We start from the raw sequence: 57,671 nt of genomic DNA, 5'->3' as shown, positions 1-57,671 counted from the left end.
CACTAGAAGCAAAATTGGCAGCAGAGGCTAAAATTAAAGCTGATGCCGAAGCCTTACAAGCTAAGTTAGCTGCTGATGCAAAAGCTAAAGCTGATGCAGAAGCGTTGAAAGTAAAATTAGCAGCAGATGCTAAAGCGAAAGCTGATGCCGAAGCACTACAGGCTAAGCTAGCAGCAGAAGCTAAAGCGAAAGCCGATGCGGAAGCACTACAAGCTAAGTTAGCAGCAGATGCCAAAGCGAAAGCTGATGCTGAAGCACTACAAGCTAAGTTAGCAGCAGATGCCAAAGCCAAAGCCGATGCCGAAGCACTACAAGCTAAGTTAGCAGCAGAAGCTAAAGCGAAAGCTGATGCCGAAGCACTACAAGCTAAGCTAGCAGCGGAAGCTAAAGCCAAAGCTGATGCGGAAGCACTACAAGCTAAATTAGCAGCAGAAGCTAAAGCCAAAGCTGATGCTGAAGCACTACAAGCTAAGTTAGCAGCGGAAGCTAAAGCCAAAGCCGATGCCGAAGCACTACAAGCTAAGTTAGCAGCAGAAGCTAAAGCCAAAGCCGATGCGGAAGCACTACAAGCTAAGTTAGCAGCAGAAGCTAAAGCGAAAGCTGATGCCGAAGCGCTACAAGTTAAGTTAGCAGCAGAAGCTAAAGCCAAAGCTGATGCCGAAGCGCTACAAGCTAAGTTAGCAGCAGAAGCTAAAGCCAAAGCTGATGCGGAAGCACTACAAGCTAAGTTAGCAGCAGAAGCTAAAGCCAAAGCCGATGCGGAAGCACTACAAACTAAGTTAGCAGCAGAAGCTAAAGCGAAAGCTGATGCCGAAGCACTACAAGCTAAGTTAGCAGCCGACGCCAAAGCCAAAGCCGATATGGAAGCCTTACAAGCTAAGTTATTGGCAGATGCTAAAGTTAAAGCTGATGCAGAAGCTACTGCTAAAGCACAAGCTGATGCAGAAGCTAAAAAATTGCAATTAGCAGAAGAAGAGCGTCAAGCGAAATTAGCAGCAGAGGCCAAAGCCAAAGCTGATGCAGAAGCACTACAAGCTAAGTTAGCAGCAGAAGCTAAAGCCAAAGCCGATGCCGAAGCACTACAAGCGAAATCAGCAGCCGATGCCAAAGCCAAAGCTGATTCTGATGCCCTTCAGGCCAGACTAGCAGCAGAAGCTAAAGCCAAAGCTGACGCAGAAGCCTTACAAGCGAAATTAGCAGCCGATGCCAAAGCTAAAGCTGATGCAGAAGCCTTACAAGCTAAGTTAGCAGCTGACGCCAAAGCCAAAGCTGACGCAGAAGCCTTACAAGCGAAATTAGCAGCCGATGTCAAAGCTAAAGCTGATGCAGAAGCCTTACAAGCGAAATTAGCAGCCGACGCCAAAGCTAAAGCTGACGCAGAAGCTTTACAAGCGAAATTAGCAGCCGACGCCAAAGCCAAAGCTGATGCAGAAGCCTTACAAGCGAAATTAGCAGCCGATGCCAAAGCTAAAGCTGATGCAGAAGCCTTACAAGCTAAGTTAGCAGCCGACGCCAAAGCCAAAGCTGATGCAGAAGCCTTACAAGCAAAATTGGCTGCAGATGCTAAAGCAAAAGCAGATATGGAAGCAGCGCAAGCTAAGTTATTAGCAGATGCAAGAGCTAAAGCCGATGCAGAAGCAAATGAAAAATTGAAAGCTGAAGAAGAAACAAGACAATTAAAACTGGCTGAAGAAGCACGTGAGGCTAAATTATTGGCAGATGCCAAAGCTAAAGCCGATGCAGAAGCATTACAAGCAAAATTAGCTGCAGATGCAGCTGCTGCAAAAGCTGCTTCAGCACCAAAAGATGATACAGCAAAAGCGATTGATAATTTAACACAGTCTCTGGACGTGTCAGGTAAAACGCAGAGTGATTTATTGGCACAGTTTAATGCAACGGTAGCAAACAAACAAAAAGACCTTGATGACTTAAGAGAAGAGAATGACTTAAGTGACAAAGGAATTTATAAAGAGCCAAAACCGTTTAAAAGTGTTGCCGCCGAAAACAGTCAGTTAGAAGCTTTAAAAACACAATTGGCTGATGCAAACAGAATACAAAAAGACGAGATTGCTAAACTGACTAATTTGTATAACGAAAGGCTTAAAAAAGTGCCAAATAAAAATGATGCTTTAAACAAAGCTTATTTGGAGAAAATAAATCAGTTGAAAGCAGCTCAACTTAAAATGGAACAGGATAGTGCCGCTTTACTTGCCAATTTAGAGCGTATTAAAGCAGAAACTGAGATTGAGAAAAAACGTAGAATTAAGCGTGCAGCATATGAGAATGATCAAGGAAGATATGAACAGGATCTGGCAGCTCTTAAACGTATAAAAGAAACAACAAAAATAAGTAGTACACCATTAACCGCAAGTGATTTTGATTTTGGAGAAGATCAGTCAAACATGCAGATTATTAAGAATATTAAAAATTCTGAAAACGGGTATTATCTAATTGTTGCAGTTCACAGAAGTGCTGAAAAGAGGGATGAATTCCTTGCAAAAGCAGTTGCTTCGGGAGTTTCAAATATTAATTTCTTTTACAATGTGACGACAAGTAAATATTACATTTATTACGATAAATTCGATGGATTACCGGAGGCTCAAAAAGCTTTGGAATCTAAAGGAAACAAACCATATAATGGCAAAATGGTGATCGCAAAAGTGGAGAATTAATATCAATTAAAAGTTGGGTCTTTCTTAAAAAGGGAGAAGGACATAAATAATAAAATTTTAGAATACTAATTATTTTTATTCGCTAATGCCCCTTAGCCAATAAAATGTAAGTAAATAAAAAGGACTATGAAAAAACCTACTATTTTTAAAACGTTAATTGCAGTTGTACTGTTATTGCTCAGTTTTTCTTCTTATTCTCAGGTAAGGAAAAACTTTACTTCGCGTTACACAACCGAAGAAAATGCAGATATTTTAGTTTTTGGAAACAATATCTTGAATAGAGACAATGGTACCGGAGAAAAACCTAATGATCCTTACGATAAAACCGGTAGCAACAGTCAGTACAATGACAAGTTCGATATGCGAAATATCGATATTGACAATGAGACTAGTTTTAATTCCAGTTCTGCAACATTAACAATTCCGCAAGCCAGCAAAGGTTGTTTTAGCATTGTTTATGCTGCTTTGTATTGGTCGGGAACCTATCAGGGTTCAGACAGAAGTAAGATAAATCAAATTAGATTAAAGACGTCTGCCGCCGGTGCCACTTACCAACCTATATCGGGAACCTTGATTTATGATGAAGGGGGATCTGGCGTTACCGGGGTATATGCATCAAAACCATATGCCTGTTTTAAAGATATTACAGCGGAGGTTAAAGCAGCAGGTGAAGGTGTTTACACTATTGCAGATTTAGTATGTTCGGAAGGAAAGTTAGATGGTGATGGAGGTAATTCTGCCGGCTGGTCTATTTTTGTGATTTATAAAGATCCATTACTTCCAAGAAAATTTATTACCAGTTTTGACGGATTTGGTATTATTAGAAGTGAAGATAAAGCTAAGCCATTAGATATTGATATTTCAGGATTCCAAGCGAATCCTTTTGGAGATGTAAACGTAAAATTGGCATTTAGTGCTTTAGAAGGGGATAATAGAATTACAGGTGACGGTCTTTCAATTGCCGGACCGGGAAAAACACTTTTTGCACCTGTTAAATCATTAGTAAGAGATGCCAGCAACTTTTTTAACAGTACTATTACCGACGGGGATATTATGGTTCCCGGACGTCTGCCGAACAGTATAAATACGTTGGGTTATGATGCCGGTGTAGTAAAGTTTGATAATGTTGTAATGGTTAATAATAAACCACAGCAAATAATTAAGAATAACGATAAATCTGCTACGCTTAGAATTAGCACTACAGGGGATTCTTATTTTATGTTTTTTAATGCATTGTCAATTGAGGTTATTGCACCAAAGATTGTTCTTAAAAAGAATGTTCGGGATAAAGATAATAATCCTATTGGAGGTCAACCAGTAACTTTGGATCAGGAACTTCGATATGAAATTGGATTTAAAAATGAGGGGAATGACAATGCTAAAAATTTTACAATTACCGATGTTCTCCCAAATAATGTAATTTTTAACGGAGTAGGTGATATCTTAAAAACATATCCGGGTATTACTGCCACTTATACCGCTGCGACTAGAACACTTGTTTTTACTGTACCGGATAGTTTTGTCGTTGCAAACGGATCAGATTATACACTCCAATTTAAAGTTAGAGTTGTAAAAGATTGTAATGAGATGGTGGATGCTTGTTCTAACGAAATAAAGAACATAGCTAATTCTGAATATTACGGAGAAAAAAATACTAATAAATTTGGTGAAGGAAGTTTTTCTAACATTTCAAATTGTAATGTTGGTTCTCCAACCTCTACTAATTTTTTGGTTGGAATCGATGAATGTCTTTTTAGCAGAAATGTGTCCTTATGTGATACTGCAGTTCTAAAAGCAGCCAACGGTTATGCAACTTATGTATGGAAGGATCCAAACGGAGTTGTTTTTGGAGGCAATAATCAGCAAGTAACGGTAACTAAAGCCGGTACATATACTGTTGAAAATAGCGGAGCGGTGAATTGTGAACCTATAAAACAAACTTTTATAGTAGTTGATTATCTTACCGGAGCTAAAAAGAATCCAATAAAAGGAGACAATATAGATCCTGCAACAGGTGAGGTTGTTAACTGCGTAAGAGATGGAAAACCGTTTCCTAAAATCTTCTTATGTGGTTTAAATGATAAGAGACCAATTAACACCGGAATTGTAGGTGCAGAAAGTATTGTTTGGCAGGAGACTAAGGATGTTCCTGCAATTCCGGGTCCGGATACCTGTCCTTATGAAGGTGCTACAAACTGGACAACAGTTGAAACAGGAGCTTCATATACTGCTGACAGACCTGGTGTATTCAGACTTGTAGTAAATTATGGAAATACTTGTATTGCGACTTACTATTTTAATGTTTATCAAAATTTATTGGATCCAAAAGTAGAGAAGCAAGATATTATTTGTGATACTAAAGGATCTATTACAGTTACTAATCCACTTCCAAATACCGGATATGTTTATAGTTTAGATGGTGTAAACTACCAAGCTTCAAATGTCTTCAATAATGTGCCAAGAGGTTCTTACGATGTTCAGATCAGACAGACTGTTTTTGTAAACGGAGAAATTTCGTCTTGTCCATTTCATATTGGAGTGAATGTCGAAAAACTTGATTTTACAACAGGAGTTAAGGCTACTCATCCACTTTGTAATGGTGAATTCGGAACGATAAGAGGAGAAATAAATAACGTGCCAGGTCAGTACAAATTTATCCTTAGAAAAGAAGGTAGTGCAGTTGAGGTTCAAAACTCAGGACTTATTGATGAGAATTATAATACTTTCACTGGTGTTGCCCCTGGTAAATATGAGGTTGAGATGTCAACGGCTCATAACAATTGTATAAAAGTTGATAAAATAGAAGTATTCGATTATCGTTTAACAGCTTCGGCTAATATTACTAAGGATCTTACGGCATGTGCGGATGGAGAAATTACGGTAACGGTAACTGGAGGAACTCCAAGAACGGGACCACCTCCTCATTATTTATACTATGTAAATGGTAGTACAGATTATGTTACAGATCCTAAAATACCGATAACAAGACCTTTACCGGCAAGTGGAGAATACAATATTGTTGTGCGTGATGCCAAAGGATGTAGCGTTACTATACCTCCAATAAAAGTGATTGATATCGCTAAACCTACTGTAACATTCAATACCAAAAACGGTAAATGTTACAATGATAATGGAGGAGAAATTACAATGGTGGTTTCACCACTAAATTCTGGATATACGGTTTCTTATAATGTAGATGGTGGTGCTTATACTACTGGAACTACTACTAACCTGAATCCGGGTAAATACAGTGTAATTGTTAAATATACTTACGGTACAGATGAGTGTTTTGATCCTGCTCGCGAAGTAATCGTTGGAGGGCCTGCAAGTAAATTAACAGCCTCTGCAGGAGTTGCCGAATTATCCGGTTGCGGACCAACAGGCAATGTAAACCAAGGATTAGTAAGAATTACAAACGCTCAGGGAGGGATACCTTTTCCTGCACCAAATTTATACCTATATAGTTTTGATGAAGGAGCTAGCTGGATTACGTCTAACCAGGCTTATGTAAATCCGAGAGCTACACCTTACAAATTATTGGTTAAAGATGCTGCAGATTGTATCTACGAAATGTCAGGGATTGTTTTAGAGCCTAAACCATCTGATCCGGTTTTCACTGTTCAGCCAACAGTATATACTTGTGATGGTAAAGGAACAACTACAGTAACTGTAACAACCGACCCAAGTACAACTTACACTTATGAGTACTATTTAGGCACAACTTTAAATACAAATGTACCACCTAATGTTTTCAAAGATGTTAAGGCTGGCACTTATGATATTATTGTAAAATACAAATTAGTTGGTGCTCCAACTTTTAGTACCCTGCTAAATGAAGATTTTAGTAATGGTCCTGATACAACATCTCCAGGAATTAATAATGTTTATTGTCTGGAAAGACAAGACAACGTTGTAGATTGTGCGAGATTTAATTCTGTTTTACTTAATGATGGAGAATATGTTGTTACTAAAGCATTATTACCAAAGCATGGACCTGATTTCGCTTGGAATTTACCAAAAGATCATACAGCAGTATTAAATAATACGCCTACTGTAAAAGACGGACGATTTTTAGCCATAAATATTGGTGGTGTAGGTGAAGGAATTCCTCCGGGAACTATCATATACAGTAAACCAATACGCGATATTATACAGAATCAGGATGTTAAAGTTACCTTTTATGCTTTTAACTTAATGAAATCTGGTACCGGGAAAGCAGATCCGGATTTAACAATAGAACTTCATAAAAATGGTGCTACAGTTCCGGGTGCTACCGTAAAGACGTCTAAAATTACGCCAAACGGATTATGGAATAAATTTGAACTTGCCATTAATCCGGGTGCAAATACCGATTTGGATTTTGTGGTTAAAACGAATATTGCGGTGCCTGATGGAAGTGACTTGGCACTTGATGATATCTTGGTGTATCAGTTACCAAAATCATGTTTGTCAGAGCAAAAGCTTAAACTTGTAATAGAAGACGAACAAGGATTTAAAGCTACTGTACAAGGAATTAAAAATATAAAATGTAGCGGAGATAAAGATGGTGCTTTCAGCATTGTTGCAGAAAATTTTGACAAAACAAAAGGCTTCTTCTATTCTATAGACGGAGGTCTTAATTGGACAAAATCAACAGTTGCTAAAGTTGATATTACAGGTAAAATAGCTGGAGATTATGATGTTCGTGTGAGATATGATGATCCGGCAACACCGGCAGCAGTACCTTGTATTGTTACGATACTTACCAAAATTACGACACCAACTCCATTTGTAGTAGATGCCAGTGCAAGTATTGCAAATTGTAAAACGAATGCCACTGTTACTGCAACAGCTGGTGGAGGTGTTGGACCTTATACTTTAGTAATTAAAGATAAAAATTCGGCATTTACTAAAACTTTCCCGGCAGACGGAATCTTAACTAATATTCCTCCGGGAACTTATACCATAACCGGAACAGATGGAAATTTATGTCCGGGTAGCAAAGGTACAGATCTAGTGATCGATAAACCGGTGAAACCAACAGCAGAAGTTGTTGCTAATACAGGTCTTTGTTTTGATAATAACAAAGCGTTGATTACTGTTAAAATTACAGGAGGTATTGGACCTTACAGCTATCAGGTTAAAGTAAATTCAGGAGCGTACAGTGATCCAAGTGCAACATTTAACGGACCAACATTTACTTATACGGCAACAGCAACAGGAAACTACGATTTCTTGATTACAGATGCTAACAACTGTGAGGCTGTGGCGGTAAGTCAGAAAATTGACGCTAAAGTTACGGCTAGTACAGAGATTAAAAACACCCTAAGTTGTGATCCGGTTGCACCAAATGCAACTATAGAAGTTACTATAGACGGAGGTACAGCACCTTATAAATATGTGGTGAAGAGAGGTGCGACTACCTTATTTACAAGCGGATCAATTACAGGTCCTAAATTTACTTATTCTGCAGATTTAGACGGAACTTATACTTTCGAAATCACAGATGCTAACGGTTGTACTTTTAATGTTGACAGAAAAGTTGACAAAAAAGTGGATGTAACCGGAGAAGAAAAAGTGACACCGGTTACTTGTTTTGGAGCCAATAATGGAAGCGTTATCCTTAAAGGTTTAACAGGAGTAGCTCCATTTACTTATCAGTTTAATGGTACGGGAGCTTTTACTACCAAAGATACTTACGGTCCTTTGGTGGGTTCAGTTGCCGGTACTACTTATACGTATATTGTTAAAGATGATAAAGGTTGTACTAAATCCTATTCGTTTAAGGTTTTTCAACCTGCAGATTTAGTAGGTACAGCATCAATAACTACTGCGTACAATTGCGACCATCCTGCTGAAATTACAGTTTCAAGTGCAAGTGTTGCAGGAGGAAACGGTTCGTATACCTTTACATTAAATAAAGATGGAGTAGCTGTAGCTGGTCCACAATCAACGTATGTATTTGGTAATTTAACAGCAGCCGGAGTTTATACGGTTACTATCACAGATGCCAAATTATGTACTAAAATAATTCCTGCAGGAACTATAGTAGCGTTAAACCCTCCAAAGGGAATGACACTTACTCCTACAGCAGTAACTTGTCCGACTAACAAATCTAATGTAACAATTACAAATGTTGTCAATGGAGCGGGAGTTGCTGTGCCAACTACAGGTTTACAATACAGAATGCTTTTACCTACGGTTGGTGCTTATCAGTCAAGTAATGCATTTAATGGTTTAAATGCCGGAGTTACTTATAAGTTTGAAGTAGTTGACGCTAATAACTGTAAATTTGATAAAGAAATTACGATCCTTTCATTACCGACTCTTGCAGTAACAGTTAAATCTCAAAACAATGTTGTTTGTTTGGGAGATTCTAATGCATCGGCAGTATTTACAGTTTCAGGAATGGGTAATAATGTAGCGTATAGTTACAAAGTTGATTCAGGAGCTGTTCAAACCGGAACATCTCCGGCAACAGGAACTTCATTTGATATTTCTGTACCAAATTTAAATGCAGGTACGCATTCGATTACTGTTACCAATACTGCGACTACTTGTTTTGCTACGCAAACAGTGAACATCGCAGCTCCGGCAGCGGCTTTGACCTTAAATTTACCAACATTAACTCATGTTACTTGTAAAGTAAAAGGTTCAGCTATTATAAATGTTACCGGTGGTTGGACACCTTATTCTTATGTAGTGACTCCAACGGCACCTGCAGGGGCAGCCATTACACAAAACACTAAAACATTCTCTAATTTATCAGCAGGAACCTATTCTGTTTTGGTAACGGATTTGAATGGTTGTACAAAAACACAAAACTTTACGATTAACGATAAAGTGGCTATAGTGGCAAGTATTGATGCTACATCAGATTTCTGTGCTGCAGGAACGGGAGCTACTATAAGAGTTACTCCTAATACAGCAACAAATTATGTATACAGTCTGGACAATGGAGCAACTCAGAATAACGGAACTTTCACAAAAGTTACTCCTGGTGCTCATACTATTACGGTAACAGATACTGCTACAGGATGTTCTATTGATTTAACAGTGCCAACAATTGCTTCGCCAATAGGGGCAAGCATTGCTTTAGATAAAGATTTGGATTGTTCTGTTGGTTCGCCAGATGCCATAATTAGAGTATATAATATTACAAACGGTTATCCGGATTACAAATACAGAGTAAACACAACAGGAGCTCCGTTTACTGGTGGTTATACTACACTGTCAGCCGGACAAACATCATTTACACATCCGGTGAGTACTGCTGCTACTTATTATTTTGAAATTACAGACACCAAAAATTGTACTGTAGTTGTAAGTCAAAAGGTAAATGCAAAAGTAAATCCGATTGTTACTGCTGCAACTCCGACTGCTGTAAAATGTAAAGGAGCCTCTACAGGAACTATTACGGTTACAACAAACCCGGTAGCTGGTACTTATACGTATGTTTTAACGCCAACTGCACCAACAACTGGTTCAGTAGTTTCGCAAACAACAAGTAATGTATTTACGAATGTAAAAGCAGGAACATATAGTGTTACAGTTATCGATGCTAAAAGTTGTACTTCTTCACCTGTATCTGTTACAGTTACAGAACCGGCACTAGCTTTGAGCGCTTCTGCTTCTGCTACAAAATTAAAATGTGGTGCAGCAAATGCATCAGAAGCAGCTACAGTTACTGTTACTGCTTCTAATGGTACTCCATTTACTGGAGGAAAATACAAATACGATTATGGAGATGGAAAAGGATTTGTAGATTCAAATACATTTACAACAGACACTCCCGGTTTAGTTACGATTACTGTAAAAGATGCAAATGATTGTACTACAACAGCAACAACTACTATACTGGCATTAAAACCGCCAACAGCTTTAAGTTTTAATCAGCAGCACGTAATTACTTGTGACCCTGCAAAACTGGATACTGATTTGACGGTGTTGGTTGCTAATGGTGTATCACCATTTAGATTTGAAATTACAAGTACTACGGCGGCAATTGCTCCGGCAGCTCCGGTTGCAACAGGAATTGTGGCTCCAACACATACATTTGCAAATTTAGCTCCGGGTAAATATTACTTTACCATTACTGATGCTAATGGTTGTAAAGTAAGTGATGAGTACGAAATTGTTAATGTAACTCCAATTACTGTTAATGGTGTTGTAGAAACAAATGTGAGCTGTAATGGTGTAAGTGACGGTAAAATTAAATTTACTGTTGGAGGAAATGCAACAGGATTTACTTATGTATTAAAAAATACTGCTAACGCAACTATTTCTGGAGGAGTTCAGACAGGAAATGTAGTTACTTACAGTAATTTACCTGGAGGAACGAGATATACAATTACGGTTCAAAACCCAACTACACAGTGTAGTCAAACGGCTTTTGTTGACCTTGCCAATCCAACTGTTGTTACAGTTTTAACTGCGGTAGGTACAAAGGTATACTGTGACAAGCCAAATACGACAATTACGGTAACGGCTTCAGGAGGTACAGGTACTTTATATTACGCTGTAGTTTCTGCAAAAGCAGGAACACCGGCGCCGGTGTTCCCAGCAGATTTTACAAATACCAGCGGAATATTTGTTAAAAATACGCTTGTAGATGGTGAAAGTTTCAATGTATTTGTTAGAGATGCTAAAGGTTGTCCTGCTACAAGAACAGTTTCTGTAGTACGTGATGCAGTACCAACAATAAATCCGATTCCGGTAACTTGTTATACAGGAGGTTCTCTTAACATTACCATGTCAGGAACTGTTTATGCAGGTTCAGGTATATTATATGGTGTTGACGGAAATTACTCTACAAACCCGGTTAAAACTATTCCGGGTCCAGGTTCTTATGATTTGACTATCAAAGATGATAACGGTTGTATATCGCCGGTCTTTGTTTTAAATATCAGTAATCAATTAAAGCTTACAGTAACACCTGATAAAGATGTTACTTGTAGCATAATTCCACCATTTACTACTGTTGCTGCACAAGTTACATTGTCTGCTGTTGGTGGTGGAGCTACTTATACCTATGAGGTTAGAAAAGATCCTTCAATGGTTTATTCACCAATTACAGGTAATGTATTTACTACATCAACTCCAGGAGATTACTATTTCAGAGTGACTTCAGGCGGATGTTCTGCGGTAAGTACTGTTCCGGTAACAGTTACAACACCTATGCCACCGGTTATTACTGCCGTGGCAACAGGTACAAAATGTACTTCTTCTACAGAAGGTACAATTCAGATTTCGGTTACTTCCGGTGGGGTTCGTCCGTTTACTTATACAATTGATAATTGGCTTAGCAGTAATACTACGGGTTATTTTACAGATTTAGCAGGAGGAACAGGAACCGGTTTAGGATATACTTATCAGGTTCGTGATGCTAAAGGTTGTGTTGTATCAGGTCCTGCGCAAGTATTTGTGGTGGCTCCGGATCCTATTACCTTCGGTACTTCTGTTGCAAATATTGAATGTGATCCATTGGCGACACCTCCGGGTTCAACTTTAGGTTCAATTACAGTAATTAATGCTACAGGTGGAACAGGACAATACACCTACTATATTAGTAATAATTTTGGGTACACAGATTCTTATACAACAACAGCCAGAGAAGACCATAAATTTGACATCATCAATTTTGGTATTTATACGGTAGAAGTTAGAGATCAGAACAGTTGTTCTGTATCGAAAGTAGAGGTTATGGCTTCACCTCCAAATGATTTGAAAATTGATATTAACACTGCTTCTGATTGTACTTCAGGTGGTACCGCAATTGTAACAGCTGTTGCTTCTGTAGGTAGTGGAAACTATGAGTTTGGAATATTAGAGTTTAATACGCCTCCATATACGACCAACTACTCAGGTCCTGATACGGTTGGTGGAAATATTAAAACATTTAATCCACTTATTCCGGGTGTGACTTATACTTTTGTGGTACATGATTTAACTACAAATTGTTATTTCTTAAAAACGGCAAGTGGTCCTATACCTCCGGCTTCCAGTTTAGTTGGAACTCCAACTCCTGAGAATGTTACTTGTAAAGGTTTAGGGGACGGTAGAGTGACTTTTACGGTTACCGGATATGCTGCAGGAACAACTTCTGTAGATTATCAGATTTTCAGAGATCAGGATAATGCTGCAATGAGCCCTGTATTAAACGAACCGGTTACGGGTCCATCATTTACAAAATCATATCCTGCAACAGGAGCAGGTATATTAGCTCCGGGAAGATATTATATTGTATTCACAGAAAAGGCTGGAGCAGTTATCGGATGTAAAGCTGCTTCAACAATGTTTGAAATAAAAGAATCAACAACACCTTTATCATTACTGGTATCATCTATTAAAAATGATAACTGTAATCCAAAGGCTGGTATTGTTAAAGCTCAGGCTGCTGGCGGAGCGGGTTCTTTCTTATACCAAATCGTTCCGGATAACGGTTCAATTGGTTACGTAGCTGCTGATGATACTAAACCTACTGCAGCATCATTTTTACCAACTCATAGTACAGGTACATTCTATGTAGATTCAGGAAATTACCTTGTTTGGGTTAAAGATGCAAATGGTTGTATTACAGAAAAACCGGTTACTGTTATTTTAGATCCTAATCCGGTATTTGCTTTGAGTGTTGTGAATCATTGTGCTTTAGAAGGAGCATTTGCTGTTACGGTAACTGTAACAGATCCAACACCTTCAATGGCTCCGTATAAAGTAAGTGTTAATGGTGGAAATCCTGTTACACTTACCGGATTAACGTATACAGCTTCAGGTCTTAATTCAGGTATGCAAACTATTATTGTTACAGACAAAAATGGTTGTCCAATAACGCATACTATAAACATAAATGCAACGCCAATTGCTGGCGCTTCTATCGGCAAAGTTTTAGCTTGTTCAGTAACAGGAACTGTTGTTGAAGATGCTATTATTCATGTTGAAGTTAAAAACGGAACAACTCCATACACGTACCAGGTTAAAAAAGGTTCTGCTGGTTTTGTTGCCATTACTCCTGCAACAACAGTTGTTGCCGGTGTAACATCATTTGATTACGTAGTTCCTGCAGCTTCTGCAGATACTTATATATTCAGAATTACAGATTTAAATGGTTGTCCTATTGATACCAATCCGGTAACAATTGATCCAATCGTACCAATTGTACCGGCTGCTAACGCGATCCAACCATTATGTTTTGGTGGAACAGGTAGCATTGTATTATCGGCTACAGGTGGAAAAGGACCATATACCTATAATTTTAATGGACTTGGATTCTCTTCAACAGAGACTTATCCTGTTGTTTCAAGAGCTGCTGCTTACCCTTATATTGTAAAAGATGCATTGGGTTGTGAAGCTAGCGGTTCTGTGATTTTAGGTCAGCCTACTGATGTAGTTATTGTCGCTCCGGTTATTACTCCATTATCATGTGGTCCTGGAAATGTTGGACAAGATGCTAAAGTTGTATTGTCTGCAACAGGAGGAACGGGTACTTATGAATATAGTTTTAACAATAGTGCTTTCACTACTCAGAATACTTATTTTGTAAGTGACACTAAAGCAGATCAATTGAATATTCCATTCAGTGTAAGAGATGCAAACGGTTGTCCTAAATCAGGTACTGTTGATATCTTTAAGTTAAACGCTCCAACGGGCTTCAATTTAACACAAGGATTAGCCATTACCTGTACACAATTAACAACAACAGTTGCTGTGTCAGCAGTTGCTAATGGTGTTGGTACTGTTACGTATCAAATTGTTTCACCTGCAAGTGAAATGATTGATAACGGTACTACAGCAACGTTCTCAAATATCAAACCGAATATAGATTATGTATTTCAGGTTAAAGACGCAAATGGCTGTATTTTCCAAAAACCATTGCGTATTAATGACGTTACGAAAATTAAGATTGTTGAACAATCTACAACTGGTATTACTTGTTCTACAGCCGTAGACGGGAAAGCTACTTTCTTCGTATCAGGTTTTGGTTCAGTTGTAGGGGGTACTTATCGTTATGAATTAGACGGTGCTCCAGCCGTAACAGGTCAAACCAATGCGACTATTAATTTGACAGGATTAGCTGCAGGTCCACACTCAATCAAAGTGTACGATGACGTAACAAATTGCGAAATGACATTACCATTCGCTATTACTGCTCCGCCTGCTGCGCTTACAATAAGCAAAGTGGTTACACCTCTTGGTTGTTCGACTTTTGGTCAGGTGGTTATTACAGCTCAGTTTGGATGGGGTAATTATACTTACACATTGACTAATGGTGCAACGATCTTAACAAATACGAACGGAACTTTTGCAGGTCTTACGCAGACAGGATTATATACTATTGCTGTAAAAGATGCTAATGGTTGTGAGTTAACAGATTCATTTACTTTAACAGCACCGGTTAAGCCAACTATTACAATTGATGCTTCAAATTATTGCTATGTAAATGATAACTCGACAACTATAAACGTTAGTGCTAATTCTGTAGGTACGCCACATGTGGTAACGCCATACGAGTTTAGTATTGATGGTACAAATTGGCAAACAAGTGGTTCATTCCCAGGTTTAAAACCGGGTGATTATACCATTACAGTTAAAGATAAATTTGGTTGTACAGATGCTATATCAACTAAAATTAATGGTCAGCTTTTTGCTTCGGTAGAAAACACAAAAGACCTTTATTGTACAGGTGTTGTTAACGGAACAATCAGAATAAAAGCCGTTGGTGGATACCCTGTTTACAGCTACACAGTAGCTATCAATGGAGGATTGCCTTCTGCACCGGTATCGTTTGCTAATGCTGCTGCTACTTTTGCTGATTATACGGTAACAACTGCAGGTAGTTATGTATTTACAGTAATTGATACTAAAGGATGTTCGTATCCAATTCCGGCGATTGTTATGGCGTCTCCGGCTCCGGTTGTATTTACTGCAACTCCAACTTCGCCAAGTTGTTCAGGAACTCAGGGGACTGTAGGAGATGGTTCGATTTTAGTTAATTTGGCTACTTCTAATACTAATCCTGATTATACGTACACGATTCAACGTACTATACCTGCGGGTGGTGCTGTTGTTACTCAGGTGAATAATCCTTTATTTACAGATTTAATTGCGGGTACTTATACAGTTACCGTTACATCTGCAAGAGGTTGTTCAGATTCTGATACTGTTGTAATTAATCCTCCAACTCCGGTTGTGGCTTCTGCGGTTGCTTCGCCATTTACATGTTCTGCTGTGAATACTGTAAATGCAACGATTGTTACGGTTACAGGAGCAGGTGGTGTAGGAACAGGTGCTGTTTCAGATTATACTTATAGCGATATCGCAACAGGTAATTGGAAAACAACGAATACATTTAATGTGACTGATAACGGATCAATTCAAAATCGTACATTCTATGTAAAAGATGCAAACGGATGTATTGACGATGTTCAGATTTCAATTAATCCATTCCCTAAATTGATTTCTGCTACAACTAGTTTAGATACTAAAGCAGATTGTATCAATGCGGGTGAAATTATTAATGTAGTAATTGCAGGTGGTACAGCTAATTTTGAGTACCAGGTGTATAAAGACGGTGTACTGTTTGGTCCTGTGGTTCAGGTTCCGGTTGGAACAAGCTCGTTTAAATATACGGCTGTTGATGCAGGTCATTCTTACCAGTTCTTAATAAAAGATAAAACGACCTTATGTACCGTTCTTTCGGATGTTTATAACGTTCCGTTATTTAATACTATGAAAGTGATTGCGAATGCTTCTGCAATGGTAAGTTGTGACGGGAAAACGGATGGAAAAATTACAATTACTCTTGAAAATTATACAGGAACTTACAATTACAGAGTTCTTCTTGCAGGAGCACCTGTAGCTTCAGGAACAGGTATAAATGCAGCTGTTAATAATCCGTATATCATTACCGGATTAGGGGCAGGAAGAGATTATGTAGTTGAAGTTACTCAAACAGCATATCCATCTTGTATGGTACTTTCAAATAAAGTTACTATTACACAACCGCCGGTATTAAACATTAGCGGATTGAAAGTAAATGTTGTCAATCAGAATTGTAACACAAAAGGTGCGGTACTTACGGTAGACAAAACGTCTATTGTGGGTGGTACACCGGATTATATCTATGCTTTTGTACCTGCAGGAACTTTACCGGTTGATGCAGACTATCAGGCAGACGTTACTAAAACAATTGCAACGACTAAGATTGCTCCATTGTTTGATGCATGGGATGTTTATGTGAAAGACGTTAACGGTTGTTATGCTTTCCAAAGCGTACAGATTTCTGTAGACCCTCTGCCGGTAATTACCGATGTAAAAGTGGCGAGTCAATGTTTCAGTGCAGCAGGATATAGAATTGATGTTACGGCTAGTGGAGTTGGACCTTTAAAATACAGTTTAGACGGTCAGCAGTTCCAGGATGATAGTTTCTTCACTGTTTTTGCAGCAGGAAACTACACCGTAACAGTAATGGATAAAAACCAATGTAAAACAACTGCGGCTGCTCCGGTTACGATTTTAGATCCTCTTGAGTTGCGTGCTACAATTAGTATTATGCCAGTTTGTAATACAGCAAATGGTGAAATTACATTAGAAGCTTTAGGCGGTACAGTTACACCTCCAAACAGCTATGTGTATACGAAAGACAATTGGGTTACAAGTCAGGTTCAACCTAACTTTACAAATCTTGCTCCTGGAGTTTATACTTTCAAAGTAAGAGATATTGTGACCTTATGTGAAAAAGAAGTAGTTAAAGAAATCGAAGTACCGACATTAGTTACCGGAATTGTTTTAACTCCAACTGCTGTTTCATGTAAAGATGGTTTAGACGGAAGTATTACTGTAACATTAGCAGGATCTAATAACAATCCTAAATATACCTACAGTTTAACGGGTCCTGCCGGATTTGTTGCAAGACCAGCTCAGGATTTGCCTATTTTCAATGACTTGCCGTACGGATTGTATACCGTAACCGTATTGTCAGGAAGAGGATGTCCGGGTACAGCTTCTATCACTGTTCCTGAGCCATTGGCTATTACTGTAGGATTGCCAACAGTTACACAATATGTTTGTAATGCTGGTACCAATACAGCAAACAATGCGACAATTACTGTAGCTCCTGGTTCTGTTACCGGAGGTTCAGGTAACTATGTACTTTATGAATTCTTTAGAAATGGTGTTTCCGTTCAAAAAAGCGATAAAAACACCTATACAGAATTTGATTATTTAGGTGGTACATACAGCGTAACTGTTTTTGATTCTAACAAATGTCAAGGTCAGTCAAACAATGTTATTATTGCACCATATGCTAATATCAGTGATTTAAAAATTGATGTTACAAAAATTACTTGTAGAGACGATGAGTCGATTGTGGTTTCAGCAATCTCAACGATAGGAACACTACCAGCTTTAAGTTATACCCTTGAAGGTGTTGACGGTACGGTATATCCTATTACATCTAGTCCTACAGGATCGTTTGCAGGATTAAAAGTTGGTTTATATAAAATTGTTGTAACCAATACGGTTACAGGATGTAGTATCGAAAGATTCCATAAAGTAGATGAGCCAAATACATTTAAAATTGTAGCTTCTGATGTGAAAAATGTGATTTGTTTTGGTGATGCTAACGGTAGTGCCACTTTAACATTGGTTGACAACATTGTTCCAACAGATGAAGCCGGTATATTTACTTATGTGATTACGCATGAATCTGGTGTGACTCGCAACGGAGTTACTACTTCTGCGACATTAGTGCTTTCAAACCTGATAAGTGGTACTTATAAGGTAGACGCTACATTAAGTAATTCACCATTCTGTCCTGTTCATACTGAATTTAGTATTGAAGGACCAGCTGCTCAATTAAAAATTAAAGCAGAGAAAAAAGAGATTACTTGTGCAGTGGGTAGTAAAGACGGTGAGATTTCAGTTTCTGCTGAAGGTGGATGGCCAGGAGGTTACCAATATAAATTGGTTGGCCCGATGAATTTCGCGTACTCTTCTGCTTATGTTTTCCAAGGATTAACTCCGGGATCTTATACTGTATTTGTTAAAGACAGTAAAGGTTGTGAAGTTTCTACGCCAGTTCAATTAAATATTCCAACACCAATTAATGTTGTGATAACGGGTACTCCACTACTTGCTTGTTTTGATGATGAGAATGGAGTAGTTACGATTAATTCAGTAACAGGTGGTTCAGGGAACTATACTTATACTTTGAATGGAACTTTAGTTGATGGAACTGTAATCAGCCAGCAATCACAAGGAGCGTTGCAATTTACAGGACTTAAAGCAGGAACATATTCTGTGACAGTTAATGATAGTTGGAGCTGTAAAGGAATTTCTAATACAGTAACAATTGCTGAGCCAACAAAAGTAAAAGCGTCGTTAGAAATCAAAACGAATGAAACTTGTAAAGTTTTACCGGTTCTTACGCTTACTGCTGTTGGAGGTACTGCACCTTATTTCTATAGCCAAAACGGAACTGGTTATATTGCAATGACAGGTACATCAATTGACATCACATTGCCGTTTACAACGACTAAAACGACCTATAGTTATTTTATTAAAGACGCAAACGGATGTACTAGTTATGCATCAAATAGTGTTGAAATGCCTGTAATTCCGGCATTAACGTTTGAGAAATTAGTTCATGTTGATATTACATGTAAAGGGGATGCTTCAGGTACTATTACTGCTATTGCAAAAGGAGGTTTGGGTAACTATACCTACACGCTTCAAAATGAATTTGGAGTTGATATTACACCGGCGCCGACTCAACTTACACCGGGAGTATTTACCCAGTTAACAGTTGGTAAGTATATCGTGAAAGTAAATAGTGTAGATTGTGATACACCTTCTGCTGTAATTGAAATTAAAGAACCAAATGCGCCGTTAAGTGCAACTACGGTTGTAACTGATGTAACTTGTAATGGTTACAATAACGGAATGATAACAGTAAATGTACAAGGGGGTACAGGAATTTATAAATATGCGATAGAGCCTGAGTTCAGACAGTTCTTTGATAAGAATGTGTTCGAAAATTTAAAACCTGGTTTCTATGATGTACTGGTTCAGGATGAAAACGAATGTTATGTTCTTCTCAAAGATGTTGAGGTTAAACAACCGGATGCAATCACAGTTGCTGAAGTTGTTGGTAAAACAAAACCTGAATATTGTAAAGGAGATAAAGACGGTTATTTTGAAGTAGAAGTAAAAGGTGGAACAGCCCCATACAGTTATAGTCTTGATAATGATAAAGGACCATTTACAGCGGGTGCTGTGGGACAAACTATTTTTGCTTTCCCTGGACTTATCGGTGGTGCACATACCGTTTATATCATAGACAGTAAAGGTTGTTTTGGTGAAGAAGTAATAACATTACCAATCCCGGTTACACTTAATCCTACAGTTGAAGTATTCTATGACTGTGTTGATAATGCTCAGGCTAATAGAGTAGTGGTAAGTGTAGATCCAAGTAACTATGATTTATCGCTTATTACCTATGAACTTGATGGTGATAAAACAACAAATACGAAAGACCCTGTATTCAAAGATGTGGCTCCTGGAGTTCATATTGTTACAGCAATTCACGAAAATGGTTGTTTCCAGTTCTCTAAAGAATTCACGATTGTTCCTTATACAAAATTGACTTTAATAGAGACTCCTGGTCAACAAGAAATGAATGTAATTTCTGTTACTGCTGCAGGTGGAGCTCCTGTATACGAATACAGTTTTGAGGGAGGACCATTTGGATCGTCTAACAAGTTTAAGTTCTACAAAACCGGAACTTACAAAATTCAAGTTAGAGACCAGAATGGTTGTATCGCCGATGTAAATGTTTACAGAGAGTTTGTAGATGTTTGTTTAGATGATTATTTCACACCAAATGGTAACTATAACGAATGGGGTCCTGGTTGTACGAATATTTACACCAACCTTACCTTCTCGATCTTCGACAGATACGGTCGTGAAGTTGGAAAATACCGTTATGGTCAAAAATGGGATGGTAAATACAATGGTGTTGAATTGCCTTCAGGTGATTACTGGTATGTTCTTAAACTAAATGATGAGAGAGATATGAGAGAGTTTGTTGGACATTTCACTTTATACAGATAACAAAATAATAGCCCCTATGATGTTATCTAAAAAAATTATTACAATGAAAAAATTAATTTTATCCTTAGTACTTATGGCTGTAACGACTAGTTACAGCCAGGAGTTAAACCTACCGGTATTTACGCAGTATCTTGCGGATAACCCTTTTGTTCTTTCTCCTGCCTATGCTGGTATTGGTGACAATCTTAGAATCCGGGCCAATGGACTTAAGCAGTGGGTTGGAGTTGAAGATGCCCCAGAAAACCAATCTGTGTTTGCGGATTTTAGAGTTATGGACCGTTCTGGAGTTGGTATTTCGCTTTATAATGACAAAAATGGTTATACTAGACAAACCGGAGCCAAAGTTTCGTTTGCACATCACCTGATTTTAGATTATTATTCTAAACAATATTTGTCGTTTGGAGTCTCATATAACATCAATACTTTCAGAATTGATGTTAATCAGTTCAATACTTCTATCGATAGACCATTGGATGCCTATGTTACAGACGACAGACGAACAATGAATAATAACTTTGATGTCAGTGCCTTATATCGTTTTAAAGATTTTTACATTAGTTTTAATGCAAATAACGTTTTAAAGAAAAATACAGATAAGTTTGGTGTTGGCGGGCCAAATGCCAGTAGAGCAATTGAACCAAATTTATTGTCCAACTATCAGGTTTATACCGGATACATTTTCAGAGATGCTGAAAACAGCCGCATTGAATACGAACCATCGCTTTATTACCAATATTTTGCAAGTGACGGACGTTCAACTACCGATTTTAACTTCAAGTACAGACATTACAATCGTTATGAAGATTATTACTGGGTGGGTGTTTCCTATAGATTCCTGAACGATCAATTCCCAAAACCACTATCCGTTGGACCAATGGCAGGTTTTATGAAGTCTAAATTCTATTTTGGGTATTCGTATCAGGTCATGTTCAATGATTTTGGAGCCTACAACTCAGGAACACACGTTGTGACCATCGGATTCGATTTCTTAGGATCCATTAGTAACTGTCCTTGTACACAAAGTCCGGTTCACGATTAATATAATTTACAGTTGAGATGTATTGCAAACTATAATTCTGACTAAGAATCAGAAGCTTTAGTTTGCAATACATTTTGACAATTAGCAGATAACGAAGCATTTTTATCTTCTTTAAATTTAAATTTGTTTTTTTTCATAATTTACAACGTTTTCGTTTTGATAGACAGACCATTTTTGTTTTTTTCGAATTTAATACTACGTTAAAAGTTCTATATTTGTTTTTCTTTCAAAATATTAAATAAGTATCAAATGAAAACTTTAAACAATTTCGATTTTAAAAATAAAAAAGCAATTATCCGTGTTGACTTTAATGTGCCACTGGATGAAAATTTTAATGTAACAGATGCTACTCGTATCGAAGCTGCGAAACCAACTATTGATGCTATTTTAGCTCAAGGTGGAAGCGTGATTTTAATGTCGCATTTAGGAAGACCAAGCGGTGTTGAAGAAAAGTATTCGTTAAAACATATTTTGAAGACAGCTTCTGAAATTTTAGGAGTCTCTGTTCAGTTTGCTGAAAACTGTGTTGGAGAGGTAGCGCAGACAGCAGCGAAAAATCTAAAACCGGGAGAAGTACTATTATTAGAAAATTTGCGTTTTCATAAAGAAGAAGAGGCTGGAGATGTGGCATTTGCAAAAGAATTAGCCTCGTTAGGTGACATCTATGTAAACGATGCTTTCGGAACAGCACACAGAGCACATGCCTCTACAACTATTATTGCTCAATTCTTTCCAACTGAAAAATGTTTTGGAACCTTATTGGCAAAAGAAATAGAAAGTTTAAACAAAGTACTTAAAAATAGTGAAAAACCGGTAACTGCAGTTTTAGGAGGATCTAAAGTATCTTCTAAAATTACCGTTATCGAAAATATTTTGGACAAAGTAGATCACATGATCATTGGTGGCGGAATGACTTTTACGTTCGTTAAAGCCCAAGGTGGTCAAATTGGAAAATCTATTTGTGAAGATGATAAACAAGAATTAGCTCTTGAAATCCTGAGATTAGCTAAAGAAAAAGGAGTACAGGTTCATATTCCTGTTGATGTTATTGCTGCAGACGACTTTTCTAATACTGCGAATACGCAGGTTGTAGATGTAACAGCAATCCCTGACGGATGGCAAGGTCTTGATGCAGGTCCTAAATCTTTAGAAAATTTCAAAAAAGTGATTTTAGAGTCAAAAACAATTTTATGGAATGGTCCATTAGGTGTTTTTGAATTGGAATCTTTTGCTAAAGGAACAATCGCGCTTGGTGATTATATTGCAGAAGCTACAGAAAATGGTGCTTTCTCTTTAGTTGGAGGTGGTGATTCTGTTGCTGCTGTTAAGCAATTCGGTTTCGAAGATAAAATGAGTTATGTGTCTACAGGTGGAGGCGCTATGTTGGAAATGTTAGAAGGAAAAGTACTTCCGGGAATCGCGGCAATTTTAGATTAAATTGTAGTTTTAACATTTTTTTAAATAGTTTTCAGCTGTAAACCAATTAAGTTTGCATAATGATGGTGTTATAATGCTTTGAATTATAGCCTATTGAAATAAATGTTCTATGATTGTAAAAAAAATTTCCTTAGCGGTTTCAGCTTTTTTTTCGATTGCTGCTTTTGCACAAGATGTTGCAAGTACAGACAATCAGATAAAGCCTGAAGCAAAAGTAACGTATTTAGATTCGGTTAAGAGTTCTTTCAAAAAAAACGAACTGGCTACACGTGTAGACAGCCTTTGGATGAATGAATTAGTGAGCTTAGATATCTACGATGATTTAACAAAAGACATTCAAACTATCAATTCAGATGTTTCTGTAAACGAAGAATTGCCAACCGAGTTGCTCAAACAGCGACTTCAGGCAATGAATGGGAAATCGCCTTTTGAGATTGAATACAATCAGGGACTTGAGAATATTATAAAATCGTTCTTAAAAAACAGGAAAAAATCGTTTTCACGATTGATGTCCTTATCAGAATACTATTTTCCAATTTTTGAGGATGCTTTTGCCAAGCAAAATGTGCCTTTGGAAATTAAATATTTAGCCGTTGTAGAATCTGCTTTAAATCCTAAAGCAGTTTCTAGAATGGGTGCCACAGGTATTTGGCAATTCATGTACGGAACCGGAAAGCAATATGCGCTTAAAATCGACTCCTATATTGACGAACGCAGTGATCCTTTGAAATCTACAGCAGCTTGTTCAGAATATATGACCAAGATGTTTAAAATCTTTGGTAATTGGGAACTTGTTTTAGCATCTTATAATTCAGGACCCGGAAATGTAACTAAAGCAATTCGTCGTTCTGGCGGAAAAACAAAATACTGGGACATTCGCAATCACCTTCCAAAAGAAACACAAGGTTATGTTCCTGCTTTCCTTGCTACTATGTATCTTTTTGAATACCATAAAGAACACGGTATTAACCCGCAGAGAGCGGTCGTTAAGAATTTTGAAACCGATACGGTTCAGATTAAGTCGCAAATGTCATTCAAACAAATTGCTGATTTGTTAGATATGCCACAATCGCAGATTCAACTTTTAAATCCTTCATACAAATTAAATATAGTACCGTTTTATCAGGACGAAGCGCATTATCTGCGGTTACCTAAAGATAAAATTGCCACGTTTGTTATGAACGAGGAAAAAATTTACGCTTACGTAAAACATGAATCTCAATTTAAAGGACTTCCTACTCAGCTCGCTATGAAGGTGGCACCAAGAATGAAAGTAAAAGCAGAGCCTAAGGTGAAAACTGAAGTTAAAGTTGAAAAAGAGGCAGAAGAAATTCAATTCTATAAAGTTCGTAAAGGAGATAATTTAGGTTCAATTGCTTCTAAATACGATGTTTCGATTCTGGAATTGAAAAAATGGAACAATATAAAAACCAACGTTGTTGCTTATGGTAAAACGTTAAAAATTAAATCCGGCGATCCGATTGCTAAAAATACAAAAGAGTTAAAAACTCCGGATCTTGATAAAAAAGCAACAGAGAGTGCTATTGCAGCTGCAGATCATAAAGAAAAAGCGACTGAGCAGCCTCAGGAATATATTGTTTCAACCGGTGATAATTTAGGTAGCATTGCCAAAAAATTCGGTACGACTATTGCGGACTTAAAAGAACTAAATGGTCTGACTTCAAATACTATTGCTTTAGGAAAAACTTTAGTGGTTTCTAAAAGCGCTCCGATTATTGAAGATACTACTGTAGAAACTAAAGCAATTGCGTCCAATTCTATTGATTCTTTCAAAAAGAAAACAGCAGCTGCCAAAGACTTAAGTAAAGATTATTACGTTAAAAAAGGAGATTCATTATATAGTATTTCTAAAAAATATCCGGGAGTAACAATTTCTGATATTAAAAAATGGAATGGTATTAAAGATGATGAGTTAAAACCCGGAATGAAACTAAAAATAAACGGATAATAAAAAATCTTAACTAAATTTGGGTTTTATTTCATAAATTAAAAAAATGAATAAAACCCATTTTTTATTGCTTTTACTTTCGTGTTTGTTTGTTTCGTGTTTTAAAAACGACAAACAGCCTGAGCCTGTATCGGGTAAAACAAGCACCATTTCTGTTATCATTGACGATCAGTTATGGTATGGCGAAGTAGGCGATAGTGTCAGAAATAAATTTGCCTCTCCGGTTCTTGGTCTTACGCAGGAAGAACCTTTATTTACGATAAATCAATATCCCGCTAAACTTCTCGAAGGATTTGTCACCGACAGCCGAAGTATTATTGTCATTAAAAAAAGCACGGTTGATAAGTTCGAGATAAAACACAATCCCAACTCCTTACCTCACAACACCTTTCGGATTTATGCAAAATCGGTTGATGATATTATTTGTAGCATCGAATTAAATTCGGCACAGATGATCAAAATGATTCGCGATGCCGAAATTGAGAAAATTCAGGAAGATAACAGCAAGTCACTTTTACATCCGGCTATTATAAAGAATAAATTTCATATCGATTTGCAGATTCCCAGCGGATACGAGTACATGCTGCATAAAAAGAATTTTATTTGGCTAAAAAAAGAGATCATTAGCGGTAATACAAGTTTACTGATTTATCAAATTCCATTGAAAAAATTGAAAAAGGGCTCTGATGTTGTAGAAGATATCGTTAAAATGAGAGATTCCGTTGGTCGATACATCAAAGGACGCGAACCCAATACACAAATGATAACCGGCGAAGCCTATGCTCCGTATTTTTCGGTTACAGAATTAAACGGAAAGAAGGCTTTCGAGACCAAAGGAACCTGGGAATTAAAGAACGATTTCATGACCGGTCCGTTTATTAATTATGCTATTATTGACAAAGCGTATAACAGAATTTTGGTTATCGAAGGATTTTGTTACTCCCCATCCGATGAAGAACGTGATTTGATGTTAGAACTCGAAGCGATTATAAAGTCAGTTAAAGTTGACAAAAGGTAGCGTTTCATTTTTTTTGTTATTTTTGTTTAACAAACATTAAATGAGAGAATTATGAAAAAAGTTTATGTAATACTATCGATGTCGGTACTTTGTTTTTCTTCTTGTAAAAAGGATGGAAAAACAGATGCCGAAAATGCTAAAGTGGCTGACAGTGTGAAAACAGCAGAAGCAATTGCAGAACAACCCCTTGATTCTGCCGCACAAGAAAAAGCATGGATTGCCTATGCTACCCCCGGAGCATCCCACAAAATGATGGCCGACGAAACCGGTACCTGGAAGTGTGAAATGACTTTTTGGATGGAACCAAATGGCAAACCTCAAAAAGCAAGCTCTACCGCAGTCAGCAAAATGATCCTTGGCGGTCGCTATCAGGAATCCAGCTATAAAGGGATGATGATGGGACAGCCGTTTGAAGGTAAAAGTACATTAGCTTACAATAATGCCAATAAAGAATACACCACTACTTTTATCGATAATATGGGGACCGGTATGATTGTCGCTACCGGAACATATGACGAGAAAAGCAAAAGTATCAATTTCAAAGGCGACATGGTAAACCCGTTTAATGGTAAAAAATCGCCTTATAGAGAAATATATACCATTGTAGATGCAACGACACGTAAAATGGAAATGTTTGAAGTCAAAAAAGGACAGGAATACAAGAGTATGGAAATCTTGATGAAGAAGCAGTAATTCAATTTGATGTAAAATAAAAAGCGTGGTCGTCTCAATTTTTGAGACGACCACTATTTTTTTACCCTTTGCGAACCCTGCGTAAATCTTTGCGCGCGTTGCGGTTAAATAAGGCGCATAAATAGGTTGTATAACTTTGTAAGAGTTTTGTACATTTGAAGTAAAACGTAACTATCTAATACAGAATCTATGAGAACTCTTCGCACAAAATATTTAAGTGACATCCCGATCAACGAAGACCATTATAAAGTCGATTTTATCATTTTAGAAAAGTACCAAAGTTTTTCGTCAGAAATACTGAGGCTTTCGTTACTGGGTGTAGCCATTTATGGGTTTTTAATTGCGAATGTACTATTTAAGATTACAGATCCGGTAACACAGAAGAAATTTATAAGCTCTTTTTCTGATAATAAAATGCTGCTACTTCTTGGTGCGATAACGTTGATAGCTGCAGCGCTGGCAGCATTAAGTCACCGTTATTTTTCTACCGATTGCATGACTCATTTTATAAGGGGCTTTCGTCTGCGACAAAAGAGAGAAGAAATTAAAAAGGAAATAGGAAATGATATAGCAAATAATTTAGTAGACAATAGAGAGAAAAACGAATCAGAACTTAATCGATTGGAGGAATCTGTAAAGAGTGAAGAAGTAAGTTTTGAAAAGGATTTGAATAGTTGTAAGTGGTTACTGTTTGCTTCCTGTTTTTTCTTAATCGCAGGGATTTTGTTAATTACAATTGCATTAGCCTATTCGTTTAACAGCTTGTTGGTGTAGATACAATAGTACTATATTTCTGAACCGCAAGGAGCGCAAAGGTTTACGCAAAGGACGCTATGTTGATTTTTAACTTGCGTGCCTTGCAGTTAAATTTTTTCGCAAAGGCGCGAAGTCGCAAAGGGTTCTAAGTCTGATGCGAGAAACGAAACAAAAAACTTTGCGCTTTTGCGACTTTGCGAGCCAAAATCCACACTGCTGGCATAAACCCTTGCGCCCTTTGCGAGTTAGACAAAACGTTAAGCATGTAAATTAATTTAGCAATTCCTTAAAGCTCTACCAAATAATTTTTTTATGTTTGAGATATAAAAGTATAGAATTTATTCTGGAATAGCATAAAGAAAGAATGAGATGGAATTAAAATGGAAAATAAAGCCTTTTGAGGCATTAACAGCACATGAGTTATATGATGTGCTCAAAGTAAGGAGTGAGATCTTTGTAGTCGAGCAAAACTGCGTTTATTTGGATCCTGACGGTAAAGACAAGCTCGCTTTGCACTTAATTGGCGAATTCGATGGAAAAGTAGTGGCCTACGCCCGATTGTTTGAAGCCGGAATTAGTTTTGAAAATACATCAATCGGCAGAGTAGTGGTAGATGCTAATTATCGCGATAAAAAATGGGGGCACGATTTAATGCGGGAAGCGATTGCGGGGATAAAAAGCAACTTTGATACTGATAAAATTACAATTGGAGCACAGTTGTATCTAAAGAAATTCTACGAAAGTCATGGTTTTGTTCAAACCAGTGAAATGTATTTGGAAGATGATATTCCGCATATTGAGATGCAACGCGGTTAATTGGAAATCAGATTTTAGTAATCAAAAACTCAACCCGTCTGTCTAAGTTATCTCCTTTGCCAAGCGGATATTTGTTGCCACAACCCTGATACGTCATGCGGCTTTTGGCTATTTTTTTGTCCATTAAGTAAATGAAAACCGTTTTGGCACGGTTCCAGGAGAGCCTTCTTTCTTTAGTAACTTTGTCAATTGCATCACTATAAATTTCGGGTGTGCAGCAGACATGTCCCCGAATTTCGAATTCAAGAGTGTTTTTTTCCAGAAGAATTTGGCCAATTTTATCCAGTTCTTTTTTAGAGTTATTGGTAAGCTTAGAACTTCCCATATCAAATAGAATGTTATCCAGATAAATCTTATCACCCACTTTTAAGCGATTTTTAAAAGACGTGTAAATTCCTTTTCCAAAAGAGTTCCGCTTGACGGCTATTAAATCGACCCGCCGGTTTTGCGAACGGGTTTCGTGTAAGTTTTCTACAGTGTCGGGTCGTATAATCACACGGCCTTTTCCTTCAAGGATAATTATTTTGCTTTGGTTAAAGCCATTTTCAAGTAACAATTTCTGAATAGTATTTACTCGATTAGTAGACAATCTGAAATTGTATTCATCATTGCCCCGATCATCGCAATACCCGTAAATCTGTACCGATTCGATTTTTGAAGTGTCAATGGTTTTTATAAAATTCACAACCACTTTAGTTTGTTGTTCCGTAAGATCGTACTTGTCGAAATCAAAATAGACCGTCTCAACAGGTTTCTTTTGTGCCGACAAGTTGAAAATAAAGAAAAGAAATAAAGTGTTAGAGAATTTCATCTTTTACATTTTTAAAATCGTTTTATACTCAGTTTGATTGTTTAAAACGTTTACAGCCTTCTTAATCTCGGAATTGTTTTTAATATAGTATTGATACAAACCCTCTTGATATTGGTATCTTTTGATCAGTTCCTCCTGGATCAGGTTTTTAATCTCTTTTTGGTTTTTATCTAACAAAGTAGTTTCACTTTTTTCAAGGGCGTTTAGTAATTGTTGGTATTCCGGCGCAATCGTTTCGTCTATTTTTTCATTTTTGGCTGCCGCCAAGGTGTTTTTTAAAGCCACTTCGGTTTCGGTGTCAAAAGTGATTTTGTTGGTTTTTAAGTATTGTTTAAAAGCGGTATAATCGGTCTCTGAAATAACAGGAATTTTATCGCCCAGATTCGGATTTTTGTAATAATAAGAAGTAGCGTAATCAAAAATACCATCGTTTTTTAATAAAGCAGTTGTAATCGGACTCATTTTAGTCTCGTCTAATTCAATGTCCGGTAAAACACCACCACCATCATAAACCGTTCTTCCTTTTCGGGTTTTAAAGGCAGTAAAGTTTTTAGCATCTGTTTTCTGTGCCACACCATTTTTATCTTTATGAGCATAATCCAAAGCCTGAATGCAGCGCCCCGAAGGGGTATAGTAGCGTGAAATGGTTACTTTCAGTTGCGTTCCGTAAGTCAGATCAACAGAGCGTTGTACCAATCCTTTACCGAAACTGCGGCTCCCCAGAATTACGGCACGATCTAAATCCTGCAAAGCTCCCGATACAATTTCTGAAGCTGAAGCACTTCTTCCGTTTACCAATATGGCCAGTGGAATCTCTGTGTCTACAGGTTCACGTTGTGTTTTGTAAGTATTGTTGTGTTTTTCGATTCTTGATTTTGTGGTTACAATAACTTCATTCTTTGGAACAAACAAATTGCAAATGTCAATGGCTTCGTTTAATAACCCGCCCGGATTTCCTCGCAAATCAAGAACAATTTGTTTGGCACCGTCAGCTTTTAATTTCTCCAGAGCCTCTTTGACTTCGGCTGCAGCTTTTCTGTTAAAATGTGCCAGAACAATATAACCGGTTTTATCATCGATTTTTCCGTAAAAAGGAACCGATTTAATATCTACTTCGTCTAAAACAAGTTGTGTAGAATAGGGTTTTCCCTGACGCAGGTATTTTATCAGGATTTTGGTGTTTTTTGCACCTTTTAATAATTGAGAAGCATCGTCTTTAAAATCGGCAATCAGAACATCTCCGATCTGAATGATCTCATCTCCCGCTTTCAGTCCGGCCTTATCAGCTGGATAGTTTTTATAAGGTTCACGAACAATCAGACGGTCTTTCTTTCGGGCGATCAAAGCACCAATTCCGGTATACTCTCCCGTATTGTTGATTTTGAAATTAACAACATCCTGTTCATTAAAATAAACCGTGTACGGATCTAGACTCCCCAACATACTTTTGATGGCCTTATCCATTAAATCTCCGGGATTGGTGTCGTCAACATAATTGGTATTCACCGCTTTAAATAAGGTAGTGAAAATTTCGATTTGTTTGGCTATTTCGAAAAAATCGTCTTTGAAACTGGTTCCGATAAATAAAAACCCGGCTGCAACGACAGGAATGACAAACTTCTTTTTGAAATAAGGATACATGATTATATTTTTTTTCTTTTAATTCTTTTTCTAATGTAATAACCGGCAAGACCAAACAATATAATAAATGGCCAAACACTGATTAACCAAATAAATAAACCGGACAATTCAAAGAATCCGGATTGTATAGCGGTTATTATTTTGGATCCGTAGGAGATTTTGACTCCTTCTTTTTCGGCAACGGGTTTGTAAAATTCAATAGTTATGGTGCTTTCAGAGACACGGCTTTCCAAATATTTGAGCTGTCCCTGTTTGGCTTCGATCTCTTCACGGATTAGTGAAATCTGCTTTTCAATTTCCAGTATTTCACTGATTTTAGTTGCTTTTTGAAGGATTTCCAAATAGCGACTTTCGAGTTTTTGTTTGGTTTTTAATCTGGAATCCAGATCAATATATTGTTCTGTAACATCTTCTGACGAAATTTCTTTACGGTCAAAATAAGAAACACCTTTAGAGATGGACTGCATAAAAAGATCAAAGTTCTGACTTGGAACACGAACAGTTAGGGTTCTGTAAATGGAAGTTTCGTCTTTGCCTTCCGTATCATTTTGTATCGAAGCTTTGTTTTCTTTTACTGCCGTTTGAACTTGTTTGAAGGTGTCTTCCAGACTGTTGGTTTCAAAACGTAAAGAGGCTTGTTTTATTATTTTTTGAGGGAGAATGGCAGCTCCACCGGTTTCATTTTTATCGGGTAAGCTAACGTTTTGTACTTCAGGAACGATGATCGCGGCTTTATCTCCTTCCTTTTTGCAACCGGAGAAAAGTAAAGTCAGAAATATTAAAAAGGAAATATATCGCATAAAATTTCAATTTAGAGCTAAAACTACAATTTTTTTGTAATTTCTCATCTAATTTGACGAATAAAGTTGTCTTTGGAATCTTACAACTCCGTTTTGTTTTCAGAATCCGGCACTCTGTTTACCTGCTGAAGAAATTTCTCAAACAACTGAATGGTTTTGGCGTTGATCTCTTCATAAGTCAAGCGGTCTTTGGTCTGGTAGAAAAACATGAAGGAGTAGTTGCCTTCGAGATTGTCCCAAAGCAAATGTTTATTAAGGCGGTAGGTTTCCCTTAAAACACGTTTGAAGTAATTGCGGTCGACGGCTTTTTTGAAGTATTTTTTAGAGACTGAAACGCCGACTTTAATTTTTTCCTGAGCTTCAGCTTCCCCCTTACAATAAACCAAACGCAACGGGTATTTTGAAACCGATTTTCCTTCGGAAAAGAGTAAACCAATTGTTGTTTTGCTTTTTAAACGTTCCTTTTTGGGATAAGTAAAATTCATTTAGTTCAGAAAAAATTTGCAATTTTATCAGGCAAAGGTACAATTAAACGAGAAATACAGTTAATGTTTTTAATTTTTATAGCACTAATTATTTATTTATTACTTTTGGCCTTTAATTTTTTCAAGCATGCAAAAGATAATTTCGTATCCCATATCCGTAATTTATTATTTATGTTTTGGACTGTGTCTGGTTGTTTTTCATCCAATTCAATGGATTTGCCTTAAAGGTTTTGGTTATCAGGCGCATAAAAAAAGTGTTGATTATTTGAATTTTCTTCTTTTAAGATGTATGAATCTTGTAGGGACAACTTCTAAAATAGAGAATAGGGAGACAATTCCTGTCGGAGTTCCTATAATATTTGTGGCAAATCATCAAAGTATGTATGATATTGTGGCAATGATTTGGTACTTTAGACGTTTTCATTGTAAATTTGTCAGTAAGAAAGAGTTAGGTAGCGGAATTCCGAGTGTCTCATTCAATTTACGACATGGAGGATCTGTGCTAATTGACCGAAAAGACCCTAAACAGGCGATCCCAGTAATCAAGGGAATGTCTGAATATATTGAAAAAAATACAAGATCTGCCGTTATTTTCCCCGAAGGTACCCGAAGCAAAACCGGAAAACCGAAAGAATTTGCTCAAAGTGGTTTAAAAATCTTATGTAAATATGCGCCATCTGCCTATGTGGTACCAGTGAGTATCAACAATTCATGGAAAATGGTACGTTTTGGTTTTTTTCCGGTGGGTTTAGGAAATCACCTTACCTTTACAGTTCATAAAGCGATGGCAGTAAAGGATTATGATTTTGCCGAGTTAATGGCGCTTACAGAAAAGGCAGTTGTAGAAGGAGTAAATGAATATAAATAGATTTTTGCTTTTAGTATATGCTATAGCTTAAATCCCAAATCTAAAATAAGTAATGTCTATAAAAAACATTAGATTAGAAGTAATGCAGTTTTTGGAAAAAAACGTGGATAGCTTCGTTGAGCAGTATTTAATTCCAGTGGAAAAAATTTGGCAACCGTCTGATTTTTTGCCTAATTCTGAGGGTGATAACTTCTTTGAAGAGGTAAGAGAATTGCGTGAAATTGCTAAAGAATTACCTTATGATTTCTGGGTAACGCTTGTTGGTGATACCATCACAGAAGAAGCTTTACCGACTTATGAGTCGTGGTTGATGGACGTGGAAGGAGTAAATCAGGTAGAGAACGGTGGAAACGGTTGGTCAAAATGGATTCGTCAATGGACCGGAGAAGAAAACCGCCACGGAGATTTACTGAATAAATACTTGTATTTGTCCGGTCGTGTGAATATGCGTGAAATCGAAATGACAACACAGCATTTGATCAACGACGGTTTTGATATCGGAACGGGATCTGATCCGTATAAAAACTTTGTATACACCAGTTTTCAGGAGTTAGCTACTTATGTGTCACACAATAGAGTAGCACAAATGGCTAAGAAATTTGGTGATAATAAATTGTCTAAAATGTGTAAGATGATTGCGGGTGACGAAATGCGCCATCATCATGCTTACAGCGAATTTGTAACGAGAATTTTCCAGGTTGATCCAAGCGAGATGATGTTGGCGTTTCAATATATGATGAAACAAAAAATCGTTATGCCAGCACATTTCCTAAGAGAATCAGGTCAAAAGATCAGTTCTGCTTTTGAACAATTTTCTGATTCTGCACAACGTATCGGTGTTTATACAGCAAACGATTATGTGGATATCATGCAAAAGTTAATTGATAAATGGGAGATTGATAAGATTTCCAGTTTAACAGATGAAGCTGAAAAAGCACGTGACTATTTAATGAAATTACCGGCACGTATGGCAAAAATCTCAGAGCGATTGGTAATCCCACAAGAGTCACATATCTTTAAATGGGTAGAACCGGCTAGATTGTAAATCTTTGATTTTAGATTTTAGATTTTAGATTTTAGATTTTTTGGCGTGGGTCGAATCTTTAATTTAAAATTGATTTTGAGATTGAGAACTGATTTTTAGATATTGCAACTAAGTTGCGTTTGATAAAAAGTAATAAAATAATGTTGATTGTTGAAGCTAATAAGTTTCTGACAATCAACATTTTTTATAGGAATAGCTCTAGCTAAGATTTAAGTAAGGAATATAAGAAACCGGCTCATTTTCCGGTAAATAGTAAAAGTAAAGAAACCTGTTAAACAGTTATGAATAATACAGACCTAATAAACAAAACAATCGCTTTTGTAAAAGAAAAACTAAGTGATGCAGAAGGAGGACACGATTGGTTTCATATTGAGCGTGTGTATAAAAATGCTCTTTTGATTGCAAAAAATACAACTTGTGATCTTACCGTAGTGCAATTAGGAGCTTTGCTTCATGATATAGCCGACAGTAAATTTCATAACGGAGATGAAACGATTGGACCTAGAACAGCACGTTTGTTTTTGGAGTCTGAGAATGTTTCGGAAGACCTTATTGTGCATGTTATAAAGATCATTGAAAATATTTCGTACAAAGGAGGAAATTTCGAAAAGAAATTTTCTTCTGTTGAATTAGATATCGTTCAAGATGCTGATCGTTTAGATGCCATCGGTGCAATTGGGGTGGCAAGAGCTTTTAACTATGGAGGGTTTAAGAACAGGGCATTACATAATCCTGAAATTGCCCCCATTACCAACATGACCAAAGAAGAATACAAGAACAACAATGCTCCAACTATAAATCATTTCTACGAAAAACTTTTATTATTGAAAGATAAAATGAATACAGAAACCGGTAAAGAAATCGCTGCCGAAAGACATCGTTTTATGGAGTTGTTCCTCGCGCAGTTTTATGCGGAATGGGAGGGAGTTAAATAGTTTTTAGCCTCAACCTTTTTTAAAACACAAAATTCGCAAAGCTAATTGATAAAGCTTTGTGAACTTTGCGTATATCTTTGCGGCCCTTGCGGTTAAATTCTCTCTCACAGAGGCCTAAGAGTTCCTCCCATCAGAACTTTAAAAGGGGCTAACTGCATCCGCAGTTCCCATCACCACAATCTTTCTTCTTCTTCGATTTCCAAAAGAATTTTTTGATTAGAAAGCCAACTGCGAATCCTAATATGGTGAAGGCTATAATTTCTTGTACCATAACACTTTATTTTAAAATTTGGAAGGCGATTAATGCGGCAAAATAGGCCAGACCACTCATCAGGAAAAGCTGCATAGCCGGCCATTTCCAGGAGTTTGTTTCTTTTTTTGTGATGGCAAGTGTACTGGCACACTGCATCGCAAAAGCATAGAATAACAATAGTGAGATTCCTGAGGCGAAGTTAAAAACCTTTTCACCGGTTTCGGGATGAACTTCCTGCTGCATTTTACTTTTTATAGTTTCTTCATTTTCGCTGTCGCCAACACTATATATCGTTGCCAGTGTTCCAACAAAAACCTCACGTGCGGCAAAAGAGCTGATTAATGCGATTCCTATTTTCCAATCGTAACCCAATGGCTCGATGGCAGGTTCGATGGCTCTTCCCATTAGTCCAATATAGGAGTTCTCCAGTTTTTGAGAGTTTACTTCATTTTCAAAATCAGCCTCGTTTAAGGGCTTTCCGGCTGTTCTTTCTTTTACGATGGCTTCCGCGTCGTTAAAATTCTTTCCTGGCCCGTAAGAAGCCAAAAACCATAAAATAACAGATATTGCCAAGATGATTTTACCTGCACCAACCACAAAAGCTTTTGTTTTTTCAACAACGTTGATGGCAACGTTCTTGAAAAGAGGCAATTTATAACTTGGCATTTCGACAACGAAATACGTTTTAGTATTTAGTTTTAGAACTTTATTTAAAATATAGGCTGAAACAATAGCACCTGCAAATCCTAAAACGTACAGTAACATCAGTGTTAGACCTTGAAGGTTCAGAATTCCAAGTACACGTTTACTTGGGATTACTAAGGATATAATTATCGCATAAACCGGTAATCGTGCCGAACAGGTTGTAAAGGGAGTCACGAGTATAGTGATCAGACGTTCTTTCCAGTTTTCAATATTACGGGTTGCCATGATCGCCGGGATAGCACAAGCTGTTCCTGATATTAAAGGCACTACACTTTTTCCTGAAAGTCCGAATCGACGCATGATTTTATCCATCAAAAAGACGACGCGGCTCATATAACCGCTTTCTTCTAAGATCGAAATAAACAAAAACAAAAAGGCGATCTGCGGAATAAATATGATTACACCGCCAATTCCCGGAATTATTCCTTCTGATAACAAGTCTGTAAGTATACCACTAGGCAGGGTTTCAGCTGTCCAGGCACTTAACGATGCAAAACTACCGTCAATAAAGTCCATTGGTATAGTGGACCATGAGAAAATCGACTGGAAAATAAGAAACAAAATCCCCAGAAAAATAGCGTAACCCCAAACTTTGTGTGTCAGGACACGATCTAGTTTGGCTCTGACATCTTTTGCCATTGCCGCATCTATTTTTAATCCTTCTTTGAGAACGTTATTAATAAATTGATAACGTTTTATCGTTTCCTGCTGCTGCAGACGTTTTAATTCGGAATGTGATTTTGTAAAAGTATTGCGAATTTCATTGCGATCTAAATTTGAAAAATTTACATCTTGTGTAATAACCAGCCATAATTTATATAACAACTGATTCGGGAAAGCATGTTGTAAACTTTCAAAATAATCTTTATCGATCACCGAAGCATTCAGACATGGTTCTGTTGGAAGTGTCCTGTAGGAAACTATTAATTCTTTTAAGGTATCAATTCCGTGACCTTTACGGGAACTAATCAAAGCAATTTTTGTTTTAAGTTGCTCTTCCAGTAACGGAATGTCAAGTGTAATTCCTTTTGTTTCCATACGATCGGCCATGTTAATGACTAAAATCGTTGGGATTTCAAGGTCTTTTATCTGAGTATAAATAAGCAGATTTCGTTTTAAATTCTCTACATCGGTAACAACAATGGCTACATCCGGATATAGTTTGTCATTTTTGTTGAGTAAAAGTTCGATCACCACACTTTCATCCATAGAACTTGCATTCAGACTATAAGTTCCGGGCAAGTCCAAAATGTTCGCTTTGATGTTATGGGGCAGTTTACAAAAACCTATTTTTTTCTCAACGGTAATTCCGGGATAATTCCCAACGTGTTGGTTAAGTCCTGTAAGTTGATTGAATACCGAAGTTTTTCCTGTGTTTGGATTCCCAATAAGGGCAACATTAATATTTTGAACACTCATTACAAATTGGTTTTGATAAGTTCAACTTCAATTTCACGAGCGGTTTCTATGCGGATAGCAACATGAGAGCCATTAATGTCTAAATATAAGGGATCTCCAAAAGGGGCAATCTCAAGTAATTCTACCATGCTGCCCGGCAAGCACCCCATTTCTAATAATTTGAGAGGAATAAGATCGATATCAAAATCTTTGATAATGGCTTTCTCGCCTTTTTTCAGAGTGTGGATAGTATTTTGCAAGCTTATTTAGATTGAATTTAGATTGCAAAAATAGGCAATTATTCTATATATCTAAGGGTATAATGCTTACACAAATGCTAAATGTTTCTAAAAATTAAGAAGTTTTTACTCTTTGCACAGAAAATCGATGTCATCTAGAAGGCGTTTTACATCTTCTTTGTTTGTTCCGTCATAAAAACCTCTAACGCGGCGTTTTTGATCGACCAAAACAAAATTCTCTGTATGGACCATATCGTATAGCTGATCCGGTCTGCCTAATTTTACAGCCAGATAAGATTTTCTGGCCATGGTGTAAATTTCTTTTTTGTCTCCGGTAACCAAGTTCCATTTGCTGTCAACGACACCGTGTTTGATGGCGTACGCTTTTAAAACAGGGATACTGTCTACCTCAGGGAAAACTGTGTGAGACAGCAACATTACCTTCGGGTTGTTTAGGACTGCTTTTTGAACATCAGCCAGATTAGTGGTCATTTTAGGACAGATTGAACCACAAGTGGTAAAGAAAAAATCGGCTACATAAATTTTGCCTTCGTAATTTTTCTGTGTAATCGTGTCTCCATTCTGATTTACAAATGAAAAATCAGCAATGGTATGGTACTTACTTTTATATTGAACAGTGCTGTCTACCAACTCCGGATTAACATCTGCCGGATTGTAAATAGGCAATGTCTTTTGTGGTTTTAAAGCAGAATAAAATAAAGATATGGTGACAACCGAAAATAAAATTAAAACAATAAAAAATTTGCGGTATTTATACAGAAGCGATTTCATAAACATAATTTGGCGCAAAAATACAAAAAGCAGTTTTTAAATCCCTAGTTAGGAGTTTTTTTAACTTTGGATAAGGATGGTTTTATATTACTTTTTAATTTTTCGAATCGATTTATTTACAAGATACAATCCAATTAGTGTTACGATCACTCCAATTATGATGGCCTGTGTAAGCATTTCATCAAAAATAAAAGAACCTAATATAATCGCTACAACCGGATTGATATAAGCATAAATACTGCTAACCTCAGTTGGAAGATGTTGTAACGAATATATAAAAGCAATGAAAGTCAGTACAGAACCAATAAGTACCAAGTAAGCAATGGCCCACCAGGAAGTTAAAGGTATTTGGCTGTAAGGGATATTACCTCCTGAAAATTCTGTCACAGTCAAAAGAATGAAACTTGAAATCAACATTTGTAACCCCAAGCTAAAGTATGGATTAAAGCTACCCGCTTTTTTCTTAGTCTCCAAAATCCCAAAAGCCCAGGTAATGGTTGCTGCGACCGACAGGAAGATTCCAAATTGGAAATCAGGTCGTAAGAAATCACCCAAATGATCCATAAAAATAATACAGATTCCTCCAAAACAAATTAGAAGCCCTGTTACGGCCAGTTTGGCAATTCTTTCTCCTTTAAAGAAACAAATAATTACAATCCAGATCGGGAAAATAGCACCTATGATGGCACCAAGTCCGCTACTGATGTATTTTACTCCCCAGGTGCTTAGTCCGTTACTGCAAACAAAATTTAAGATGGCTAAGATCAGAATTGTGGTCCATTGTTTGCCTTTGGGCCAGGGTTCTTTTTTCAACAGGAAATAACCAACGTACAAAATTCCTCCCAAAAACTGGCGTATGGTTGCCAATTGTAAAGCGGGCATGTGTTTTACGCCTTCTTTTGAGGCTAGCCAGGTGGTTCCCCAAAAGAAACTTACCCAACATAAGGCGAGAATTGGTAATCCTATGGCTTCAATTCTACCGGAAAATACGGCTTGTAATCTTGCTTTCACTTTGTGTCTGAATTAGTTTGACAAATATTCCAAAAACTATTTCAAATAGAACGAAAAAAGGCAATATATATTCATGAAATTTTTAGTTGATTCTAATGAAATAATTGCATTGAAAAACAGAGGAGTGATTATTGTGCAATTTTAACATAAAGTTTAAAATAATAACAATATGTTTGTGTTAAACCTTAAATAATAAATTATAATGATAAAACAGCTAAACAAACCTATGTTTTGTGTTGTTTCTGCAATGTTTACATTTTTAGCTGCGCAGGCTCAGGATGCAAAACCAAAGGAACCGGGTATTAATGTTTCGTACATGAATACTAAAATTAGTGCAAGTGAAGATTTTTTCCGTTACGTAAACGGAAGTTGGTTAGATAAAACAGAAATTCCCAGCGACAGAAATTCATGGGGAAGTTTTAACGAATTGAGACAAAGAACAGACGATAACTCGCTGGCTATATTAAAAGAAGCTTCTAAAGATCCAAAGTACAAATCAAACACAGATCAGGGTAAAGCGATTGCGCTTTACAATACTATTTTAGATACGGTTGGAAGAAATAAGCAAGGTATAAAACCAATTGAACCTATTCTGAAGAAAATCGATGCTATTAAAAATGTAACCGATTTGCAAAATTTCCTTATCGAAATGGAGCCTCAGGGTGGTGTCGGTTTTTTTGGAGTTGGAGTTGGAGCGGATTCAAAAAACAGTAATGTAAACTCAGTAAGTATCGGACCGGGACGTTTAGGTTTGTCAGATAAAGATTACTACAACGCTGATGATAAAGATTCTAAAGAAAAACGTGCTAAATACGAACTTCACGTTGCCAGAATGATGCAGTTTATTGGCGAATCTCCGGCAAAAGCAAAACAAAGTGCTGCTCAGATTTTAGCATTAGAAACCGCAATGTCTGCACCAAGATTAGACCGTGTAGAGCGTAGAGACCGTAGAAAACAATACAACCCTACTGCTGTTGCCGATTTAAAAAAGACAGTTCCTTCTATTCAATGGGATAAATATTTTGCCGGAATCGGAATGGCAAAAGTAGATACTGTTATTGTAACACAACCTCGTTACATGGCTGATCTGGAAAAGATTTTTACAGCAAAGAAAATAGAAGAGTGGAAAGAATACCTAAAATGGTGTGTTCTTAACAAGTCAGCTTCTATGTTAACTACAGATATCGAAAATGCTAATTTTGATTTCTATGGAAAAACATTGACAGGAGCTTTGAAACAACGTCCGCGCGAAGAAATGGCTTTGCAAGTTGTTAATAATACAGTTGGAGAAGCACTAGGAAAATTATATGTTGAAAAATTATTTCCTGCTGAAGCAAAAGTGAAAGCACAGAAAATGATTCAGAATGTGATTTTAGCCTATGAAAACAGAATCAATGCTTTGCCTTGGATGTCAGCGGCTACAAAAGTAAAAGCAATCGAAAAGTTGAAGAAACTTACCATCAAAATCGGTTATCCGGACAAATGGAAAGATTATTCTGCTTTGGTATTTAAGAATGTTGCTGAGGGCGGGACGTACCTTACTAATATGCAAAGTTTATCTAAATGGGATTACAAAGAGGATTTAGCTAAATTGGGTAAACCGGTTGATAAAACAGAATGGGGAATGTCTCCACAAACCGTAAATGCTTATTTCAATCCTTCTTACAACGAGATTGTTTTCCCTGCTGCAATTTTACAACCTCCATTTTACAACTACCAGGCTGACGAAGCAGTAAATTATGGTGGAATCGGAGCCGTAATTGGTCACGAAATTTCACACGGATTTGATGATTCGGGTGCTCGTTACAATGCAGATGGAAATCTTGTTGATTGGTGGACAGCTGATGATTTAAAACAATTTACAGCTTTAGGCGGTGCACTTGCAGATCAATATAGCGCGTTAGAGCCTTTACCGGGAATTCACGTAGACGGTAAATTTACTTTAGGTGAAAACATCGGTGATTTAGGTGGAATAAATGCTGCTTACGATGGATTGCAGTTGTATTTGAAAGCAAATGGAAATCCGGGATTAATTGATGGATTTACACCGGAGCAACGTTTCTTTATTTCGTGGGCGACAGTTTGGAGAACTAAATCAAGAGATGAGGCAATCAAAAATCAAGTGAAAACAGATCCACACTCTCCTGGAATGTACAGAGCTTATGTACCGATTCAGAATGTAGATGCTTTTTATGACGCTTTCGGAATTAAGAAAGGGGATAAAATGTATGTAGATCCGGACAAACGTGTTAAAATCTGGTAATTAGAGTTTAAATAAACAAACCGTCTCCTTAAAAAGAGACGGTTTTTTTTGTGTTTGCTTGTGAAAAGTCTTCACGCAGATTTGCTTCGCCTGTTCGCTATCGCTAGGGTAGTAGATTATTTTTATGCAGTCACAAAACAAAAGTGTCCGCATAATCTGCGTGAGTAACTTTGCGCTTTTGCGACTCCTATGTTTGCAGTGAAATTTTTTCACGCAGATTTGCTTCGCCAGTTCGTTATCGCTCGGGTAGCAGATTTATTCAGATTGTTTTTTATCTGAGCACAAAACAAATATCGGCTTAATCTGCAAAATCTGCGTGCAAAAGACTTTGCTTTGTGTTAATACTTTGCGGGCGAGCGATTCATTCAGCAAGAGAAAGAAAAGGGCTTTAAGAATAAAAACCGCTTTGGATAAAAGGAATTACTTATGGTTTGTCTATTACGACACAGCAATATAAATATCAACCGCTGCATTAGCAGGATTTTGAGCTTTTTTACCATAAATTTCAAAATCAGAGGTAAAACTTCTTTCTAAATTGGCGTTCCAAATTTTCATCCATTCGTTATAGACAATACCTTCGGCTAAGTTGCCTTTGGCAGTAAAGGTTACATAGCTGGATTTTTCAATTGTTTTACCAATCATTTCGTTGGGAATAGAATCCAGATTGTCTACCAAACAGCCCAAAATAGTAGTGTAAGGTTTGGTATGGTCTTTTTCATAGTCGGTATAAATACAGATAATGTCTTGCGAAATTTTGTTTGGAATTTTTTCTGCGACAGCTTCAGATAAAAATTTATTCCAAAGGGCCGGAATGTCCTGACTGGATTGTCCCTGCTCGTTGGTTGTTCGCATGGAAATACCAATTACATGGAATTTTTGAGTATACATTTTCTTTGAATTTATGGGTTAAAGGTTAAAAATAAAACCAGTTGGTGACAACAGTATGTCAGCAGTTAAAAAAGAATTTAAATATTAACCTATCATTTAGAATTTCTATAAAAACAAAAACGGCACTAATTTAGCGCCGTTTTGTTATAAAATCTATTTCTGAATTACTTCAGTTTACTGTAAATATAAGTTTCTATTGCTTTCAGTTCCTCATCAGACATTGCCTGAGTTACCGGAAAATTAGTTTTCATAACGGCAAACTGACTAGGGTCTACAATAGGTTCTGCATTTCCTTTGAGGAAGGTAACAATATCGCCGTTTTTATCTTTGTAGATTTTTGCAATTTCCTGAATGCTTGGACCAATCACTTTTTGATCTACCTGATGACAGGAAGTACAATTTCCTCTTCCTTCAAAGATTTCTTTTCCCAAAGCTTCAGGAGTTGTGGCTTTTGCGGGTTCTCCTTCTGTATAAGCTTCTGTGGTACTTGGAACAGGATTTTCAGTAGCTTCTTTTTTGCAGGAAGCCAAAGCTAAAACGGCAGAGATGAATAGTATTTTTTTCATGATTATTTATTTAAAAGTATAGCAGCCTCTTTAGCAAAGTAAGTCGAAATCAAGCTGGCTCCGGCGCGTTTGATACACATCAATTGTTCCATCATGATTTTATCATTGTCTAACCAGCCTCTTTCTGCCGCCGCTTTTATCATAGCGTATTCTCCGGATACATGATAAACCGTAACAGGAACATGGACAGCATTTTTTACTTCACGTACAATATCCAAATAAGCAATTCCCGGTTTTACCATGACCATGTCGGCACCTTCTTCTACATCTGACAAGGCTTCTTTTATGGCTTCAATACGGTTAGCATAATCCATTTGGTAGGTCTTTTTGTCTTTTGGAATATCTGTTGTATCCACCGGAGCAGAATCTAAAGCATCACGAAAAGGACCATAAAAAGCAGATGCATATTTAGCCGAATAACTCATAATACCTACATTGTGATAACCGGCTGCATCTAAGCCTTCTCTTAAGCGTAAAACACGTCCGTCCATCATATCACTCGGCGCTACAAAATCAGCCCCGGCCTGAGCATGAGAAACAGCCATTTTGACTAAAGCAGCAACAGTGCTGTCATTCTCGACATCACCATTTGCAATGATGCCATCATGACCATAAATAGAATAGGGGTCCAAAGCCACGTCGGGCATCACAATCATTTCCGGACAAGCGGTTTTGATGGCGCGAATTGCCTGTTGCATTAATCCGTCTTTATTCCAGGCTTCCTTACCGGTATTGTCTTTTAAGTTTTCGCTGACTTTTACATAAATGTTAACCGCACGAATACCCAAAGCATAAATTTCTTTGACTTCTTCCACCGTTAAATCTATCGATCTGCGGTAAATTCCAGGCATCGATGGAATTTCTGCTTTTACATTTTCGCCTTCAGCAACAAACATAGGGAACATAAAGTCAGATGGACTCAAACTGGTTTCGCGAACTAAAGAACGAATAGATTCATTTACTCTTAATCTTCTGCCTCTGTGTAATGGGAACATAATTATTTTAGATTTTTGGATTTTAGATTTTAGATTTTGACTTCTAAAAGGAGGAGTCGTTGGTCTATAGTCTTAAATCATGTTGTTGTTTTTATTTTAGCTCCAGCGGAGCGCAATATTTATAGAAACGTTGTACCAAATTTTAATAAGCTCCGGAGGAGCGGCATCCTTTATAGGTCTTCGAATCACTTTTGTCCTTAAAAGCAATATTATATCAATTTCAAATTATTCAACCCAGTCTATTGGATTTGCTAATATTTGTATCAATTTCTCTTCTTCACTACCGGCTTCCGGATGATGATCATAAACCCATTGTACGTGTGGAGGCAAACTCATCAAAATGCTTTCAATTCTTCCATTGGTTTTTAAACCAAATAAAGTGCCTTTGTCGTGAACCAGATTAAATTCAACATAACGGCCACGACGGATTTCCTGCCAGTTTCTTTGATCTGCTGTATAAGGAAGATTTTTTCTTCTGTCTACAATCGGAACGTAAGCTTCAAGGAAACTATTTCCGACTTCACTAACAAAATCAAACCAGTTTTCCATCGTCATCTGTTCATTTGCTTTGCAATAATCAAAGAATAAACCGCCTAGTCCACGAGCTTCATTTCGGTGTGCATTCCAGAAATAGGTGTCACATTGTTTTTTGTATTTGGGGTAAAACTCAGGATTGTGCTTGTCACAGGCTGTTTTACAGGTTTGATGAAAGTGTTTTGCATCCTCTTCAAACAAATAATAAGGCGTCAAGTCCTGTCCACCACCAAACCATTGTTGGATTATATTTCCTTTTTCGTCATACATTTCAAAATAGCGCCAGTTGGCATGAACTGTAGGAACCATCGGATTTTTGGGATGTAAAACTAAACTTAGTCCACAAGCAAAAAAATCTGCTTCGCCAACGCCAAACATCTTTTGCATGGTCTCCGGCAATTTTCCGTGAACGGCTGAAATGTTAACACCGCCTTTTTCAAAAACAGCTCCGTTTTCGATTACACGAGTTCTTCCGCCTCCGCCTTCCGGACGTTTCCAAAGATCTTCACGGAATTTTGAAGTTCCGTCAACAGCTTCTAATCCAGCGCAAATCTGGTCCTGCAACTTTTGTATGTATGCGTAAAATTTATCTTTCATTGTTTTCGTATTCTGATTTTAGCAAACCGAAATAAACGGTGTTCTGCAATATGCCGTTGCCGTTTCTAAATTCGTCGCGTAAAATTCCTTCTTGTTTGAAATGGTGCTTTAATGCAATTTGCTGACTTGCCAAATTGATTTCCGATGTACAGATAAAAACCTTATTTATCTGTAATTCGTTGAAACAAAAATCAAGGGCATTAGAAGTCATTTTTGATATTATTCCTTTTCCCTGAAAATCCTCGTCGATAAAATATCCCAGTTCACATTTAGAGATGCGATAGTCTATCGTTTTGACACATAAATAACCAATTAAAGCATTTGTTTTGATTGCTCTTGCGAAAAAGAAATAACCTTCTTTGTTTTTCTCTTTGTCAATATTAAAGGTCAGGAATTTCTGTGCTTTCTTGAGCGTGTCAGAGTTGGCAAGCGTTACGGGAAAAGTTTGCGCGATATGATTTTTATTCTTATCTATTAGTTGGTAGAACTCTTCAGGAAGGATGTGTTCTATTCGGTCAATTTTCCAATCAGTGTAACTCATCTCTATTTGTTTTTAGCAGTAGTGATTTTAGTGTTGATTCCAAAAGAAAAAACCTTGCTTTCCTGTTGGATGTATTGATAAATGGCCAACGCTTTTTCTCCAAAAGTATAATTTTCAACTTTAGAAAAAGCCATTAGAAAATCCGCAAATTGTTCCAGTTGATCCCAATCAAAATGAAGACGGAGCAATAAGGTGATCAATTCTTCATTTGAATAATCAACTAAGGTTTTAATGTTTAAACCAAATGCTTTAAGCTGATTTTCAATCTCAATCTTTTGTGATTCACTCATTGGCTTTGGTACAAAAACAATAGTCCGCAATGTTTTTAAGACATTGTCGATTCTAATTTTTTCTTCGTCTCTTAACCCTTTGTTGAGCATTTCTTGCTTTTTTTATCTCCTGCAAGGTTTCCAAAACCTTACAGGATAGGCTGATACTTAATTCCCGTATTCTTTCACAGCATCAATAAATGCTTTGGCGTGATCTACGGGGATATTTGGTAAAATTCCGTGACCTAAATTTACCACGTATTTGTCTTTTCCGAATTCGTCGATCATCTCGTGAACCATTTTCTTGATAGTCGGAATTGGAGAAAGCAATCTTGATGGATCAAAATTTCCTTGAAGCGTGATGTTTCCACCTGATAAATAACGGGCATTTCTTGCAGAGCAAGTCCAATCTACCCCTAGAGCGGAAGCTTTACTTTTGCCCATTTCGCCTAAAGCAAACCAACATCCTTTTCCGAAAACAATAACCGGAGTAACTTCCGCTAAAGCATCGATAATTTGATTGATATATTTCCATGAAAATTCCTGGTAATCAACCGGAGAAAGCATTCCTCCCCAGGAATCAAAAATCTGAACGGCATTAACACCAGCTTTTACTTTTTCTTTTAAGTATAAAATAGTAGTGTCTGTGATTTTTTGTAATAAAGTATGTGCTGCAACCGGGTTAGAAAAACAGAACCCTTTTGCAGTATCAAAGCTTTTAGAACCTTTACCTTCTACAGCATAACAGAAAATGGTCCAAGGCGAACCGGCGAAACCAATTAATGGTACTTCGTCGTTCAACATTTCTTTAGTCAATTTGATAGCGTCAAAAACATAACCTAAAGTTTCATTTACATCCGGAACAAAAACTTGGTTTACCTGTTCCATTGTGCGAATCGGGTCCGGAATAATTGGACCTAAATTATCTTTCAATTCAACGTGAATTCCCATAGCACGTGGCACTACCAAAATATCCGAGAATAAAATAGCAGCATCCGGAGCAATTCTGCGAATAGGCTGAACTGTAATTTCAGCAGCCAATTCCGGAGTTTCACAACGCGTAAAGAAATCGTATTTATCACGTAAAGCTCTAAATTCAGGTAAATATCTTCCTGCCTGACGCATCATCCATACCGGTGGACGTTGAACAGTTTCTCCTTTTAGTGCTTTTAAAAATAGATCGTTTTTTAACATGAGTTTTATGTTTTGAACCTAACCGGTTTTTAGAATCGGTTAGGTTTGTTATTGTTATTTATATTCGTGAATTACATCTTCAATTACATCTTCAACAGTAGGCTGATCGGCAACGATGATATTTTTAGTGATTTTTTCTAATGCCTGAGCAGTAGTTTCACCAATGCAAAAGCAAATTTCTTTTTTGATACTGTTCTCCTTTAAATAACTTTCAACACCAGAAGGACTAAAGAATAAAATAGCATCTACCGGAGTTTTTATTTTGTGTGGAGTCAAGGAAGTTTGATAAACCTGAATTTCATTCAGTTTTACATCTGCTTCTTTTAAGGCATTTGGTAGTGTTTCTCTACGCAGATTTCCACTAAAAAAAGTATAGCTTTCGTGACCGTAAATCAAAGTGATGATTTCTGCCAGATCAGCTGCATAGCCAGTATAGGCAACTACGTTGAATCCGTTATCAGATAAAAGTATCTTCGTTTTTAAACCAACACAAAAAACATTTTTTGATTTTAATTTTTCAACGTTTGGGTCTGCCAGAACGCTGTGAACGGCATTTTGACTGGTGAAAATTAAATTATCGTTGAGGTTTGCAATTTGAAAAGGCTTGTTCTCTGTTTGTATGAAATCGACTTCGGTAAGTTCAAGACCTGCTTTTTGCAGTTCATTCTTCTGAATGTCCGAAAGCTTTTTAGTAGACAATATTTGAATTGATTTTGCCATTATTTTTTCAGAGATTCTTTAATAGTGTGCATCAATTCGGTTCCACCGTTGTTCAGGATTTCCTGAGCAGCGAAGAATCCAAGTTTTTTCCATTCTTTAATGGAAACCGTTTTATTGACTTCGAGTTTTTGTTTTCCGTCAACAGAAAGTAAAACGCCTTGAAAATGAAGGGTGTCTTCGTCTTCGTTATAAGTAACTAATGCTCCAATGGGTGCGGTACAGCCACCTTCTAAAGTTCTTAAAAACTGACGTTCGATATACGTACAAATCTCTGTTTCAATATGATTTAATTGTGATAATGCATCCAGAGTATAGTTGTCATCTTCCATCGCCACAACTAGCATTGCTCCTTGTGCCGGTGCCGGAATCATCCAGTCTAAATCGATACAATTTTCGGGTTTTAAGTTAATGCGCTCCAAACCTGCAGCAGCAAAAACAGCTCCGTCCCAGTTATTGTCTTGTAGTTTTTTCATACGAGTGTTTACGTTTCCGCGTAAATCAACTACGGTATGGCTTGGGTATTTATTAAACCATTGTGCCTGACGACGCAGACTTCCGGTTGCGATGGTGCTTGGTGCCGTAAAATCAGGATTTCCTTTATGAACTAAAATATCCAGAACATTGGCTCTTTCTAAAACCGCAGCCTGAACAATACCTTTTGGTAAAGCGGTAGGAACATCTTTCATAGAATGAACAGCGACATCAACGTCACCGTTAATCATAGCGATGTCTAAGGTTTTGGTGAAAATCCCTGTAATTCCAAGTTCGTAAAGAGGTTTGTCGAGAATAATATCGCCGGTAGATTTTACAGCAACGATTGAGGTTTCATAACCTAAATCGTTAAGTTGTTTTTCGACGGTATGTGCTTGCCAAAGTGCTAATTCGCTATCGCGAGTTCCAATTCGTATTACTTTTTTGTTCATTATTGTTTTTTTTAACCCTATAAGTTATATAAGCTCATTTAAGCTTCCCGCAACGTAATGTCAGCGATTTTTGATATGAATTTATATAACTTATAGGGTTTAAATATTTTTTAAGCGCCCTAAAAGCTTTTAAACTTTACGAGGCTTTTATTTTAAAGACTTTTTCGATCCATTCGATGCTTTCATCGACCATAGTATCATCGTCTTTTAAATGATTGGCAAAATGAGTAGTGATTTTCTGAATGATTCTTGCGCTGATAATCTCAGCTTGTTCTTCATTAAAATCGGTTATTTTTTTGCTTTGAAAATCTAATTCTGAATTTTTTATGGCATTCAGCTTTTCTTTTAAAGCATTAATTGTAGGTGCAAATTTTCTTCCTTTAGTCCAGGTTATGAATTCTTCTTTTACTTCTTCTATAATCGCTTCTGCCGCTGGGATGTGCAGTTTACGGTTTTCTAAAGTTTCGTCTGTCAGTTGAGACAAATAATCCATGTGGATTAAAGTTACGCCTTCTAAATCTTCTACATTTTCATTGACATTTTTCGGAATAGATAAATCCAAAATCAATAATGGTTTTTTAAGATTTAGAATTGCTTTGTCAACGGTTGGGTTTTGAGCTCCTGTGGCTACAACAACAACATCGGCTTTTTGAAGTTCAAGATGTAATTCAGAATAATCTTTAACGATCAGATTTAGTTTTCCGGCCAATTTCTCTGCCTTGTCTTTGGTTCTGTTAATTAAAGTAATATGTTCATTTTTGGTATGTTTTACCAGATTTTCGCAAGTATTTCTTCCGATCTTCCCGGTTCCGAACAACAAAATGTTTTTATTACTGATGTCGGCAACATTTTTAAGGATATATTGTACAGAGGCAAATGAAACCGAAGTGGCACCTGAACTGATCTCTGTTTCGTTTTTGATTTTCTTACTCGCCTGAATTACCGCATTTACCAATCTTTCTAAAAAAGCATTGGCCAAATTCATTGATTTTGAATGTGAAAAGCTGGTTTTTATTTGAGAGATAATTTCGAAGTCACCAAGAATCTGACTGTCTAATCCTGTTCCTACGCGAAACATATGATTAATCGCTTCCTGATTTTTATAAACAAATCCTACCTTTTGAAAGGCATCAACAGAACCATTGCTGTTATCACAAATTAGTTTTATCAATTGAAACGGGTGTTCTGCAAAACCGTAAATTTCAGTTCTGTTGCAGGTCGAAGTTACAATTAAGCTTTCGATCCCTTCGTTTTTGGCTTGTTCTAATAGACGCGTTTTTGCAATTGCATCCAGACTAAATTTACCTCTGACCTCCGCATCGGCTTTTTTGTAACTCAGACCAACTGAGTAAAAATAAAGATGTTTTGGTGCGTTGTTGTTTTCCATAAATCCACTTTCATAAAAGTGCAACAAAATTATCATTATACCTTTTATAAAAATAACGCTCAAAGTACTTTTTATGTCGCTATATGTTTTTTTGTTTGTAAAGAGCTGTTTTTATGCAAAAAGGATTATTTTTGTAGCAAAATCAAGTTGTTAGAATCGTTTTGTTTAGAGTCATTCTAAATAAGATTTTGTTTTTCGTTCCATTTATCTTTCAAAAAAATATCGCTATGAGTTCTCAGGAAATTATAAAAATTGAAGATGATTTTACGCTAATTCGTTTTCAGAATGACAGTCCGGAGCCATTTTTTGCACAGCATGAAGTTGGTAGTGGTCTGATACAGTTTCACTTTGGTATAAAAGGCAATGCTAAATTTTTATTCAATCAAGGTACTTATGCTTTGGAATTGAAGGAAGAAAAATCACTGCTTTTGTATAATCCACAGAAAGAATTACCGCTTCATTTAGAACTTGCTCCAAATTCATGGGTGATTTCTGTAATTGTTTCCATAAAGAAATTTCATGCGCTGTTTTCTGCCGAAGCTGATTATATTACTTTTTTAAGTCCTGATAATAAGGATAAAAAGTATTATAACGAGGGGAATATTAGCCCATCTATGGCGATTGTATTGAGTCAGTTGTTTCATTATAACCTTCATCCGTCTATTAAAAACCTATACTATAAAGGAAAAGGATACGAATTATTGAGTTTGTATTTTAATAGAACAGAAGATCCCAATGCAGAACAATGTCCGTTTTTGATTGACGAAGATAACGTTTTGAAAATCCGAAAAGCCAAAGAAATTATTATCGCCAATATGGCTGAACCACCGGGTTTGCAAGAATTGGCAGATGAAATCGGATTGAATCTGAAGAAACTAAAAATGGGTTTCAAACAAATTTACGGGGATACTGTTTATGGGTTTCTGTTTGATTACAAAATGGATTTCGCCAGAAAGTTACTCGACAGCGGTTCTTATAATGTAAACGAAGTGGGGTTAAAAATTGGCTACAGTACAGGAAGTCACTTTATAGCGGCATTCAAGAAAAAGTTTGCCACGACGCCTAAAAAGTATTTAATGTCGATTAATACAAATGTTTAACAATGAAAGGAATTACGTTTTTAGCATTAATCTTTTTATTAGGCTGTAAATCGGAAGAGAATAGTTTGTTTTCTGAGTATAGAAATCAGGCATTTAGAGATGTTGAGGCTGATAGTGTGAAAACATTCACTTATGGCTTACCATTTATTTATCCGGATTCTGTAAAAGCGAAGAAACAATTATTAAATAAGAAGAAGATTGATAGTATCTACAAAAGATACGGTTTGTATAAAAAAAATCTAGGTTGCACTATTGGTGACCGAGAGCTGGATAAAGCAACTAAAGAATATCATAGAATAACAGATTCTTATCTTGATAAAAGGAATGGTGCAGGATGGAAGGAAAAATTAAGTAAAGAAATAGATTTTGTAAATGAAAATTGAATTATGATTTGTTGACATCAGTTTTAGATATCATACTATAAATTAAACATAACATTTATCATTTTTATAAGAAGTAACAAACGATACTTTTGACAAAAATTTAAATATAACAAATGCTTAAAGCCTAAAGCTTAAAGCCTAAAGTAACAAAAGAACAGAATGAAAGGCGTATTATTAGTAAACTTAGGATCTCCGGATAGTCCAACCCCAAAAGATGTAAAACCATATTTAGATGAATTTTTAATGGATAAATACGTAATTGACGTTCCGTATTTATTGAGAGCCTTTTTGGTTAGAGGTATTATTCTAAGAAAAAGACCGGAAGAATCAGCACATGCTTATGCAAAAATTTGGTGGGAAGAAGGTTCTCCGTTAGTGGTGCTTTCTGAAAGAATGAAGAAAAAAGTGCAGCCTTTATCAACTGTTCCGGTTGCATTAGCAATGCGTTATGGGTCAATGACAATTGAAAAAGGATTACAGGAATTGCACGATCAGGGTGTTAATGAGGTATTGCTTTTTCCGCTGTATCCGCAATATGCTATGGCTTCGACTTTGACTATTTTAGTGTTAGCAGAAGAAATTCGCAAGAAGAAATTTCCAAACATGAGATTTACCGATGTTCCCGCGTTTTACAACAAACTGGATTACATTAAAAACGTTGCCGATTCTATTGAGAAAAACCTGAAAGGTTTTGATTACGATCAGTTGGTTTTCTCTTATCATGGAATCCCGGAACGTCATGTTCGCAAAACAGATAAAACAAAATCACATAAAAAGTTTGTTACCAACGAAATGTGCTGTGAAGTTGGAACTCCTGAAGCAGAATTTTGCTATAGAACTCATTGTTATGAAACAACACGTTTGGTAGTAGAGCAGTTAGGAATTCCTGAAGACAAATATTGCGTTACTTTCCAGTCCAGATTAGCAGGTGATAAATGGCTTGAGCCTTATACCGATGTTGAAATCGATAAAATGCCGTCAAGAGGAATTAAGAAAATTGCCGTTGTAACACCTGCATTTGTTACCGATTGTTTAGAAACACTGGAAGAAATTGCAATGCGTGCCAAAGAAGACTTTGAAGCCAACGGTGGTGAAGAATTTTTAGCGATTCCGTGTTTGAATGACGACGACGAATGGTGTCAGACAGTTAGTAACTGGATTAATGATTGGGCAGATAGAAAATAGAAATAGAGAAGACTCAAATGGATCAATACTATAACTACTTAAAATCCTTACATCTAATTTTTGTAATCACCTGGTTTGCAGGATTGTTTTATATCGTTCGTCTGTTTGTGTATCAAATTGAAGCAAACGAAAAACCATCACCTGAAAAGGAAATTTTACAGGCGCAATACAAAATTATGGCGTACCGTTTGTGGTATATTATCACCTGGCCATCTGCAGTTTTGGCAAGCATTTTTGCTTTTTGGATGTTATTTTTTACAGATTTAGGAAACGCCTGGCTCAAAATGCCGTGGATGCATGTTAAATTGTGTTTTGTATTTTTATTGTATTTGTATCATGCAAAATGCCATCAGATTTTCAAACAATTGCAAAGGGATGAGGTAAAATACACCAATAATTTTATGCGTTTATGGAATGAAGGTGCCACCATAATATTATTCGCGGTCGTTTTTTTAGTGGTGCTAAAAAGTGCCATCAACTGGATTTACGGTGTAATCGGGATTATGGTATTCTCGATTTTAATAATGTTAGGATTTAGATTTTATAAACGAATAAGAGAAAAAAAATAATGAAATATTGCCGCGAATTACACTAATTTGCACGAATTATAAAGGATAGAGTTTTGCCACAGATTAAAGGGATTTCGGAGATTTTTTAAACATTAAGAATAAAAATCATTATAATCCTTTTAATCTGTGTCATAAATTTAAAAAAGGGAAGTTTGCGTTAATTTTTACTAATTAAAAAGGATAAAATATAACGAGAGATAAAAAGTAATGTCAGGACTTTTCATTCGCTAAAAATAAAAATCATTATAATCCCTTTAATCTGTGGCATAAAATTCAAAGAAAACAGAAAAAAAATAGTGCAAATTCGTGCAATTTGTGGAAAAAAAACAAAAAAGTAATGCTGAACAACTTCAAAATGTCGATGCTTTCCTTACGTACCAGGATTTTCCTGTCGATGATTGTATTGATTGTTGTGGCTTCTTTTTTATTGGCCTCCATTTCGATTATTCAGTTTAAAAATGAAGCCAAAGAATACCATCAGGAACGTTTAGAACGCAAAGAAAATGCGGTAAAGGAGCATATCAATTATGTGTTGTCGACTACCACTTATCCGTTGAAAACGGGGAATCTGGATTTAATTTTTAAAGATAAAATCCATGAATTAGCCCAAATTCATAAAATCGAAATCAACATTTACAGTTTGGACGGGAAATTGCTAAAATCCTCAAAAGAATCTTTTGCTGTAGACAAAGCCCCACCACCCATTCCGGAGTATATTCTTAAACTCGTTCGATCTTCTATCGAGAAACGTTTTGTTGATATTAAAACCATAGACGGTGTCAAGAACAGATCTTCCTACAGCTTAATTAAGGACGAAAAATTCAAGCCTTTGGGAATCTTAAACCTTCCTTACTTAGAAGATGACGGTTATTACGACAATGAATTAAACACTTTCTTGATTCGCTTAAGTCAGGTATACTCTTTTATGCTTTTAGTGGCTTTTGGGCTTGCTTATTTTTTGTCTACTTACATTACAAAATCACTGAAGACCATTTCTGACCGATTAGAAGAAACCAATTTAGATCAGAAGAATGAAAAGATTGTACTGGAAGCGAATAGTAAAGAAGTAAACTTTCTGATCAAAGCCTATAACGGAATGGTTGATAAACTGGAGACCAGTGCGGTAAAGCTAGCTCAGAGTGAACGTGAAGAAGCATGGCGTGAAATGGCAAAACAAGTTGCACACGAAATTAAAAATCCGTTAACCCCAATGCGTTTGACGGTGCAGAGTTTTCAACGAAAGTTTGACCCGACTGTTCCGGATGTTAAGCAAAAGCTGAATGATTATTCAGAAACCTTAATTCAGCAAATTGATACTATGACGGCTGTTGCCTCGGCATTTTCGAATTTTGCATCGATGCCGGCACAGCAAAATGAAACATTAAATGTAGTAGAGGTCGTAGAGCTTTCACTGGATATTTTTAATGAAGATTATATTGTTTTTGAAAGTCAGGAAGAGGAAATCATTTCTAAAATGGATCGTACGCAACTGATCCGTGTAATTACCAATCTGGTTAAAAATGCAACGCAAGCCATTCCCGAGAATCAGATACAGAAGTCTATCGTAGTTACTGTAAAACGGCGAAATAATAATGTCGAAATTGCAGTAAAAGACAACGGAATCGGGATTCAGAAACAAGATACCGGCAGAATTTTTGAACCGAAATTCACCACCAAAACCAGCGGAATGGGTCTTGGACTTGGAATTATTAAAAACATAATCGAAAATTACAAAGGAACAATTACCTTTGAATCAACATATGGCAAAGGAACTACATTCAGAGTTTCTTTACCAATCATAAACTCTTAAAATAAGCGTCATGAACTACGAGAATCTTTTAATTTCTATTGAAGAAAATATTGCAACAATTACAATAAACAGGCCTACAAAACTAAACGCACTAAACAAAGCGACTATTAGTGACTTGAATAAAGCAATAAAGTTGTTAAGCAAAAATAATGATGTAAGAGTTATTATTTTGACCGGAAGCGGTGAGAAAGCCTTTGTGGCAGGAGCTGATATTTCAGAATTTGCAAACTATACTATTATTGAAGGGGCACAATTAGCAGCCGAAGGTCAGGAATCTTTGTTTGATTATATTGAAAATCTGAAAAAACCGGTTATCGCTGCTGTTAATGGTTTCGCTTTAGGCGGAGGATTAGAGTTGGCGATGGCGTGTCATTTTAGAGTAGCTTCAGACAATGCTAAAATGGGATTACCCGAAGTAAGTTTGGGACTAATTCCGGGATACGGAGGGACGCAACGTTTGCCACAACTTGTTGGTAAAGGACGTGCAATGGAATTAATAATGACGGCCGGAATGATTACTGCGGAAGAGGCTAAACAGTATGGTTTAGTAAACCATGTGGTAACACAGGCAGAACTTTTAGAGTTTACGAAAGGAATCGCACAAAAAATCATCAAAAATGCTCCTTTTGCCATCAGTAAAGCGATAAAAACGATCAACGCCAATTTTACAGACGGTAAAAATGGTTTTGAGACGGAGATAAAATCATTCGGTAAATGTTTCGGGACTCAGGATTTTAAGGAAGGGACTACTGCATTTTTAGAAAAAAGAAAACCTGAATTTACGGGGAAGTAATAAACGATTAACTGCTAAGTAGTAAAGTAGTTTAACCGCAAGGGACGCAAAGAGATACGCTAAGTTCACAACGCTTTGTGTTCTTTGAGTATCTCTTAGCGAACTTAGCGGTTGAGAAAAAAGAAACACTATGTCATACGAACCTATATTTGCTCTTTTCTGCGAACGTGTAAAAGAAAGCATTCAAAGCGGCACCTTTGCCAAATTAACTTTAGCCAAAACCATTGGTGATACCGAGATCAAAAACATCTATTTCAGATTGGTTCTGAATGAGGACAATACGTACTCGATATCGTTAACAACCCGCTATAAAACCGAGGAAATAGAAAGCATTCATACATTAGACGAAGCTTTATTGGTATTAGGCTCTTATATTAAAAAACCATTCCTGACAGCACTTTTGTTTACAACAGATAACGATCTGACGTTTAAAGTGAACAAGAAAAATGCCGGAAGTATTATTGAACAACCTCCAACTTTCAAAAACGCTTCACCCGTAATGCTCGAAATGATTGAGAAAGGGATTGTTTAAGTGTTTTTTGAAGAGCACAGAGAATTAAAAATAAACTATAAAATTAAAGTTTACCCCAAATGAATAAAGCAATTACTCTTTTTATGCTTGCATTGACTTTTGTTTCTGCGAAAGTCTCTGCTCAAACAAAAATGAAAGAATACAAAGCAGGACATACTTTTACGGTTAGCCTGCCTGATTATATGAATAAAACGGTTGGTATAAATGCATCATCTGCTATTGAATACAAAAGCGAGGTCAAAGAAACCTATGGATTTGTAATTTATGATCTGAAAGAAGATTTAGCCCTTGTAGAATTAAACTATAGCTCAACAAGTGACTTTTATGATGATTTTATGAAAGAGTTCCTTAAGGATGTAGAGAAGAAAACGGTTTCTGCACCGGTTACCAAGAAAATTAATGATACTAATTTTTTAGAAGTTGATATTAGTTACTTTGATAAAGATGCTGCGATGGATATTTATTATTTAGTTGGTATTGTTGAAACCAAAAAAGCTTTTTATAAAGTGTTTTCATGGACTTCAACAGAGCATAAAGACAAATTCAAAGGCGATTTTCAAAAGATATTGTATAGCCTGAAAGATTAAATAAAAAATCCCAAAACTGCTTAATGGAGTTTTGGGATTTTTTTTTGAGCGTGTTTCTAAACCAGTTTTACAAACAAATTAGAAGCAATTTTATTAGAAATCGATAATTCTTTATCGTCAACTTTTATTTTTACCGATAAATCAAAAGACTCTTTGGATAGGAGTTCAATTTTAGAACCTAAAGCAATTTCCTGTTTGTCCAGATATTTTAAAAACTCCGATGAGGTGTCTTTTACGCCAACACAAACACCAATTTGCCCTTCGGTTAACTCAGATAATAAATGCTTCTCAATTTTAACGATACGTCCGTTAGCATCCGGAATTGGGTCTCCGTGTGGGTCTTCGGTTGGATTTCCGAGAAAATC

Annotated in this window: 41 protein-coding genes (2 of these 41 running past the window's edge); 21 read left to right on the top strand and 20 right to left on the bottom strand. The window is 36.8% G+C overall.

Features of this window, described 5'->3' with window-relative positions; genetic code table 11:
• The 9 genes from G3A47_RS06565 to G3A47_RS06525 form a co-directional block, all read left to right on the top strand.
• A protein-coding gene (locus G3A47_RS06565) for a PorP/SprF family type IX secretion system membrane protein (protein ID WP_166921385.1) crosses the window boundary here: on the top strand, nt 1-2,672 show its 3' portion. It extends 1,975 nt beyond the left edge of the window; the window shows 2,672 of its 4,647 coding nt (coding positions 1,976-4,647); its start codon lies beyond the left edge, outside the window; the stop codon is at nt 2,670-2,672.
• Nucleotides 2,673-2,798: 126 nt separating this feature from the next.
• Entirely contained in the window at nt 2,799-20,759 is a 17,961-nt protein-coding gene (locus G3A47_RS06560) for a T9SS type B sorting domain-containing protein (protein WP_166921384.1), read from the top strand.
• A 43-nt stretch (nt 20,760-20,802) separates the two neighbouring features.
• Nucleotides 20,803-21,798, top strand: coding sequence for a PorP/SprF family type IX secretion system membrane protein (locus tag G3A47_RS06555; RefSeq protein WP_243860393.1), 996 nt, complete (start codon nt 20,803-20,805; stop codon nt 21,796-21,798).
• 249 nt (nt 21,799-22,047) lie between these two features.
• Nucleotides 22,048-23,235, top strand: coding sequence for a phosphoglycerate kinase (locus G3A47_RS06550; RefSeq protein ID WP_166921382.1), 1,188 nt, complete (start codon nt 22,048-22,050; stop codon nt 23,233-23,235).
• Nucleotides 23,236-23,344: 109 nt separating this feature from the next.
• A complete protein-coding gene (locus tag G3A47_RS06545) occupies nt 23,345-25,204 on the top strand; it encodes a LysM peptidoglycan-binding domain-containing protein (protein ID WP_166921381.1) in 1,860 nt (619 codons plus the stop codon).
• A 46-nt stretch (nt 25,205-25,250) separates the two neighbouring features.
• Nucleotides 25,251-26,222 carry a DUF4837 family protein gene (locus tag G3A47_RS06540; RefSeq protein ID WP_166921380.1) on the top strand — a complete coding sequence of 324 codons (972 nt, stop codon included), beginning with the start codon at nt 25,251-25,253 and terminating at the stop codon, nt 26,220-26,222.
• A gap of 51 nt (nt 26,223-26,273) precedes the next feature.
• Nucleotides 26,274-26,915 (top strand): DUF1579 domain-containing protein, encoded by a 642-nt coding sequence (locus G3A47_RS06535; protein ID WP_166921379.1) that lies wholly within the window; start codon nt 26,274-26,276, stop codon nt 26,913-26,915.
• A 189-nt stretch (nt 26,916-27,104) separates the two neighbouring features.
• Entirely contained in the window at nt 27,105-27,689 is a 585-nt protein-coding gene (locus G3A47_RS06530) for a hypothetical protein (protein ID WP_166921378.1), read from the top strand.
• A gap of 351 nt (nt 27,690-28,040) precedes the next feature.
• The gene (locus G3A47_RS06525) at nt 28,041-28,487 is read left to right on the top strand and encodes a GNAT family N-acetyltransferase (protein WP_166921377.1); all 447 of its coding nucleotides are present in this window, start codon (nt 28,041-28,043) and stop codon (nt 28,485-28,487) included.
• A gap of 7 nt (nt 28,488-28,494) precedes the next feature.
• Here G3A47_RS06525 and G3A47_RS06520 read toward each other — a convergent pair whose 3' ends face one another.
• The 4 genes from G3A47_RS06520 to rnpA form a co-directional block, all read right to left on the bottom strand.
• Nucleotides 28,495-29,298 carry an OmpA family protein gene (locus tag G3A47_RS06520; protein ID WP_166921376.1) on the bottom strand — a complete coding sequence of 268 codons (804 nt, stop codon included), beginning with the start codon at nt 29,296-29,298 and terminating at the stop codon, nt 28,495-28,497.
• A gap of 3 nt (nt 29,299-29,301) precedes the next feature.
• The gene (locus tag G3A47_RS06515; RefSeq protein ID WP_166921375.1) at nt 29,302-30,939 is read right to left on the bottom strand and encodes a S41 family peptidase; all 1,638 of its coding nucleotides are present in this window, start codon (nt 30,937-30,939) and stop codon (nt 29,302-29,304) included.
• Nucleotides 30,940-30,941: 2 nt separating this feature from the next.
• Nucleotides 30,942-31,739 (bottom strand): DUF4349 domain-containing protein, encoded by a 798-nt coding sequence (locus tag G3A47_RS06510; protein ID WP_166921374.1) that lies wholly within the window; start codon nt 31,737-31,739, stop codon nt 30,942-30,944.
• A gap of 80 nt (nt 31,740-31,819) precedes the next feature.
• A complete protein-coding gene (rnpA, locus tag G3A47_RS06505; protein WP_166921373.1) occupies nt 31,820-32,224 on the bottom strand; it encodes a ribonuclease P protein component in 405 nt (134 codons plus the stop codon).
• 127 nt (nt 32,225-32,351) lie between these two features.
• On the opposite strand from rnpA, the gene G3A47_RS06500 reads away from it, so the two are divergent.
• The 3 genes from G3A47_RS06500 (at nt 32,352) to G3A47_RS06490 (ending at nt 35,072) form a co-directional block, all read left to right on the top strand.
• Nucleotides 32,352-33,092, top strand: coding sequence for a lysophospholipid acyltransferase family protein (locus G3A47_RS06500; protein WP_166921372.1), 741 nt, complete (start codon nt 32,352-32,354; stop codon nt 33,090-33,092).
• A gap of 52 nt (nt 33,093-33,144) precedes the next feature.
• Nucleotides 33,145-34,137 (top strand): acyl-ACP desaturase, encoded by a 993-nt coding sequence (locus G3A47_RS06495; RefSeq protein WP_166921371.1) that lies wholly within the window; start codon nt 33,145-33,147, stop codon nt 34,135-34,137.
• Nucleotides 34,138-34,418: 281 nt separating this feature from the next.
• Nucleotides 34,419-35,072 (top strand): HD domain-containing protein, encoded by a 654-nt coding sequence (locus G3A47_RS06490; RefSeq protein ID WP_166921370.1) that lies wholly within the window; start codon nt 34,419-34,421, stop codon nt 35,070-35,072.
• Between the two features lie 148 nt (nt 35,073-35,220).
• On the opposite strand, the gene G3A47_RS06485 is transcribed toward G3A47_RS06490, so the two are convergent.
• From G3A47_RS06485 to G3A47_RS06465, 5 genes are all read right to left on the bottom strand, one after another.
• Nucleotides 35,221-35,343 (bottom strand): FeoB-associated Cys-rich membrane protein, encoded by a 123-nt coding sequence (locus G3A47_RS06485; RefSeq protein WP_166921369.1) that lies wholly within the window; start codon nt 35,341-35,343, stop codon nt 35,221-35,223.
• A 6-nt stretch (nt 35,344-35,349) separates the two neighbouring features.
• A complete protein-coding gene (gene feoB / locus G3A47_RS06480; RefSeq protein WP_166921368.1) occupies nt 35,350-37,449 on the bottom strand; it encodes a ferrous iron transport protein B in 2,100 nt (699 codons plus the stop codon).
• The gene (locus G3A47_RS06475) at nt 37,449-37,688 is read right to left on the bottom strand and encodes a FeoA family protein (protein WP_166921367.1); all 240 of its coding nucleotides are present in this window, start codon (nt 37,686-37,688) and stop codon (nt 37,449-37,451) included. The genes feoB and G3A47_RS06475 overlap by 1 nt, the downstream gene beginning before the upstream one ends.
• Before the next feature lie 105 nt (nt 37,689-37,793).
• Nucleotides 37,794-38,459: an SCO family protein gene (locus tag G3A47_RS06470; RefSeq protein ID WP_166921366.1), complete on the bottom strand. Its 666-nt coding sequence runs from the start codon at nt 38,457-38,459 to the stop codon at nt 37,794-37,796.
• 87 nt (nt 38,460-38,546) lie between these two features.
• A complete protein-coding gene (locus G3A47_RS06465) occupies nt 38,547-39,470 on the bottom strand; it encodes a DMT family transporter (RefSeq protein WP_166921365.1) in 924 nt (307 codons plus the stop codon).
• A gap of 202 nt (nt 39,471-39,672) precedes the next feature.
• On the opposite strand from G3A47_RS06465, the gene G3A47_RS06460 reads away from it, so the two are divergent.
• Entirely contained in the window at nt 39,673-41,733 is a 2,061-nt protein-coding gene (locus G3A47_RS06460) for a M13 family metallopeptidase (protein WP_166921364.1), read from the top strand.
• A gap of 438 nt (nt 41,734-42,171) precedes the next feature.
• On the opposite strand, the gene G3A47_RS06455 is transcribed toward G3A47_RS06460, so the two are convergent.
• The 10 genes from G3A47_RS06455 to hemA form a co-directional block, all read right to left on the bottom strand.
• Nucleotides 42,172-42,621: a GyrI-like domain-containing protein gene (locus G3A47_RS06455; protein ID WP_166921363.1), complete on the bottom strand. Its 450-nt coding sequence runs from the start codon at nt 42,619-42,621 to the stop codon at nt 42,172-42,174.
• Nucleotides 42,622-42,785: 164 nt separating this feature from the next.
• Complete coding sequence (locus G3A47_RS06450; RefSeq protein WP_166921362.1) at nt 42,786-43,187, bottom strand: c-type cytochrome; 402 nt, start codon at nt 43,185-43,187, stop codon at nt 42,786-42,788.
• Nucleotides 43,188-43,189: 2 nt separating this feature from the next.
• On the bottom strand, nt 43,190-44,182 hold the full coding sequence (hemB, locus tag G3A47_RS06445; protein WP_166921361.1) for a porphobilinogen synthase: 993 nt from the start codon (nt 44,180-44,182) through the stop codon (nt 43,190-43,192).
• 225 nt (nt 44,183-44,407) lie between these two features.
• Entirely contained in the window at nt 44,408-45,313 is a 906-nt protein-coding gene (gene hemF / locus G3A47_RS06440; protein WP_166921360.1) for an oxygen-dependent coproporphyrinogen oxidase, read from the bottom strand.
• A complete protein-coding gene (locus tag G3A47_RS06435; protein ID WP_166921359.1) occupies nt 45,303-45,854 on the bottom strand; it encodes a GNAT family N-acetyltransferase in 552 nt (183 codons plus the stop codon). Before G3A47_RS06435 ends, hemF begins: the two co-directional genes overlap by 11 nt.
• A gap of 2 nt (nt 45,855-45,856) precedes the next feature.
• A complete protein-coding gene (locus tag G3A47_RS06430; protein WP_166921358.1) occupies nt 45,857-46,234 on the bottom strand; it encodes a hypothetical protein in 378 nt (125 codons plus the stop codon).
• 57 nt (nt 46,235-46,291) lie between these two features.
• On the bottom strand, nt 46,292-47,317 hold the full coding sequence (gene hemE / locus G3A47_RS06425) for a uroporphyrinogen decarboxylase (RefSeq protein WP_166921357.1): 1,026 nt from the start codon (nt 47,315-47,317) through the stop codon (nt 46,292-46,294).
• Nucleotides 47,318-47,371: 54 nt separating this feature from the next.
• Nucleotides 47,372-48,037 carry a uroporphyrinogen-III synthase gene (locus tag G3A47_RS06420; protein WP_166921356.1) on the bottom strand — a complete coding sequence of 222 codons (666 nt, stop codon included), beginning with the start codon at nt 48,035-48,037 and terminating at the stop codon, nt 47,372-47,374.
• Nucleotides 48,037-48,960 carry a hydroxymethylbilane synthase gene (gene hemC / locus G3A47_RS06415; protein ID WP_166921355.1) on the bottom strand — a complete coding sequence of 308 codons (924 nt, stop codon included), beginning with the start codon at nt 48,958-48,960 and terminating at the stop codon, nt 48,037-48,039. The genes G3A47_RS06420 and hemC overlap by 1 nt, the downstream gene beginning before the upstream one ends.
• Before the next feature lie 136 nt (nt 48,961-49,096).
• Nucleotides 49,097-50,347, bottom strand: a complete 1,251-nt coding sequence (gene hemA / locus G3A47_RS06410; RefSeq protein ID WP_166921354.1) for a glutamyl-tRNA reductase — start codon at nt 50,345-50,347, stop codon at nt 49,097-49,099.
• Nucleotides 50,348-50,574: 227 nt separating this feature from the next.
• On the opposite strand from hemA, the gene G3A47_RS06405 reads away from it, so the two are divergent.
• From G3A47_RS06405 to G3A47_RS06370, 8 genes are all read left to right on the top strand, one after another.
• A complete protein-coding gene (locus G3A47_RS06405; protein ID WP_166921353.1) occupies nt 50,575-51,447 on the top strand; it encodes an AraC family transcriptional regulator in 873 nt (290 codons plus the stop codon).
• Between the two features lie 2 nt (nt 51,448-51,449).
• Nucleotides 51,450-51,830 (top strand): FEKKY domain-containing protein, encoded by a 381-nt coding sequence (locus tag G3A47_RS06400; protein ID WP_166921352.1) that lies wholly within the window; start codon nt 51,450-51,452, stop codon nt 51,828-51,830.
• 159 nt (nt 51,831-51,989) lie between these two features.
• Entirely contained in the window at nt 51,990-53,015 is a 1,026-nt protein-coding gene (hemH, locus tag G3A47_RS06395; protein ID WP_166921351.1) for a ferrochelatase, read from the top strand.
• A 17-nt stretch (nt 53,016-53,032) separates the two neighbouring features.
• A complete protein-coding gene (locus tag G3A47_RS06390) occupies nt 53,033-53,584 on the top strand; it encodes a CopD family protein (RefSeq protein WP_166921350.1) in 552 nt (183 codons plus the stop codon).
• A 394-nt stretch (nt 53,585-53,978) separates the two neighbouring features.
• Nucleotides 53,979-55,394 (top strand): ATP-binding protein, encoded by a 1,416-nt coding sequence (locus G3A47_RS06385; protein ID WP_166921636.1) that lies wholly within the window; start codon nt 53,979-53,981, stop codon nt 55,392-55,394.
• Between the two features lie 10 nt (nt 55,395-55,404).
• Nucleotides 55,405-56,187: an enoyl-CoA hydratase/isomerase family protein gene (locus tag G3A47_RS06380; protein ID WP_166921349.1), complete on the top strand. Its 783-nt coding sequence runs from the start codon at nt 55,405-55,407 to the stop codon at nt 56,185-56,187.
• Nucleotides 56,188-56,317: 130 nt separating this feature from the next.
• Nucleotides 56,318-56,719, top strand: a complete 402-nt coding sequence (locus G3A47_RS06375) for a hypothetical protein (protein WP_166921348.1) — start codon at nt 56,318-56,320, stop codon at nt 56,717-56,719.
• Nucleotides 56,720-56,778: 59 nt separating this feature from the next.
• Complete coding sequence (locus G3A47_RS06370; RefSeq protein WP_166921347.1) at nt 56,779-57,306, top strand: hypothetical protein; 528 nt, start codon at nt 56,779-56,781, stop codon at nt 57,304-57,306.
• A gap of 56 nt (nt 57,307-57,362) precedes the next feature.
• Here the strand turns inward: G3A47_RS06370 and G3A47_RS06365 are convergent, their stop codons facing one another.
• Nucleotides 57,363-57,671 carry the 3' end of a metal-dependent transcriptional regulator gene (locus G3A47_RS06365; RefSeq protein ID WP_166921346.1) on the bottom strand. The gene runs 345 nt beyond the window's last position, so 309 of the gene's 654 nt are visible here — the last part of the coding sequence; the start codon falls outside the window, past its right edge; it ends in the stop codon at nt 57,363-57,365.

The organism is Flavobacterium poyangense (assembly GCF_011751075.1).
Classification (GTDB): Bacteria; Bacteroidota; Bacteroidia; order Flavobacteriales; family Flavobacteriaceae; genus Flavobacterium; species Flavobacterium poyangense.
Note: the sequence above shows the minus strand (reverse complement) of the source record. Positions and strands in the feature narration are given on the sequence as shown.

Excerpts from the sequence above, each read along its gene's own strand:
- G3A47_RS06530 (WP_166921378.1), top strand. The coding sequence starts at position 27,105 with ATGAGAACTCTTCGCACAAAATATTTAAGTGACATCCCGATCAACGAA.
- G3A47_RS06435 (WP_166921359.1), bottom strand. The coding sequence starts at position 45,854 with ATGAGTTACACTGATTGGAAAATTGACCGAATAGAACACATCCTTCCT.
- G3A47_RS06485 (WP_166921369.1), bottom strand. The coding sequence starts at position 35,343 with ATGGTACAAGAAATTATAGCCTTCACCATATTAGGATTCGCAGTTGGC.
- G3A47_RS06420 (WP_166921356.1), bottom strand. The coding sequence starts at position 48,037 with ATGGCAAAATCAATTCAAATATTGTCTACTAAAAAGCTTTCGGACATT.
- G3A47_RS06450 (WP_166921362.1), bottom strand. The coding sequence starts at position 43,187 with ATGAAAAAAATACTATTCATCTCTGCCGTTTTAGCTTTGGCTTCCTGC.
- hemH (WP_166921351.1), top strand. The coding sequence starts at position 51,990 with ATGAAAGGCGTATTATTAGTAAACTTAGGATCTCCGGATAGTCCAACC.
- G3A47_RS06460 (WP_166921364.1), top strand. The coding sequence starts at position 39,673 with ATGATAAAACAGCTAAACAAACCTATGTTTTGTGTTGTTTCTGCAATG.
- hemB (WP_166921361.1), bottom strand. The coding sequence starts at position 44,182 with ATGTTCCCATTACACAGAGGCAGAAGATTAAGAGTAAATGAATCTATT.
- G3A47_RS06400 (WP_166921352.1), top strand. The coding sequence starts at position 51,450 with ATGAAAGGAATTACGTTTTTAGCATTAATCTTTTTATTAGGCTGTAAA.
- G3A47_RS06500 (WP_166921372.1), top strand. The coding sequence starts at position 32,352 with ATGCAAAAGATAATTTCGTATCCCATATCCGTAATTTATTATTTATGT.
- G3A47_RS06495 (WP_166921371.1), top strand. The coding sequence starts at position 33,145 with ATGTCTATAAAAAACATTAGATTAGAAGTAATGCAGTTTTTGGAAAAA.
- G3A47_RS06540 (WP_166921380.1), top strand. The coding sequence starts at position 25,251 with ATGAATAAAACCCATTTTTTATTGCTTTTACTTTCGTGTTTGTTTGTT.
- G3A47_RS06525 (WP_166921377.1), top strand. The coding sequence starts at position 28,041 with ATGGAATTAAAATGGAAAATAAAGCCTTTTGAGGCATTAACAGCACAT.
- G3A47_RS06430 (WP_166921358.1), bottom strand. The coding sequence starts at position 46,234 with ATGCTCAACAAAGGGTTAAGAGACGAAGAAAAAATTAGAATCGACAAT.
- G3A47_RS06470 (WP_166921366.1), bottom strand. The coding sequence starts at position 38,459 with ATGAAATCGCTTCTGTATAAATACCGCAAATTTTTTATTGTTTTAATT.
- G3A47_RS06550 (WP_166921382.1), top strand. The coding sequence starts at position 22,048 with ATGAAAACTTTAAACAATTTCGATTTTAAAAATAAAAAAGCAATTATC.
- G3A47_RS06405 (WP_166921353.1), top strand. The coding sequence starts at position 50,575 with ATGAGTTCTCAGGAAATTATAAAAATTGAAGATGATTTTACGCTAATT.
- G3A47_RS06490 (WP_166921370.1), top strand. The coding sequence starts at position 34,419 with ATGAATAATACAGACCTAATAAACAAAACAATCGCTTTTGTAAAAGAA.
- G3A47_RS06385 (WP_166921636.1), top strand. The coding sequence starts at position 53,979 with ATGATTGTATTGATTGTTGTGGCTTCTTTTTTATTGGCCTCCATTTCG.
- rnpA (WP_166921373.1), bottom strand. The coding sequence starts at position 32,224 with ATGAATTTTACTTATCCCAAAAAGGAACGTTTAAAAAGCAAAACAACA.
- hemE (WP_166921357.1), bottom strand. The coding sequence starts at position 47,317 with ATGTTAAAAAACGATCTATTTTTAAAAGCACTAAAAGGAGAAACTGTT.
- hemC (WP_166921355.1), bottom strand. The coding sequence starts at position 48,960 with ATGAACAAAAAAGTAATACGAATTGGAACTCGCGATAGCGAATTAGCA.
- G3A47_RS06380 (WP_166921349.1), top strand. The coding sequence starts at position 55,405 with ATGAACTACGAGAATCTTTTAATTTCTATTGAAGAAAATATTGCAACA.
- hemF (WP_166921360.1), bottom strand. The coding sequence starts at position 45,313 with ATGAAAGATAAATTTTACGCATACATACAAAAGTTGCAGGACCAGATT.
- G3A47_RS06455 (WP_166921363.1), bottom strand. The coding sequence starts at position 42,621 with ATGTATACTCAAAAATTCCATGTAATTGGTATTTCCATGCGAACAACC.
- G3A47_RS06535 (WP_166921379.1), top strand. The coding sequence starts at position 26,274 with ATGAAAAAAGTTTATGTAATACTATCGATGTCGGTACTTTGTTTTTCT.
- G3A47_RS06545 (WP_166921381.1), top strand. The coding sequence starts at position 23,345 with ATGATTGTAAAAAAAATTTCCTTAGCGGTTTCAGCTTTTTTTTCGATT.
- G3A47_RS06375 (WP_166921348.1), top strand. The coding sequence starts at position 56,318 with ATGTCATACGAACCTATATTTGCTCTTTTCTGCGAACGTGTAAAAGAA.
- feoB (WP_166921368.1), bottom strand. The coding sequence starts at position 37,449 with ATGAGTGTTCAAAATATTAATGTTGCCCTTATTGGGAATCCAAACACA.
- G3A47_RS06390 (WP_166921350.1), top strand. The coding sequence starts at position 53,033 with ATGGATCAATACTATAACTACTTAAAATCCTTACATCTAATTTTTGTA.
- G3A47_RS06560 (WP_166921384.1), top strand. The coding sequence starts at position 2,799 with ATGAAAAAACCTACTATTTTTAAAACGTTAATTGCAGTTGTACTGTTA.
- G3A47_RS06555 (WP_243860393.1), top strand. The coding sequence starts at position 20,803 with ATGAAAAAATTAATTTTATCCTTAGTACTTATGGCTGTAACGACTAGT.
- hemA (WP_166921354.1), bottom strand. The coding sequence starts at position 50,347 with ATGGAAAACAACAACGCACCAAAACATCTTTATTTTTACTCAGTTGGT.
- G3A47_RS06520 (WP_166921376.1), bottom strand. The coding sequence starts at position 29,298 with ATGAAATTCTCTAACACTTTATTTCTTTTCTTTATTTTCAACTTGTCG.
- G3A47_RS06515 (WP_166921375.1), bottom strand. The coding sequence starts at position 30,939 with ATGTATCCTTATTTCAAAAAGAAGTTTGTCATTCCTGTCGTTGCAGCC.
- G3A47_RS06510 (WP_166921374.1), bottom strand. The coding sequence starts at position 31,739 with ATGCGATATATTTCCTTTTTAATATTTCTGACTTTACTTTTCTCCGGT.
- G3A47_RS06370 (WP_166921347.1), top strand. The coding sequence starts at position 56,779 with ATGAATAAAGCAATTACTCTTTTTATGCTTGCATTGACTTTTGTTTCT.